The following is a 56,500-nucleotide window of genomic DNA, read 5'->3' on the forward strand; positions in this document are numbered from 1 at the left end:
CGTGACCCCTACTGGGTGTCGGAAAAACCCGGCATGCGCCGCGCGACGCGACCGGATGACGGGAGACCGACTGCCGGCCCAACCGCCGCCGCGCGGGCGACGGGTGGTCAGGCATGGTCGCGGCCGTAGCGGGAATCGGAGAGCCGCCAGCAGGAGCGACGGAGGAGACGCGCCATGACGGACCGATCGCCCACCGGGTCGAATGGTGCCCGATCGCCAGATTCGCCGCTGCAGGCGCGGGACGCCGCGCCGGCGGGCGGCGGCTTCGCCGTCGTGGAGATGTTCACCTCCCAGGGCTGCTCGAGCTGTCCTCCCGCGGAGGAAGTGCTGAGCGAGATCGAGCGCGACGCCCGGAAGCGGGGACAGCCCGTCTTCGGCCTCGGATTTCACGTCGACTACTGGGACTACCTGGGCTGGCCCGACCGGTTCGCCGACGCGGCGTACACCGCGCGGCAGCAGGCGTACGCGCGCGCCTTCGGCTCCGGGCAGTTGTACACCCCGCAGATGGTCGTCAACGGCACCGTCGAGTTCGTCGGTTCCGACCGTCGACGGGCGGCGACCGCGATCGCGTCCGCCCTGACGGCGGTAGCCACCACGCCGCTGGCACTGTCGGTCGAGGACGCCGCCGGGGGCACGGGCGGCGGGCACCGGGTGGTGGTGGACTACCAGACCGAGCGGCCGCCGGAGCGGGCGGTGTTGAACGTAGCGATCGTGGAACGTGGCCTGGTAAGCGAGGTCGCCCGGGGTGAGAACGCCGGGCGGACGCTGTGGCAGGACAACGTGGTGCGCGCCTTCACGTCGGTGGGTCTGGACGCCGACCGTGGGCGGGTGGAACTGGAGGTGCCGCCAGATCTTGATCCTCGACAAGCCTCGGTGGTCGGCTACGTGCAGGACGACGGTGCCAAGGCCATCGTCGGCGCCGCGGCCATCGACGTGTCCGCCCAGCCTGGATGAGAGCTGCTGTTTTCCTGCGTCGAGCCAGGGATGGGCAGCGTGAAGGTGCTCGGGCCGGCATCGATCCTGTGCCGACTCCCCGAGGTGTGGTGAAAGGAGCCATCGGCTCCAAGATCCGCGATCCCGATTACCCGATCAAGGCCGCGTGACGAGGCACTAGTCGGCGACGTGGATGACGATCTTACCGCGGCGTTTGCCCGTCTCGAGCGCCTCGTAACCTGAGCGCGTCTCAGTGAGGGGCAGCACGCGGTCCAGCACCGGCCTCAACCGGCCGTCATCGACGAGCTCGGCGATGGAACGCAACGCGTTCTGGTCGGGCTCGACGATGAAGTACACCCCGCGGACGCCGTGCCGGGCTGCTTCCTGTTGGTCGGGAGGCGCGGAGAGGGTGACCAGAATGCCGCCCGGCTTCAGAACCGACCAGGACCGCGACTGCGTGGCTCCTCCAACAAGATCAACGACCACATCCACGTCGCGGACGTGATCCTCGAAGCGGTCGTGCGCATAGTCAATGGCCTGCTCGGCACCCAGACCCTTGACGAATTCCAGGTCGGCCGCCGCCGCCGTGGCGCTCACGCTGGCACCGAGACCGGCCGCGAGCTGCACCACGTAGCTCCCCACGCCGCCGGCGCCGCCCTGCACCAGCACGTGCTGGCCGGCCTGCAGGTCGGCGTGGTCCACCAGTGCCTGCCAGGCGCTCAGCGCAGCCAGTGGGAGCGCTGCGGCGTGGTCATGGTCAACGGTGGCGGGTTTGCCCGCCACGACGGCCGCGGGCAGGGCGACGTACTCGGCGGCCGCGCCATCGCGGGTGAAAGGAATCAACCCGTAGACGGCCTCCCCCTCGGCGGGGCTCTCCACCCCCGCCCCGGACGCCGCGACGACTCCGGAGAACTCGTGCGACGGGATGATCGGCGTGCGCTCGGGTCCTGTCCCGTCCGAGCTGTGCGTCCAGGTTTCCGGCCAGGTGAGCTCGCGGGGCGTCATGGAAGCAGCCTTCACGGCCACCAACACCTCACCGGGCCCCGGCTCGGGCCGCGGCACCTCCTCGTACACGAATTGCTCCGGGCCGCCCCTGGTGTGAGCTCTCACGGCGTGCATCGTGCTCATCCGACGACTGCTCCTTCCCGAACGCATGTCGATCAGCCCGCCGGCCGCTCCTGGGGATAAGCCGCAGGCTGACACCCGCATTATCTGGCGGTTCGGCAGCCGCCCGCCGGACTTCCGCAATCCCTTGCCCCTCGGGCGCAGAAAACGGCTTGAACAGGCGCTCCCGGGCAGTGGCATGCGGCGGTCGTCGGGCGGCGGCGGCGGCGGCCAAATGAATGCGGATTACACGATCAACGTTCAAAGACGAGGCACTAGTGTTTTGCGCCAGAAATTCGCCTACAAAATCGTGCGAGTGACTCGAGGATCTCTTCGGCGGTCTTGGTCCAGGTGAACGGTCGTGGATTGCTGTTCCAGTCCACGACCCAGGACCGGATGTCGGCTTCGAGGGCTTGGACGCTCTTGTGCGCGCCGCGGTGGATCTTCTGCTCGGTGAGGAACCCGAAACCAGCGTTCGACCTGGTTGATCCAGGACGAGCCGGTCGGGGTGAAGGACCGGCTGGGATCTGTCGAGGGCCTGGATCTGGGACTTCTCGTCCACGCACAGGACCACCGCGCGTTCGGGTGGGTTGTGGTAGAGCCCGACCACGTCGACGACCTTTTCGATGAACTGGCCGGTCGGTGGACAGCTTGAAGGTGTCCGCCCGGTGGGGTCTGAGGCCGAAGTCCCGCCAGATCCGCCCGATCATGTGCGCCTGCTGCCCATGAGCGACCGGGACAAGGACATCGAAATCCTGGCGTTGCGCCATCAGATCACCCTGCTGGAGCGGGCACCGCCCGCACCAGGGAATCGCGAACGCACGTCCGTTGTACCCGTTGCCCGCGCAGGTCGCCGACCCGGACAAGCTGGCCCGCCTCGACATACGAAGACGCGATCGCCTCGGCGGAATTCTCCACGAGTACGAGCATGCTGCGTGACCTGCGCGGACGAGGTTTTCGGCAAGTGCGGCGCCTTCGCCGGGCACGCCCGGCTGCCGTACCCGCTCTTGTCCGACCAGGACGGCCGGCTCGCCGCCGGGGTGCTCCTGCCCACCTTTCCGGGCCGGCGTGGACCGCTTCAAGCGGCTCACCCTGCTGGTCGGGCCGGACGCGGTGGTGCGCGCGGCGCAGTTCCCGGTCACCGACCCGGCCGGCGCGATGGACGAGACGCTCGACATCGTGCGGCGCCGCTCAGACGTCAGCAGTTCCGACCTGTCTTCGTCCTGACCGGCCGCCCGGCGTGCCAATGCCCTACGCCGAACTCGCTCGTTCGGGCGGATGGGCAACGGCGGCCTGGTCGACGTCGACGTGGCACCGTCGAATCGGCGAGTCTACGAGAACATCCCTGCCAGGGAATCGTTGCGCGGCCTGCGAACCACACTCCGCCGCCGGGTGACCGCCAGGGAGCTGACTAGAGCTCGACACCACACGATCCGTCGCAGTACGGGGCGAGCCCGGTGGCGCCGCAGGCGCAGGCCGCCATCCGGGTCTCGCGGCGCATCCCGACACCGACGCCGGGCTGATCCGTCCACACCCGCAAGTCGCCCCGCAAGAGGAGGGGACCACCGGGCACCGCTCGTACGGTCGTCACCGGATCAGGTTGCTCGGTGTCGGCACCGGTTGTCGGGCGATACTGCAAGGCCCCGGTCGGGCACCGCCTGATGATGGTCGCGACCTCGTCTCCCAGTGCGGCCCCGGGCAGGATCCATGGGCGTCGTCCGACGTCGAACACCTTCGGTAGACCCCGGACACACTCGCCGGCGTGCCGGCACCGGCGAGCGTCGTAGCTGACCAGGATCTCCGGGCCGGAATACCGCTTCCCGCCATCGAAGGGGTCGTGCGTGGCCGGCTCGGTCACGGGTGCCGGACCAGGTCGGCATACTCGGCATGGCGGCGGATGTAGGAGGCGATGAACGGGCAGAGCGGGGTGACGAATCGGCCCTGCCGTCGCACATCGTCCAGCGACTCCCCGACCAGCCTCGAGCCCAGTCCGCGCCCCTCGTAGGCGACGTCCACCTCGGTGTGAGTGAACACCACACGGTCGCCGACGAGGCGGTAGTCGGCGAAGCCGGCGAGAGTGCCGTCGACCAGAACCTCGTACCTCTTCATTTCCGGATTGTTCCGGATGACGATCATGTCTACGTCACTCATTGTCCGCCTCCCTGGTTGATCGGCCCCGCCACGTGCACCCGGAGCGTGCGTACATGTTCCTCCACGCCGTTCGTCTTCAGTCCCGGCGCCTTGGCACGCGCGCGGACGACGATCCGCCCACGCTCCGATTCCGGGAAGCCGTCGAGTCTGGCTCGGACCTCGTCAGCGTCTACGTCGACGCCGAAGAGCTCGGTGCCTGGTTCGAAGCGTATGCCTTCGGCGAGGGGGCCGGCGATGACCGGGTCGAAGCCGAGTGCGTCCACGAGGGAGGCGACGGCGGCGAGATCGGCGGGGTCGTCGCCGGCGATCGCGACAGCCGTGCGTGCGGCAACGCCTGCGGGGCGGGCCTTGTCCTCGATGTCGTGGTAGCCCACGTGGTTGAACGCCTTGACGACACGGGCGTCGGGAAGGAACGCCTGGACGATCTCGCTCGAGGACGTGCGCGGGTCGGTGAGGTCTTCTCGGATGCCGTCGACCTCCCACCAGTAGTTCATGGCGTCGACGACGAGCTTGCCGCGCAGCGCGTCTGCGGGGATGCTGCGGTACTTGCCGAGTGGCAGGGCGAGAATGACGATGTCGGCGCGGGCCGCAGCGTCGACGGCGGTGGTGGCGACCGCGCCGGGAGTGAGCACCTCGACGGTGAGCGCAATTCTGGCGGGGTCGCCGGAGCCGGCGATGAGCACACGGTAACCGGCGGCCAGGGCGAGCCTGGCGAGAACGGTTCCCAGCTTGCCGGCACCGAGGATGCCGATGGTTCGGCGGCCGTTCTGGGCGGTGTCGTTCATGTCTGTTCCGATCGTGTGATGCCGCCTACCTGGGATCAGTTGGCGAGGATGTCGCGGACCATGGGGATCACCTTCGTGCCGTAGAGCTCGACGGCCCGCAGCCGGGCGGATACCGGCTGTGCGCCCGCGGTGTAGATGAGGTCGAACCGGCCGACGCCGAGGTCGTTGATGGTGCGGGCGATCTTGCGGGCGACGGTCTCCGGCGAGCCGATGTAGAGGGATCCGTGCTCGATCTCGGCGTCGAACTCGGCGCGGCGGATCGGCGGCCAGCCGCGCAGGGCGCCGATCCGGTCCCGGATGACCCGGTAGTGCGGCCAGAACACCTCCTTGGCTTCCTCGTCGGTGTCGGCGATGAAGCCCGGCGAGTGCATTCCGACCGGATGCGCGGTCGTGCCGAGCTGGTCGGCGGCTCGCCGGTACAGGTCGAGGTAGGGCGCGAAGCGTTTGGGCTTGCCGCCGATGATGGCGAGCATGAGCGGCAGGCCGTGGCGTGCGGTGCGCACGACCGACTGTGGCGAGCCGCCGACGCCCACCCAGGTGGCGAGTCGGCCCGACTCGGTCTTCGGGAAGACGTCGGCGTCATGCAGCGGGGTGCGCAGGGTGCCGCTCCAGGTGACCGGCTGCTCGTCGAGCAGCTTCACGAAGAGGTCGAGCTTCTCCTCGAACAGCGCGTCGTAGTCGCTCAGGTCGTAGCCGAACAGCGGGAAGGACTCGGTGAACGAGCCACGTCCGAGGATGACCTCGGCGCGGCCGTGCGACAGCGCGTCGACCGTGGCGAAGCGTTGGAACACCCGGACCGGGTCGTCCGAGCTCAGCACGGTCACACCGGAGCCGAGGCGGATGCGCGAGGTACGCGTGGCGATGCCGGCAAGCACGGTCTCCGGGGTCGACACCGCATACTCCGGTCGATGGTGCTCGCCAACGGCGATGGCGTCGACGCCGAGCTCGTCCGCCAGCACCGCCTCATCGACGACCTGCCGGATCGCGGCGGCATAGGAGACCGGTGTACCGGAGTCGTCCTCCGGCACGTCACCGAAGGTGTCGAGGCCGAACACGAGGTCAGACATGGGTGGGCTCCTTGGTGAGTAGTTCCCGCACCCGCGGGGCGACCTCACGGCCGAGCAGCTCGATGCTGCGGGCGCGAGCCCGTCGGGGTAGGTGCATGACGTCGTACTTGAGGTCGAAGCGGCTGAGTCGCAGGTCGCGGGCCATCGTGGCGATCTTCTGCGCGACCGTCTCGGGAGACCCTACGAACAGTGCCCCGGAGTCGATCTCGGCCTCGTAGCGTTCACGGGTCGGCTTGTAGAAGCCGCGTTCACGGGCGAGTTGCGTCACGACCGGCTGCCAGTAGCGCCACCAGGTCTCCGCGGCCTCCTCGTCCGTGTCGGCGACCAGCCCGAGCGAGTGCTGCCCGATCGGCTGCGCGGAGTGCCCGAACTGTTCGAGCGCGCGGTGGTAGAGGTCGACGTGGCCCGCGAAGCGTTGCGGGCGCCCGCCGATGATCGCGAGCATGAGAGGAAGTCCGTAGCGGGCGGCGCGGACCACCGAGTTCGGGCTGCCGCCCACGCCGATCCACGTCGGGATGCCACCCGGCCGCATCCGGGGGTGCAGGCGCTGCTCGATAAGCGGGCTGCGGACGGTGCCCGACCAGGTCACCGAGTCCTCCCGCTGGAGCCGCATGAACAGTTCGAGCTTGTCCTCGAACAACTGCTCGTAGTCGGTCAGGTCGTAGCCGAACAGCGGGAACGACTCCGTCGCCGAGGCGCGCCCGAGGATGAGCTGTGCGCGGCCGTTCGATACCGCGTCGAGTGTCGAGAATTCGTGGTAGAGCCGGACGGGGTCGTTCGTGCTGAGCACCGTGACCGAGGTGCCGAGCCGGATCCGCTCTGTCGCCGTCGCGATCGCCGCGAGCAGCACGGGCGTCGCCGAGTCAGTGAAGCCCTCGCGGTAGTGCTCGCCCACGCTGAACACGTCGAGCCCGACCGATTCGGCCAGCTGCGCCTCCTCGACGATCAGCCGGACGGTCTCAGCGTCGCTCAGGACACGGTCGCCGTCGGTGGCTACTTCGCCGAACGTGTTGAGTCCCAGTTCGAAGCCTTCGGCGCTCATGGTCTCCTCCTGCTCCAGTCCCGGGCAGTGCGGCGTGCCGCCCCGAGATCGCCAGACTGATTGACGTGTCAATTATGCCCACGGTATGATTGACACGTCAATTGGAGGACGGATGACGGAGAACACACCGCAGCGGCGGAGAGGTCGCCAGTTGCCGACCGCCGAGCAGCTGCGGATCTGGCGCGACTTCATCGAGACGGCGGAGGCACTCAGGTCCGAGCTGTCGTCTCGGCTGCAGAGCGAGTCCTCGCTATCGCCCGGCGACTACGCGGTGCTGCTCGCCCTCAGCGAGGCCGAGGGGTGGCGGATGCGCTCCTCCGAGCTCGCGACGGGCATCGGCTGGGAGCGCAGCCGTCTCTCCCATCACCTCGGCCGCATGGAGCGGCGCGCGCTCATCCGCCGCGAGGAGTGCGCCGCCGACAACCGGGGAGCCGAGGTCGTGCTCACCACCACCGGCGCTGAGGCATTCCGGGGTGCCACGGTCCCGCATCTGCGCGCCGTCCGCGAACTCTTCGTCGATGCGCTCACGCCGGATCAACTCGCCGCGGCCGGCGAGGTCGCCGCAACGCTCCGCGCGCACCTTGGCTCGTCCCGCAAACTGTGACGATCCGAGGCTCTGCGCCGGGAGGGCGCAGAGTCCCGGAACAGCCAAGACGCAGAGCCGCAGGTCGGGCCAAACGCCGTGGGAGTACTAAGGCCTGGAGTCGCCCGCCGCCTCCCCGTCGCGGTACGGGGCCAGGAGCAGGGGAATCTCAACCGCTGTCGGGGTCGCGCAGCCGGTCTGCCAGCTCGCGGACTGCCGTGGCGTAGCGATCGTCCGATTCATATGGCATGTGCCCCCTTATCGGCGGCGGGGCGCTGTCCCCAGGCCGGGCCAGCACGCCTTCGGGGTCGCGTAGGCGGCGGTCCACCAACGCGGCGGGCGGGGGGCGCGAGGGCGGGTCGCCGGGCCGCTGTCTGGAGAAGATCCAGCCGCCGATGGGGTCGGTGTCGCTCCACAGGTTCAGCCAGCGCCACCCGATCCGGTCGCCGATTTCGTGCAGCACGGGCTCGCCGAGGTACGCCGGGTAGAGCTGGGCGTAAAGTCGCTTGAGGGGGGAGGCATAGGTGAGCAGCGCGACTCGTCGCCGCACCTCTGGGCGAAGTCGCAGCACGGTTGCGGCCAGAATGACCGACCCGTGGCTGTGTCCGCTGAGCACCACCCCGTCGTAGCGTCGCGCCAGCTGGCAGATCCGATCCGTCAGCTCAGGCACCGCCCGCTCGATATAGCAGGGCGGCGCGAACGGGTGGGCCGCGCGGGGCCAGAAGGTGCCGAGGTCCCATAGCACTCCGACGTAGCGGCGAAACCCTGCCATCCGAGAGGTGAACAGCCCGCCCACCAGGAGCCCGACGACGACTGCGAGGATCAGATAGCTGCCGATGGCCATCACTACGCTCTGCACATCGCTCGGCATGCCGAGGAGGTCCTGCGTCAGCGGGGCGGGCTCCAAGCCCACAAGAGCTAGCACGCTGGCCGCGAGCCCGATGACGGTCAGGCACGCGTAGGCGATGGCCAGTGAGCCCAGCTGCTCGGTAAAAGATGCCTGGATGACCGCTTTCTCCACTCGCTGGACCTGGGGGGTCGCCTCCGGCGGGGGAACCGGGTAGTCCTGGGCCACGATGGCCGCTGCGGTTCGCCGACGGTCCGCGCGGGCCGACAGGATGATGACGGCGCACGCCGCCACGGCGGCGATTGTGGTCAGGAAGAAGGCCAGGATCGCCCACCGGTAGGCCGACGCTGGCACCGCCGGGTCCCCGGACCGCAGCATGAACGTCTGCCTGCTGAGCAGAGACGCGGCACGGTAGACCAGCTCGCCCGAAAGGGCCCCCGCCAGGCCCGCCGCGACTGCGGCGACGACGACGGCGCCCAACCCACGCGGAAGCGCCTGCCGGTGATCCCGGCCGCCAGGACGCCACAGCACCAGTACGGCGAGCGCGACGAGCAGGGCCGTCTGGGTGACGAACACGATGGCGACGATGTCGTCGTACCTGGGCAGTCCGTTCGATCGCGGCCAGCGGGCCGGTTCCACGGCGACGTACCCGAGCGTCGCGACCGTCAGGCCGCCGGCCACGGCGCGCAGCACCAGAGGCATGCGATCCGTGGTGCTGGCGGTCGGAGCCGGCTCCAGTAGGCCGGGGACGCAGAGCAGCACCACACACGTGGCCAGCAACGCTCCGGTGAGCGCGGACAGCACGGCCACCGTCACGGAAGTCCCCGCGGCGGCGCGTGCGGCGAGCAGGACGACGTCCAGCGTGACGAAAGCAGCGGCGACGTGGATCGCGCGAAGACGTTTCGCCCTCGGCGAGACATCCCACCGGTCCAACGCCGCGAGGTGGTCACCCTGCGGATTTGCGGTCGGCAATCGGAAGGCTCCGTACGAGCGAGCCTGTCGTGCGCTGAGAAACCACACCAGTGCCACCGCGGCGAACGGCACCAGGGCCAGCAGCGCCAGGCGCAGACCGACCGGTCGGCCGGCCAGCCAGGACAGCCAGCCATGGCCGGCCAGACAGCCGGACGAGTCCATGCACTTCCATGCCAGGAGGTCGAGGGCGACCCCAGCCGCCGTCAGCGCGTACACCAGCGTCAGGGTGAGCGCGAGGAGCCGGCACAGCACCGTGACGCCGGACTGCAAGCCCCGTCCCGCCGGGCGCATCCAGAACGTCACATTGCCCAGCATGAACGGCAGCAGAAACATCAGGGACAGCGTCCGCGCCGCGGTGCCCGAGGGCAGGCCGCTCCACTGGTACGCCTCCAGCACGATCCCGCCCGGACCGGTCGTGTGCCGGGATTGCGCTCGGGGGCGGTAGAAGCCGGCCCGGCGGTCGCCGGCCACCTGACGGACGTCCCGGCAGCCGAGCACCTGACCGGCCCCGGTGCCCGCCACCCCGTGGACCCTCAGCTCCACGATTTCCCCTGACAACCGCCCTTGCCCGGATGGCAGTGACACGTCGCACATCAGCCAGCGACCCCCCAAGCGCGGCGGCCAGCAGACCGTGGTGAGCCGCGACATGATGGCAGTGGTCGCTACCCGGCTGGCGCCGATGTCTACCCGCGCCGACGCCCAACAAACACCCGGGCCTGAGTGAACTGGGCACGCGGGTGTCCGTCGCGGTGGTATGAAGTCCAGGGCGAAAGGCGCGGAGAGCGTGATGCAATCCGCCCGCGTGCAGGTCGAACAGCTCGCGAGCAGCCTGACCTGATCAACGAAACCCCAGGTCGCGGCCGTGCACGACTCAGAGCAGCGGTTGCAGGAGCCGGTGTGGGCGCTTGCGCAGCGCGACGCCGACCGGGTCCTGGCGTGGCTGGGCGGGGATGCCCGGGCCGGGGTGGGCCTCGATGTCGCCGGGTGCCACGTCGGTGAGGTCGCAGGCCGGGCAGCGGCTGGCCGGGTCGAGTTCGGTGCCGCACGCGGCGTGCCGGAAGATCCGCAGCGGCTCGCCGGTGGAGAAGTGCCGCCCGCCCCAGCGCATCAGCGGGTAGATCACGGACCAGAGCTCGATGCCCCGCTCGGTCAGCAGGTATTCGTCCCGGGGCGGGGAGTCCTGATAGCGGTGGCGCTGGAGGATGCCCGCCTCGACGAGGGTGGCGAGCCGGTCGGCGAGCACGGCCCGGGGGATGTCCAGGTGGCCGAGGAAGTCGCCGTAGCGGCGTACGCCGTAGAAGGCGTCGCGGACGACGAGCAGCGTCCACCGCTCGCCGACCAGTTCGAGCGCCCTGGCCAGGGGGCACTGCTGGCCCTCGTAGTTCTTCCCCAGTGCCACGCTGTGATCCTACCCCCGGTCAGTTCATTCAACGAACCATCCCTGCTAGCCTCGGTTCGTTCACCGAACCGAGAGGGCTTCCCGCATGTCGACACCCGCCGGCATCACCGCACCGCCCGCAGCCGCCCCAGTCCCGGACGCGACCCGCGCCGGCTCCCGGGCCCTGTTCGCGGTCTGCGCCGCGACCCTGCTCGTCCTCATGAACTACACCGCACCGGTGGCCGTACTGCCGCAGACCGCGCGGAGCCTCGGGGCCGGCCTCACCACCCAGACCTGGCTGATCAACGCGATCACCCTCGGGCTCGCGGCCACCCTGCTGGTGGCCGGCAGCCTCGGCGACGACTTCGGACGGCGCCGGATATTCCGGGCCGGCCTCGCGCTGCTGGCCGCCAGTACGGTCGGCGCCGCCGTCGCCCCCGACGCCGGCACCTTCGTCGCCGCCCGAGTGCTGCAGGGCGTGGCCAGCGCCGGGATCCTCGCCGCCGGGCTGGGCCTGCTGGGGCACGTCTTCCACACCAACCATGGACGGTCCCACGCCACGGCCCGCTGGGCGTCGATGCTCGGCGCCGGCGTCGCTCTCGGACCGCTGGCCTCGGCCGCGCTGACCGCGCTCGGCAGTTGGCGCTGGTTCTACCTGGTTCTCGCGGCGCTGGCCGCGGTGCTGGCGGCGCTCGGCGGCAGGCTGCTCGCCGAGTCCCGCGCCGAGCGGACGGCCCGCATCGACGTACCCGGGGTGCTGACCCTCGGCGCTGGCCTGGCGCTGCTGCTCGTCGCCGTCACCGCCGGACGCACCGGCTGGCTGCGGCCCGCGGTGCTGATCCCTCTGGTGCTCGGGGCGCTGCTGCTCGCCGCCTTCGTGGCGATCGAGGCCCGCGGCCGGGCGCCGATGCTCGATCTCGCCCTGTTCCGCCGGCCGGACTTCCGGATCGCCACCCTCGGCGCGTTCTTCACCGGGCTCGCCGCGCTCGGCCCGAGCACCGTCCTGCCCACCCTGGTGCAGCAGTTGATCGGCGTCAGCGCGCTGGGCGCCGCCGGCCTGGCCTTCCTCTGGGCGGGGGCCTCGTTCGTGGTCAGCAACCAGATGCGCCATCTCGGCACACGCTTCGCGCCCACCCGGCAACTCGCCCTCGGTTTCGCCCTGACCGCCGCCGGCTACCTGGCCATGCTCGGCTACGCCGATGCGCACTCCTGGGTCCGCACCATCCCCGGGCTGCTCATCTCCGGGGCGGGCAGCGGCCTGCTCAACGCGGCACTCGCCCGGCTCGCCGTCGCCAGCGTCCCCCCGCACCGGGTCGCGATGGGCTCCGGCGCCAACAACACCGCCCGTTACGTCGGCTCCGCCCTCGGCGTCGCCGCCAGCATCACCGTGGCCTCCAGCCTGCTGCCGGCCGGCCAGACCGGCGGCTTCACGGCCCGCGGTGCCGACGCCGTCCTGCTGCTCGGCACCGGCGCGGCCGTGCTCGGCGCCGCGGCGGCCCTGATCCGCCGGCGGGTCACCGCACCGGCCCCGGCCGCGGACGGTCACGGTCATCGTGCGGACGGCGCGTCTGCGGTCTGACGGCGCCGGCGAGGTGGTCGACACCAGGGTGCCGCCCGGCCGGATCCGCACATCGCGGCGGTGGGGCACCACGGCGACCGCAGCGTCGGCGGGTCTTCGGGTACGCGTGATCGACGTGCCCACCGGGGAGGGTGACGTGCCGAGTAACAGCGAGGGTCTGGCGCTGCGCGGCCGGCGGCGCGAGCGGGACACGCTCGACCGCTTGCTGCGTGACGTCCGCGCCGGGCACAGCCGTGTGCTCGTGCTGCGCGGCGAGCCGGGCGTCGGCAAGACCGCGCTGCTGGGTTATCTGATCGAGCACGCCTCGGCTGGCCGGGTGACCCGGGCGGCCGGGGTGGAGCCGGAGTCCGAGATCGCCTACTCCACGCTGCAGCAACTCTGCGCGCCGCTGCTGGGCCGCCTCGACCGGCTGCCCGAGCCGCAGCGTGTCGCGCTCGCCACCGCCTTCGGGCTGAGCCCTGGCGACCCGCCGGAGGCGCTGCTCATCGGGCTGGCCGTGCTCGGGCTGTTCGCCGAGGCCGCGTCGGAACAGCCGCTGGTCTGCGTCGTGGACGACGTGCAATGGCTGGACCGGATGTCCACCAACAGGAGCCGCTGGCCAGGGCGAGCCGGGGAGACCATGCCCCGGCGATGAGCGCGTCAGTAACGGCTCCACAGGACGTCGCGTCAGCGCAGCCGCCGGGCGGTGAACCTCCCTGGGGGCTCGGCGATCGCGTCCTGGGCCGCGATCAGCTGGATCTCCCGGGTGCCCGCCGCGAGGGTCGCCTCGAGTACGGCAAAGACGGAGGCGACGGTGCGTTCCAGTGCCGTCGCGGGCGAGCCCGTCGTCCACAGATGCGCGAGGTACAGCGCCGCGGTGACGTCGCCTCCGCCGTTCGGGTTGATCGGCAGCAGCGGCGTGGTCACCGCCCAGGCACCCTCATCCGAGACGGCCACCACCTCCAGCGACCCCACCGGCACGTCGCCATGGAGCACGCTGGTGACCAGGACGTGCCGCGGTCCCGTCTCGCGCACCACGTCGACCGCCTCCAGCAACTCCGTGAGCGAGTTCGTCGTACGGCCGGCGAGGAAGTCCAGCTCGAATTGGTTCGGGGTGATGATGTCCGCGCGCGGGACCACGATGTCCCGCATGTACTCCGGGATGCCTGGCCGGACGAACAACCCGCGGTCGGCGTCGCCCATCACCGGGTCGCAGCAGTACACCGCGTCCGAGTTGGCCGTTTTGACCTTGTCCACCGCGTCGAGGATCACCGCGCCCATCGCCGGGTCACCCTGGTAGCCCGACAGCACCGCGTCGGCGCTGCCGAGGACCCCGCGGTCCGCGATGCCCGCGATCACCTCGGCCACGTCGGCCGGCGCCAGCAGCGGCCCGCGCCACGCGCCGTACCCGGTGTGGTTGGAGAAGTGGACCGTCACTACCGGCCAGACCTCGTGCCCGAGCCGCTGAAGGGGGAAGGCAGCGGCCGAGTTGCCGACGTAGCCGTAGGCGACCGAAGACTGGATGGACAGGATCTTCACCGGCTCATCATGGCGGTTCCCCGCCGGTGCGAGGGGCGGGCGGTCGCCGACCTTTGACCCCGACACCTACCGCCAGCGTCACGCCGTGGAGTGCGGCATCAACCGCCTCAAACGCCACCGCGCCGTAGCCACCCGATCCGACAAACTCGCCGTCCGCTACCAAGCCAAGCTGCACATCGTCGCGATCACCGATTGGCTCCGACCAGGCTTATGAAACACGGCCTACCTAGAAGGGCCTACGCTGTGATGCGCGGCCACTGCCAGAGCTGAATTCTCTGTCCGCAGCGTACGGACGATCATGAGGAACTGCGGCCCGTCAGGCAAGGGGCCGACCAGTGATCGCGCTGATCATCTCTGCGGTCCGGGCGGTCGCTGCATGCGGCTCCATCCGCCCAGTGAGGACGGCCTCAAGCATCGACTGCAACTGAACAGAGACCCGGGGGTACTGGGCGGTCACCGGTCGCACCACGGCCTGCTCGAGCAGAGGTCCGGTTGCCCGCAGGAGCGGCGCAGTGGCCGCGGCGCGGTCGACGGCGGACCGTCGAGACGCGATCTGCCAGGTAGCGCGTGACATCCGCGCGAGCGCGTCGCTCGACGTGATTTCCCGGAGCACGCGCATCGCCAGTTGCGGGGCTGACGCCTGCCGGAAGATTCCGTACACCATCCCACCGGCGAGCGTGGCGGCACCCCCGTTCGGCCCGGTGGGCATGCCGATGAACCCAAACACGTCAAGGACGTCGTCCGTCGTCACCCCGGCCACCGCGGCCAGCGCGGGCGCGTCGTAGCTGCCGCCGAAGGCCATGCTGGCCTGGCCCTGTGCGAGTTGTCGGATCGGACGGTGACGGTCGTAGGCGACCGCGTCGGCGGGGATGACGCCGCTGTCCAGGAGTTGGCGCAGGAACGCCAGGCAGTCCGCCGCCGCGGGGGAATCGAGTGTGACCGCCTCGCGGTCGAGAACCGTGGCACCGTTCGATGCGAGCAGCGACAGCAGGCAGTACGTCGCGGTCTCACCGGCGCGCGAGCCAGCGGGTAGGGTCAGCGGGATGGGGCGGCCTGGACCGGCCAGGACCTGACCCAGCGCGGCGAGTTCTGCCCAGGTTCGGGGTGGCTCCTGCCCGGCGGCGGCCACGTGAGCGCGGCGGTACCAGATGCCGGCCACGTCGGCCTCGGCCTGTACGGCCACGGGCCGCCCGTCAAGAGTATTCGCTGACCGGAACGGCTCAAGGAAGTCCTGCTCGTACTCGTCGCGGACCCAGTCGGCGTCGAGTTCATCAAGGGGCATGAGAAAGCCGGACGCGGCGAACTCGTGCACCCACACCGAGTCCAGAACGGCGATGTCGGGAGCCCGGCCCTCGGCTACCGCACGGACCAGCACCTGGTGCAGGTCGGATAGATCTACCGAAACGATGTTCAGGGTGAGGTCGTCCGGGACGGCCTCGCGCACGAGCGCTTCCCAACATCCGTCCGGGACGATGATCCGCACCTCGCGCGGGGAGGGGTGGTGCTGCACCCAGTGCGGGTTCACGAACGAGCCACGTCGTCGATGACGCAGTACGACGCCTTCGTCGGCGAGTTCCGACAGGGCCCGGTTGACTGGCGTGCGGCTGATGCCGTAGCGGGCGCACATCTCGTGTTCGGTCGGCAGCCGCTCGCCGGGGCCGTACTGGCCGCTGAGGATCTCCTCCAGCAGCAGTGTCTTGAGCTGGACATAAACCGGCAACGGCTGCTTGGGGTCAATTGCCGGACGCACCAAGGGTTTCCTCCTCGAGTGAGGGTTGCGTGTTCATTGTGCATCCCGGTCAGGTGGCGGGTCCGTGGATCACCGGTCGGGCCGGTCGAGGTGCAGCACACCGAGAACCGCCGCGGGCCACGCGAACCAGTGCCGGGCGATCCAGTGCCCGGTGTCCGGATCATAGGTCTCCGGCAGGAGGCCGTCGACGTTGTGGACCCGGGACAACCGGTCCAGGACGGCGGCCGCCCTGCCCTCGTCGCCATTCGTCCATGCCACGGCGAGTTCCTGCGCGTCGCCGAGCGTCCACGTCCCCGGTGTGTGCGCGGATCCGAGTCCTCCGTAACGCCCGCTGACGAATCCTGGGTTCTGTGCGGAGAACGCGAACCGCATGGTGGCCATCCAGCTCTGGTCATTCCGGGAGCAGAACTGCCACATCGGCGCGAACGCGGTCGGCAGGTCGTTCGCGTCGTGGTAGAGCCGGTACCGGCCGGCGCCGTCGCTCTCGTACGCCCACTGCGTGCCGTACGGACCAGGGCAGGTGAAGCATCGGTGGACCGCGGCGCGCAGGTCGCTCGCTGTCTTCGCGAGCTGGTGCCCGTCGAGCCCCAGTTCACCGGACCAGCTCGCCAGTTGGTTTGCGGTGTGCCAGTACAGGATCTGGGCGGACAGGGAGAACGGCAGCTCGGACGGGTCGTCGGCGGGGTTCTCGGCACTCGCCAGGAGGCCGTCGGGGCCTTGTCGGGGCAGGCCCTCCCACACCGAGGCCACCAGCCTCCCCCACTCCCGCGCCGCGTCGGCGTGGCCACCGTCGCCGGGTGGTGACGGCCAGCCGCCGGTGATCCGCCGGAAGTCGGTCAGCTCCAGCACCGGATACAGCTGCTGATCGGCCTGCACGGCGAGGTCCTTGGGGCGCCCGTCCGGCAGGTGGCTGCGCATCCACGGCACGCCGGCGGCCCGCCCGCGCCCCCATAGCCAGCGCAGATGCCCGCCCACCACGTCGGTCACCGCGTGGTCGTCTCCGGCAGCGGTGAGCAGCAGCAGAGCCTGGTAGTAGGCGTCCCGGGTCCAGCTCAGCGGTAGCAGCCGGTGATCGGTCAGGATCGCGCGTTCGCCACGGCCGACGTCCATCGCAGTGCAGTCAAGGATATACCGCAGCGCACCGGACCCGATCCGTGTGAGGACGGTGTCCGGATCAGCGTGCGGAAACCGCCCGACCGGGACCGGACGCGGCTGGGAGGCCAGCTGCGAGGTGGCTTCCAGCGATACGCTGACGACGATCTCGGCCACCTCACCCGCGCGGGCAGTCACGGCCAGGGTGGCACCCCCGTCCGAGTCCGGTATCCAGGCATCGGACAGCGCGTTGTGGACCCGGACCGAGACCTGGGCGCGACAGGGCAGTTCCGGCGCGTCGAGCGCCAGCATGGTGCGCTGTTTTCGTACCTCGGTGTGGACCTGTAGTGGCGCGGGCGGGTTCACCTCGGTGATCTCCGCCAGCGCGCACCGGTCGAGTCGGCCGCGAAACCACAGCGTGGCGACGGTGGGGCTGCCTCCCGGGGCGGGTTGCAGCACGTACCGCTGGACTACCACAGGTTGGTCCGGGAGCGCCGACGCGGCCGCCGTGCAGACCCAACCTCGGCCGGTGCGGTGTGCAATGGGTCGCCCGGCATCGTCCACGCCGACGCGCCGCGCTGCGACGGCCTCGTCCGGTAGGTCGAGGCGGAGGAATGCGTACCGGTCCTCGGTCAGCCAGGACCGGTAGCTCCGGACCGCGGCCGCGTCCCCGCGCCAGCGTTCCTCGAACGGTGGCGTGCCGGACAGTTCAACGAATCCGTGCACCGGATGCGGCATACCGACTGACAGCCAGCATCCATCGCTGCCGAGCGACGCGGCCAGCAGCCCGTTTCCGACATCGAGGGGCTTGCGCAGTTCACCGGCGGCGACGGTGCGCGGCGGGGCGGGGGCGGACACGGTCACCGCTGGCCCCCCGGCACGGAATTGGCGGTGTTGACGGCGTCGGCTCGGTACAGTTCGTCCCGGCGCAGGCCCAGCGCCGGCTCCCGATCGCGTTCCCGAGCGATTGCGGCCAGGTCGACGCGCGCCCGTAGCACGGTTTCCTGCGTGTCCGCCTCGGCCAACACCTCGCCTCGCGGATCGACGATCAGTGAGCGTCCACAGTAGTCGTCCCCGGTGAGGTTGCAGGCCACCGCGAAAACCTGGTTGTCCTGGGCGCGTGCCCTGGTCCGCAGGGTCAGCAGGTACTCGTAGCCGAACGGTACCGCGGACGGGATGACCAGGATCTGCGCGCCGGCCAGGGCCAGCGTGGACGCCAACTCCGGGAACGCGTGCTCGAAGCAGATCAGCGGCCCGAGTCGCCCGGCGGGCGTATCGACGGTGAGCAGAGTCTCGCCGGCCGCGAACCGGAGCCGCTCCGGCGGGTAGAGGTGGGTCTTGCGGAACGGGTGGACGGTTCCGTCCGGGACCACGACGACAGCGGTGTCGTACAGCGCGTCGCCGTCGCGTTCCAGCAGTCCGAGTACGACTGTCGTGCCGAGCCGCGTGGCCTCCTCCGCGACTGCGGTCACCGTCGGGCCGTCCAGTGGCTCGGCGAGTTCCGCGCCGCGCTGGTCGATCATCGCCAGGTCGTATCCGGTGGTGACCAGCTCGGGTGTGACCACCAGGTCCGCGCCGGCGCACTGGGTACGCAGAGCCGCAAGCAGGCGCTCCACGTTGCCGGTGACGTCGCCCGGTTTCGCCGCCAACTGCAGGGCGACCACGTCCAGCACACTCATCCTTTGACTCCTCCCGCGAACAATCCGCGTACGTAGTACCGGTTCAACACCGCGAAAAGCACCAGCGGCGGCAATACCGCCATGATCGAACCCGCGGCCACCAGGTCCTCCTGCGCCAGATGCGGGGCCTGCAGGTTCGCCAGGCCGACGGTGATCGGCTGATGGTTTCGATCGAGCAGGCTCAGCCCGAGCAGGAGGTCGTTCCACACGAAGACGAAATCGATGATCGCGAACGACACGAGACCGGGCAGTGTGAGCGGCAGCACCACATGCCGGAGCAGGTCGAGGTGCCGAGCGCCGTCCAGCCGGGCGGCCTCCAGCAGTTCCTCCGGCACCTCGGCGAAGAAGCTGTACATCATGAAGATCGCCCAGCCCGCGCCGAACGCGGTGTGGACCAGCACGATCCCCAGAAACTGCTGGTGGCCGCCGGACAGCCCGAGGGTACGCAGCCACGGCAACAGCGGGATCAGGATCATCTGGACCGGCACGATCATCGTGGTGATCAACAGGAAGAACGTGGTCCGTTTGAACCGGAAGTCCATCCGCGCGAACGCGTACGACGCCAGCGCCCCGACCACCAGGGTCATCGCCACCGACCCGACGCTGATGACGAAGCTGTTCAGCGCGTACTGGGACAGGCCCTGTTCCCAGGCGCGCCGGTAGTTGTCAATGGTCAGGTCGGCGAATCCGCTCTTCCACCAGCCGAGTCGGGTCTGCTCGATCGGAATCACCGAGATCACGAACGCCGCCGCGACCGGAACCAGCCACAGCACGCTGAGTACGGTCAGTGAGCCGTACAGGGCCACGGCCGTCATTCGTCTGCCGATCATCGGGCCTCCCGCCGGAGCATGCTCTTCAAGTACGGATAGGCAAAGACGATCAGCGCGGCGGACATCAGTACGGCGACGGAGACCGCCAGGCCGGCCCGTGGTCTGGTGAGGAACGCGAATGCCTGTTGCCACGACAGCAGCGCGAGAACCATGGTGTCCTCGCCGGGACCGCCCTGGGTCATTACGTAGACGATGTCGAACGTGCGAAGTGCGAAGATCACGCTCATCACGAACGTGACCATCATGGGCCGGCGCAGGTGCGGCAGGATGATGTGGCGCACGAGGTGCCAGGCCCGACAGCCGTCGACCCGGGCGCTGTCGATCAGATCGCCGGGTAGCGACGACAGGCCGGCGGTGAACGTCACTACCCCGAAGCCGGTGAACGCCCAGAACGCCGGGATGATGATGGCGATGTTCACCAGTCGGATCTGGGTGAAACCCAGGTCCAGGTGGCCGGCGTCGGCGAGCCACTGACCGGTACGCAGGTGTAGCGGCCCGAGGTCCAGCTGGCCGTCGAGATGCACGGCCTGCAGGACGGCGTTAAGCACCCCGATGTCGGGATCCGGGTTGTAGATAAAGGACCAGATCACCCCCGCCGCAGCGAGCGAGATCGTCATGGGTAGCACGAACACCGTCCGGAACACCGCGCCCCATCGCCGGGTGTGCCAGATGAGGATGGCGACCAGCACCGAAACCCCGGTGACCAGCAGCGGGAAGACCACCAGCCAGATGAGCGAGTTGATCGCGGCATTCCAGAAGCTGGCATCGTTCAGCGTCTGCCGGTAGTTCTCCAGCCCCGCATAGTCCCAGGTCGTGCGGTCCTGCGGCTGCCATGGCCGTAGCAGGCTCCAGCGGAAGAAGCTGCTCAGCACGGTCTGCACGGCGGGCCATAGATAGAACGCGGTGAAGATGACCACTAACGGGGCCACGAACGCGGCGGCGGCCCGCCCGGTCCGGCGGTGACCGCCCCGCCCGGCGGCGCCGTCACCGCGCACGGCGCGGCGGGGGCCGTCCCGCCGGGAAGACCCGGCGGGACGGTCACCGCTGAGGTGAGCTGGTGACGGGCTGGAAGCGGCCATCGGCGGCTAGTTCCGGGATCCGTCGTCGACTCGCTTCATCGTGCTGATGAAGCCGTCGACGTCCTGGTCACGCACGAACTCCGAGAGCGCCTGCCGGTACTTCACCTGGATCTCGCCGCCGATCCAGTCGTCGAGGTCGTAGCCGGCCTTGACCGAGGAGTCCTTGGGCCACAGCGTGGCGGCCTGCTGGTCGTTGACGTCGGGGTAGACGCTGGTCGGTACCTTCGTGTTCGGTGCGACGTACCCGCCCCGCTTGGCCCAGATCGTCTGCGCGTCGACCGACCCCAGGTACTCCAGCAATGCCCGGGTGGCGGGAAGGTTCTTGGTGTCCTTGGCACCGACGAACAGGTCACCGCTGACGAACTGTGCCGGTGGCACCGTGTTGTCGTACGGCGGCATCAGGAAGAACGCGAGATCCTTGCCGGGCTCGAGGCTCTTGTCGCACTCGGCCGGGTCGACGAGGTTGATGAACGCGCCCTGGTTCTCGAACAGGAACTTGCCCTGCACCCGCCCGCAGGTGGAGTCGATGAATCCGGCCGACAGCGCGTTGTCCGGGAAGTACTTGCCGATCATGTCGGCCAGGACTTCGAACGACTTTACGATCCGTGGGTCGTCCCAGCCGATCTTGCCGCGGGCGAGGTCGTTGAATGCGTCCGGTCCGGCGACACGCAGGATAACCGGGTCCGTCCACTGGGTGAGTGGCCAGGTGTCCTTGCCACCCACCGCGAACGGCGCCAGACCAGCCGCCTTCGCCTTGTCCAGCACGGCGGTGAACTCCGCCCACGTCTTCGGCACCGACACGCCGAGCTTCGCCAGCTGGGCGGGGTTGTACCAGATGAGTGCGTTGATATTGCCCTTGAAGTAGACCGCTTCGGTGCGGCCCTCCGCGCCGGCGGCCACCTCCCGCAGAGTCGGGGTGTACTGCCCGTCGGCGATCCAGCGGTCCCACATCTGATCGAGGTTGAGTAGCAGGCCTTGCTGGGAGAAGGCCCGGATCATCCCGGGCAGTGCCACCGCGACGTCTGGCGGTGAACCTTGGGCGAACTGCTGTGTGAGCAGTGCCTCACCCTGCGCGAACGGAACCTGTTCGATCTGCACCTCGACGGTGGGGTGCTTCGCCTTGAAACCGTCGATGACGGCGGCGAACGCCTCGCCCTCGCCTCCAGTCCAGTTGGTGACTACCCGCAGCTTGCCTTCGACTTTCCCGGTCTCACGCTCGCCTGAGCTGTCGGAGCCGCCGGAACCGGCGCATCCACTCAGGCCGAGGAGCAGCGCGGTCGCGCCGGCCACCACGACACGTACCCGTCTGTGTAGCGCAACGCCCATCGGGTTTCCTCCTGGTTCTCCAGGCCGGCAGGCGCTACCTGCCGGACACATTTGTCATTGCGCGATGACAAATCATCGAAGCCGCGCTCCTAGCTGTCAAGAGCTGCAGCCGACTGGGCTGGCTGCGGGCGAACATCATGCCGATGAAGACCCCCACGACGGGCAGCTACGGACTCAAGCACGTGGCGGAGGACCTGCTCGGCCGCCACGTCAGCAACGTCGAGCTCATCGCGGCGGCGCTGATGGCCGGGTACCCGTGGTGGGGCCCGTCCGGGCCTAACGCGTGGTTCGGGATGTGGCTGTCTACGCCGGGTTGGCCCTGCGTGGCCCGCGGATGGCCGTCGCCGTGCCGGTCCTTGCCAGCTCTCCGCCGTCGGATTGCTCGGAATCGGGATGTGGAAAAAATCGCCGAGTTCCAGTCGACGGGGGCGGAGATGCGGCGCGTACGTTCGATGAGGACGATCCTCTCGCCATCGGCAAGGCGATGAGCGCCACCACTCAGATGAGCGTTGGCTCTTGGCTCTGGTTGCTCACGTTCGCGGCACCGCTGGCACCGAGTCATTGCAGTCGCCGTGCCTAGTACTCCAACGTCACTTGATCTTGACGCGGCAGTCTCAAAAATTATCCGGCGGCGGTCCGACGAGGGGTTCGCCAATGTCCGGCAGTCTACGGCTGCGTGGACGAAGGTCACTTCCCCAGCGTGCGCACCGCAGTCGAAGACACCGCGGCCAGTTCGGGCTGCGCAGGCAGAAATACCGTGGGGACACCCAGCGACTGGTTCATCGCGGCGAGCTGGTACTCGGTCCGAAGGTCGGTGGTGTTACGCACGCCGCGGACGATCACTCCTACTTCATGGCGACGGCAGTAGGTGGAGGTCAACCCGCTCCAGGCCGCAACGGTGACGGAGGTCCACTCGACCGGCAGGATGGCCCGAACAGCGGCCGCTCGCTCCTCTTCGTCGGTGCCCGGATGCTTGATGCTGTTGACCGCGACGAGCACGACCACTTCGTCGAAGAGGTCGCGTGCCCGGTTCACCACATTCAAATGCCCGGGAGTGAAGGGATCAAAGCTGCCGGGGTAGACGGCTCGCACGCGTACGCGACCGGGGGTGCGTGCTATCGAACGTGGCCCTGCCGATGGTTCGGGTGTCACGGCCGCAAGACCCGCTGCGCATCGCGGATGACCTGCTCAGAGGCCAGTGGGGCCCAAGAGGCGAACAGTTCCCGGAAGTAGGTACCGTGCCGGTCCGCCACCGCAGGATCGTGCTCGATGACGTCCAGTTCGTTGACGATGCTCAGGTCCATGAGCGACCGAAGTTGAGCCGCATTCGGCGTTCTCACCTGACGTACGAAGCGGTCGAACACCTGGCCGGTCTTTGCCAGCTCCCGCCAGCTGCGTCTACGGTCGCAGGCGCCATACAGATAGACAAGCTCCTCGGCGTCGGCACCAACGAGATCCCGTAGCACAGCACGATCGGCCCGATCAAGCAGGGCGAGGTCGAACCCGTCGGTGCCGTAGACGGCGTGGGTAAGGCCCGCGGCTTGCACTTCACTGCTACAGCCAAGCACGGCGAGTCGTTCGCTGACTCGACATAGGTGGGCGTACAGGTTGCCCCCGGGATGCGCGATCTGCTCAGCTCCATGCCGGCGGAGCCAGACCCGCACGCCTTTGTCGGTGCTCATGGCCCGACTGTAGGTATCGGCTGTCGGATTCGCTGGCCCCTGGGTGTGGGCAATATGTCACAGCGCCGTGGGTACGTCTGGCACTCGCACGGCCGGCCGGCTCCAGCTCGGCCCGGTCAGCGGACATGTGCTCTTGCGTACCGGCCGCCAGGGCGTCGGGTCGAAGGTGGGTCACGACCTGACGATCGAAGTGACCGACTGGTCGGCGCAGGTGGACCTGCCCGCGGAGTCGGCGGCCGCTGCGACGGTCACCGCCCGGTTCGACCTGGGGTCGCTGGCCGTACGGGAGGGCGCGGGCGGTGTTCGGCCGCTGACAGAGCAGGACCGGCGGGAGATCGAGGAGAATGCACGGCGGAGTCTGGGCGTGGACCATCACCCGATTGCCACCTTCCAATCCGGAGAGATGGCGCCCGCTGCCGGCGGCGGCACGATTACCGGCGCCCTGACCGTGCACGGCACCGCCGCGCCCATCGAATTGCGGGTGCGTGAGCTGGCACCAGACCGATACCGCGGCACCGCAGTGGTGAGGCAGTCGGCGCATGGGATCAAGCCCTACTCTGCGTTCCTCGGGGCACTGAAGCTGCGCGACGAGGTGGAGGTGCAGATCGAAGTCGATCTAGCGGCGGCTGAGCGGGTGGACCTGCCATGAGTCGCGCACATGCCGACCATTGGTCACAGCTCCTTACGCTGGCTGTTGGGTCGCGCGCCGCGCAGACTCGTTGCCGACCGCCCACGTGCAGGTCACGGGGCCGGGTCACCCGCCGGCCCTTCGACCGCCGCGTGCCACAGTCAGGGACACCGCCGGAGCAGCCCCGTCGTATCGTCAACCTCGGTCTTTCAAGATCGATTGATTGACCTGCTGGGGTAGGGCCGCGAGTCGGGTGAAGGCGTCGACGAGCTGCCGTGTCCAGGGCCAAGGTTCGGCGATGCGTAGGTAGGTCCGTCTCGCGGTGCGGGTGATTCGGGCGGCGATGTGTAGCAGGCGGTAGCGCAGTTTCTTTGGCTCGACGCGTGCGAGATCGTCGTCCACGAGCAGGATCTGGCCTCCACGCTATCGGGGGAACCCCATCGGCCACTTCGGGCGAGTTCTGGTCGGCCGATGGAAGGGCCGGCGTCGTCATCACAGCAGTCTGCCGCTCCATGGCAGGGCCACCGCCGGCGCTGTTGCTTTGTGGGATCGGCAGACGTGTCGCCCCGTACTGGGTCCGGGGTCAGGTCGCCTGGGCGAGGTCGGTGAACGCCGCTGCTACCCGCAGAGCCGGTGGGGCGTCGAGTTCGAGTTCGTAGTGGCCGCGTCGTAGGTTCTGCATGAAGGCGTGTCCGGCAAGGTGGTGCCATGCCGAGGGATGACCTCGTCCAGCACCCTGGGGTAGACCGCGGCGGCGTCGGTGACCACCTCGCGGGGTGTCACCTTCAAAGTCGACAGCGCCCGTCGGAAGAACCGCCGGGCCGCGTCGGCGTCCCGGCGGGCCGACACGAGCACGTCGATGACCTGCCCGTACTGGTCAACTGCCCGGTACACGTACCGCCAGACCCCGTTGACTCTGACGTACGTTCGTCAACGAACCAGCCAGAAGTGTTATCAATCTCGCCACGCCGTCTGGGCCGCTGTGAAGGCCTCATGGCGCTGGCGTGCTGGCCTCTGTCAGGCGCAAGGCGGCGGAGAGCAGGCCGATGTGTGAGAACGCCTGCGGGAAGTTCCCCAACTGTTCACCCGTACGCAGGTCGATCTGCTCGGCGAAGAGGCCGAGGTCGTTGGCCCGCCCGGCGAGGCGCTCGAACAGCGCGGCGGCCCGATCCCGCTCGCCGGCCAGCGCAAGGCACTCGACCAGCCAGAAAGAGCAGATGACGAAGCCCGCCGACTCGTCGGGCCAGCGGCGGACCAGCCCATCGGTGGTCAGCTCCTGTTCAATCCGTTCGATAGTCGCGCGCATCCGCGGGTCGGCTGCGGGAATGAACCCGATGATGGGCAGGACGAGTACCGATGCGTCGAGCACGTCGGATCCAAAGGCTCTGGTAAAGGCGCCAACGCTGGGATTCCAGCCCTGTTGCAGGATCGCGGCACGGATCTCGTCGCGGGCCGCCGCCCAACGCTCCAGGTCCGCCGCACTGCCGAGGACGGTGCCGAACCGTACGGCTCGGTCCAACGCCATCCAACATCCCACCTTGGACGTGACATAATGCCGCTCCTCGCCCCGTGCCTCCCACATTCCCGAATCTGGCAGCCGCCAGGTTTCGGCCGCCTGCTCGGCCAGGGAACGCAGCAATCGCCGTACGTCGTCGGGCATGGGTTCGAGGCTGTCACGCAGCACCCACGCGGCGTCGATCACCTGGCCGAGTGCGTCCTGTTGCCGCTGGCGCCAGGCGTCATTGCCGATCAGCGCCGGACCCCTGACAAGGTGCCCGGTTAGCACGTCGAGCTCACGTTCGGTCAGGTCGTGCTCGCCCTCGACGCCGAGCATGATCGGTACGGGTTGCCGGCCCACATCGCCGATCGCCTCGGCCAACCAGCGGAAGAGCCGTTCCGCCTCTAACGAGCAGGCCGCCTGGTACAGGGCCCGCATGGCGAGGCTGAAGTCGCGCAACCACACGTAGCGGTAGTCGTAGTTGTCGTGGCCCTCCGGCCGCACCGGCAGCGAGGTGGTCGCCGCGGCGACGTACGCACCACTTGACTGATAGGTCAACCCCCCCAGGATCATCACATTCTGGCGCACCAACTCCGGATATTGCCCTGGGTAGTTGTGCTCCGATATCCAGGAGCGCCACCCCTCGGCTGTCTCGGCGAGGGTCCCTGGTACGTCGACCGGCATTGGCTCGCGTTCGTGATAGGTCGACGAGTAGGACAGGGAGAAGGATTCCCGCTGTCCCGGGTCGACCGTGAACGACGCTGACGCTTCGGTCCGCTGGCGGTGCACCGGCACCGTCGCGGTCATCCCGAGCGTGGTGCCCGTGGCTCTCGCGACGAGAGTCTCGCCGCGCAGATCGAGATGGGCCCGCACGCGGCCGTACTCGAAGCGGGGCGCGTAGGACATCACCATTGGAACGTGTCCGGAGAGCCCTTCCACCAGCCGCAGGAGGAGGCCGGGCGGATTCCGGCCGATCTCGTGTCCGCGGACATTCGAGTCCATGGCCAGGGCGTCGGTGACCGCCACGGATCCGTCCCGGGTGGTGAATACCGTCCGCAGCACCAGCGTGTTTCTCAGGTAGCTCCGCTCGACCTGGAAGTCGCCGGCGGGCCGGATCCACCAATGTCCGCCGTCGTCGTCGAGCAGGCGGGCGAATATCGACGGCGCGTCGAACCGAGACGGGCACCACCAGTCCACGGAACCGTCGCGGCCGACCAGGGCTCCGGATCGGCCGTCGGCGAGGTAGCCGTAGTCTTCAATCCGACCGGCGCACACGGCGTGCAACCCCGGACTGGTCGGTTTCCAGTAGCTGAGCCACCTAGCGATCATCCTTGCCATGTTGGGTGATAGCCGTGTTAGCTGACGGGGCGGATCCTGAGTAGTTCGACCCGAGACGCCCTGAATTGCGCTTGCGCCTACTTACCCCTGTCCGGTTGATTTAACCGGGCGGAAACCGATGCGCGGGCTACGGACCGACCGAACAGCGCAGGTGATCATCGCCGGACACGCCTTCATGCAGAACCTACGACGCGGCCACTACGAACTCAGACTCGACGCCCCACCGGCTCTGCGGGTAGCAGCGGCGTTCACCGACCTCGCCCAGGCGATCTGACCCCGGACCCAGTACGGGGCGACACGTCTGCCGATCCCACAAAGCAACAGCGCCCACGCTCGTTTCTTACCTCGTCGGCGTGTCAGGCGGCGGTAGCGTTCGCCGAGGAAGGTGTTGGTGCGGGCGATTGCGGCGACGACTTCGCCGAGGGTGCCGGCTAGCCAGGGGTTGCCCTTGCCGGTGGAGTTGCCTTTCTTCTTGCCGGGCTGACCGGGCGTCGATGGGTGCGAACTTCGCCCAGGATGCCAGGTGCGCGGCGGTGGGGAAGACGGTCATGTCCCCGCCGATCTCGGCGATGATCTCCTGGGCGGCACGTATGCCGATACCGGTGATCTCGTCCAACTTGGCCACCGCCGCCGCGAAAGGGACGATCATCTCCTCGATCCGGTTGTCTCAACTGCGCGATGTCCGCGGCGAGGGCGTCGATACGGCGCAGCATGGTGGCGCAGATGAACGCGTGATGGTCGTCGAAGTGGCCGGCCAACGCCTGACGCAACTGGGGGATCTTGCGGCGCATCGTGGTGTGCGCCAGCTCGGCGAGTACCTTCGGGTCCCGCTGGCCGGCGATCATCGCCTGCAGCATTTTGGCCGGCACGCCGGTAGCAGCCACCGTTTAACACCAGTCACCTAGGGAACGGCAGCTTGAGCTACTCGGGTGCCGACCCCGACGGTGTGGCGAGTTCCAGCCGGGGCCTGTCCTGCATGTCGCGGACAAACAGCGACTCTGCCCGCGCCCCGTACCGGTGTCGCGCCTGTGGACCGGTCCGGTCCGGTCCGCTCCGCGATGCGGCGTCGCGGAGCAGACCGGACGGTCGGAACTCAGACGGCGGTGCGTCCCCCGTCGACCGGCAGGACCGCGCCGTGGATGAAGCTCGCCCGGTCGCTGGCCAGGAAGGTGATTGCGGCGGCGATTTCCTCAGCAGAGCCGGGCCGTCCGGCTGGTCCGCCCTTGGCCAGTTGGTCGAGTGCGTCGCCCATGGACGCGGTGCCCTCGGTGCGGGTCGGTCCGGGGCCGACCGCGTTGACTCGTACGCCACTGGGCCCGTACTCGGCAGCCCAGGACTTCGTCAGCAACACCATCGCGGCCTTGCTCGACCCGTACAAAGCCATCCCCGCAGCGCCGAACTCGGCGAGCATCGTGGTCACATTGACGATCGCGCCCCGGCCGCGCTTGGCCATGTCGGGTGCGAGCTCCGCGACCAGGAAGTATGGCGCCTTGACATTGACGGCGTACACCGAGTCGAACGTCTCCTCGCTGGTCTGCTCGGTAGGACCGAACGGGAAGATGCCAGCGCTGTTGATCAGCACATCCACCTGCCCGAGCTGCTCCTTGCCCCGAACGGCCAGCGAGCGCGCGGCGGCCTCGTCGTGAAGATCGGTAGCCACGAACCAGGCCTGACCCCCCGCCGAACGAATTTCCTGCACCACGTCGTTGCCCCGGTTCTCGTCCCGACCGGACAAGACCACGTGCGCACCGAGCCGGGCCAACTCGGTAGCCACGGCCTTCCCGATGCCACTGGTTCCACCGGTCACCAAAGCCTTGGTACCCGAGAGTCCTGACGTCATTGATCTGCTCACCGTCCTGTTACGCGAACATCGACTTCGGTCGAGAAGGTCCGTGCGGCACGCCCTGACTGGTTGGTGCAAGGGGCGGAAGAGCCGGCGGACCGGTTTGGGCGATTAGGCCGGCTTATACGGCCATAAGGAAGACTTTGCCGTATCAGCTACCAGCAGGGCCGCGAACTGTCACACAACACCGCCTCACCCTCGCGGAGACGCTGCACCAGATCGCGGCATGACCCGGTGTCCACATCCCGCGGGGAACCTCACTGGGCGGGTTCAACTGGTCAACGCAACGGTCTTGATGGGTCAGCGAGAATCTCGTTGATCTATGAGGGAGACGTTGATGACCGCCCATCTGACGATGGAGCAACGGCAGCTGGTCCGACGGCTACACGCGAGGGCCTGTCGCTACGGGAGATCGGCCGGCAGGTCGGCTGCTCCCATGAGATCGTCCGAACCGTCGAATCGAAGCGGCCCGTGCGATCGGACTCGTGGCAGCCCGGGCCCGGACGGCTGACCTTGGCTGACCGGGAGGAGATCAGTCTCGGCTTGCGTGATGGCGACACCTTCACCGCCATCGCGATCAGGCTGGGCAAGGCCGTCTCGACTGTCTCGCGGGAGGTGGCCGGCAATCGCGGCCGAAACGAATACCGCGCATGGCGTGCGCACCAACAGGCTCGAGACCGCGCTCGTCGTCCTAAAACGCCGAAGCTGAGCTGTGCGCGACTCGCGGCCCAGGTAACGCAGTGGCTGCAAGAGTGCTGGTCGCCCCAGGAGATCACCGGCCGGTTGCGGATGGAGTTCGCCGACGATCCGATGATGCACGTGAGCCACGAGCAGTTCGTCACCCATATACGACGAGAGGGCATATCTATCGATGAGATATGCCCTCTGAACAGTGTCGGGACGGCCGGATTCGAACCGACGACCCCTTGATGCGATGAAGAGGCGGGGCCTCGCCTCCCCGTGACAGTCACCCAGTTTGCGATGTTCGCTTGGGCTGTCTACGTCCACCACGACGATGGAGGCCCCTGTGGATGAGTATGACGGCAAGCAGATCGTCGGTATCGATCTGCATCGGCGGCGCACGGTGATCGTGCGGATGACGCAGGCCGGGAGCACCTCGAGACGGTGCGGATTGACAACGATCCGCTGACGTTGGGGTTGGAGATCGCGAAGGCCGGTGAAGCACCCGAGGTGGTGTTGGAGGCGACATACGGCTGGTACTGGGCCGTCGACGTGCTCCAGGACGCCGGCGCGGTGGTGCACCTGGCCCACCCGTTGGGTGTGAAAGGGTTCGCCTATCGGCGGGTCAAGAACGATGTGCGCGATGCGTCGGATCTGGCTGATCTGTTGCGTATGGGTCGGTTGCCGGAGGCGTGGATCGCGCCGCCAGCGGTGCGGGAGCTGCGGGAAGCGGTGCGTCATCGCAGCAAACTTGTCGCGTTGCGGTCCGGACTCAAAGCGCAGGTCCATGCGGTGCTCGGCAAGCAGGGCGTCATGGTGCCGATGTCGGATCTGTTCGGCACGGCGGGCGGGAAGCTCCTCGATGATCTGCGTCTGGACCCGGCCTACCACGCACGGATCGTGTCGCTGCGCAGGTTGATCGAGGCCCTTGACTTCGAGATCGACGTGATCGCTCGGCGCACCGCAGCGAAACTCGCCGCGCATCCGGGATACCGTGCCGTGCAGGCCATCGACGGTGTCGGCCCGGTGTTGGCGGCGATCTTCGTTGCCGAGATCGGTGACGTCAGCCGATTCCACCGCCCACAGCAGCTGTGCTCCTGGGCTGGGCTGACCCCACGCCACCGGGAATCCGACACCACCGTGCACCGAGGCCAGATCACCAAACAAGGCAGTCCCCTGCTGCGCTGGGCTGCGATCGAGGCGGTGCAGCGGCTCAGCCGCGGCCCGGTCGGCGCGACCCGGATCCGGGTCGGGGCCCGCCGGGGATCCAACATAGGCAAGGTCGCCGCCGGCCGAAAACTACTCACGCTGGTGTTCTACGGGCTGCGCGACGGGCATATCCGCGCCCTGAGCACCCGACCGGCGTGAGCCTGATCCGGACACAGCCAGGACCCGAGGTCGCTGGGGGTCTGACCCTCCCGAACACGGGACGCGGTCGAGCGTTACTTGATTGACCCGGCCCTGGCTGTGGCCGCACCACTCCATGCCGCACGAACAGCGGCGAAGCGATGACCGGCAACCGGATCACAACCGGCATGCCGCACGTCCATTCAGGACCCCGGAGAGGACGGCCCACACAACCTCATAGCCTGCTCCCGGCGCCGCCATCGTGCGATCGCCTCGGGATCGGCGTCAAGGCCACACCCGCTACGCGGGTCGACCTAAAGGTCGAGCCTGGACCCCGACCCCTCACCGACGCCTGCCCACACCAGACCGGGAATCCACCATAAACCGGTCACAACCGGTCCAGCGTCCGCGCTTGACACGGCCCCGCCTCTTCAGGGATGACCCCCAGAACGTGGGGTCAACCGTTACTGCACGTCGCGCGCCCTTTGGGTTGTCTCAGACCGTTCACGGGCTCGCTGCCAGTGCGCTCGCGCTAATGGCGTGTGGTCCCCGCGTGGTCCCCCGGTCAGAGGTAGCCGCTCTCCATCAGGCTGTCGAGCAACTCCGAGTCGTCAGCCGGCATCCGTCGCCCGTCACTCTCGTCCGGCGGATAGAAGTTGCTCAGGTACTGGTCGTACCACTGCGTCGGCAACATCTGGTTGATGGCGATACCGACAGCCGACAGGCGGTGGTCCTCGGACATTCGTCGGGCCACATCGGCAGCGGCGAGCAGGCCCCGGGTGCGCATGGTCGCGGCAATGGCAGCGCCTGGCGGGTCGAGTTTCCGAACTAGCACGTCACTGCTGCACCCTCCAGGCCTGCTGTCGAGAGTGCACACGGCGACTCCAACGACGTGAGCGGTGAGCGGCGCCTGGGCGGCAATCATCGCGATGTGATGCTGACGACAGCGGTCGCAACCGGCGTAGCCGGCGGCAATCGCGTCAAGCATCGGGGTTAGGTCCATCGCATCGAGCCCGCTATCGCTCGCCGGCACGCCGTAGTCTGCGGCGTAGAGCGGGTTGACCTGCAGGTCGACGCGAGCCGGCCGCGGATGCAATGGTTCGTGTGCGGTGTGAGGGTTTCCGCTACAGGGACGAGGCAGGACATGAGGGTTACCGTAAGGAACGTCCGCATCCATGGTGATCATCGTATCCGGTATGGGGCTCATGGATGAGCCCTAGCCGCCACATGGTGATCGGCCTGGCCGCACTCACCCAGCGAGCGTGACATGTCCGCTCGCGCACCAGCTACTGATTTCGACTCTGTTTGCTACATCGCCGTCCCGGTCTGAGTCCTCGTCGGTGCCAGGGACTGACCGCTTCGGTGTGAACTGTAGGCAATGCGGTTAGATCAGGTTCGGTACGAAGTCACACGACCTCCTCCGGTCCTTTGTCGGCCGGCTCGGTAGCTGGCGTTGCTGTACTTGGTTGCTGTACCCGGGGGCGCACGACGGCCGCGGGGACAACAAAGGAGCGAATATCGTCTCCGTCCTTGATGGGCACGCCACCCGATGCCAGCTGATCACGATCGTCCTGGTCCGCATCTGTTGACTGTCCCGCGGTAGTCCCCCACGTCTCACCAGTCGGAAGCGCCCACATCAACAGTCCGAGCGCGACCACAGCTCCCCCGAGTGGCACGAACACGGAGACCGCAACGACCCACGCAGCTGGTCGCGCCCACAGATCGGCTGGACGATCACCAACTGGTCCGATTACTGCCAGGTTCAACAACGCAAAGACGACCACGCTCGCGGCCGCAACCCCAGCGCGTCGCTGCTGCCTGCTTGCAACCTGGGAGGCATCGGTGCCGCCACGGATGTGCCTGGCGGCGAACGCGCCAACCAGCACGACGACAACGACTGGAAAGTACCAAGCGACCCACACTCTCGACCGCTGCCAGCCCGGTACGTCCAGGAGATAACCGCGAGCCGAGGTCGTGAGCAACTCGACCACAACTATCGCCAACAGCAGCACACAAGCGAACGTAAAACGTCTAACGACCTTCTTCTCCCCATATTGCTCAGGGAGGAGCCACGCTAGAGCCGAGAGCATGGCCACAACGCCGACAGCGACCATCCCCGAGGAAATCGAACTCTCCGACCAAGCTCTACGGCACGTGACCTCACCCGACACGATAGTGGCGATGTAGCTGCCCGCAGCAAGGCAGACGAACGATGCCAGAAACAGCATGAACGTCTCGCCGGCGTGGCGGCGGCGCCCTTCCGTAAGGAGGTACACGAGACCGACGAAAACGAACCCGGCCAAGACCGCCATGAAGGCCGACTGAGCCTCGGCGGCTGCGACAGGGTTCCAGTCCACCGGGACAGGCAATCTATCGCAATCTCCCATTTCTTGCCGCCTCATCTAGTGTTGGCCTCAGACAGTGGGTTTCATGTGCGACGACCGAGAGCACCGTCCAGTATGGTCGTTCCCTTGCAAGATCGCCGGCCACGGTTCATTGAGCACCATCCAGCGGTACCGGCACCCGGGTCGCGGTCGCCGAGGCACCCGAGCCGGCCGGAGCTGGAGCCACGACCCGTTGACCCCCAGACCTCGGCAAGGTGGTCGGATAGGGCCGGCACGGCTGCTCAACGGCCTGATCGGGTTCGTAGCGATCCCGCAGGGTTCCGTCGGTTGCTGTACTTCGGTGCTGTACCGCCGCATCCGCACGAGCTACCAACCACCCGGTCGCAACCCCCTCCCCCGCCGCCCTTGCCCGACTCCTCCGCCGGAGCTGAGTGCCTAGCATCGCGTAGATAGGGTGGACAGCCGTGACCGAACCGACTGGCGAGTCAGGCCCTCACGACGAAGACAAAGAGTTCCCTGACGTCCTCTCCACACGCACTCGCATAGCAGCCATCATCTTCGGGCTCGCTGGCACTGGCACCGGCGGTTGGGCAGTCTTCTCTTCCGACAACCAAGCAGGGACAGCAATCCTGCTTCTCATCGGTGCAGTTCTCCTGCTGGTTGGAGTGCAGGGGACACCGCTTCGCCGCTTTGGGCACGGTGACAGCAGCATCGAGCTTGCCGCTGTCCAACGGCGAGCTGCACGCGCAGTGGAAAGGGCAGCGCAGGAGCAGCCTCCGGAGGTCGCCGCGGCAGTTGCCGAGGCCGTAGAGACAATCACTCCGCAGGTGAGCCTGCCTCCAGAGATGGTCTACGAGGCCGCAGTCATCGACGCAATACGGCGAACCGGAGCCTCGATCGACCCTACCCACAGACCGGGCACTGGGGACAAAGGCGTCGACGCCCGCGTCCAGGTGGGCACCGGGAAGGTTAACGTCCAGGTCAAGCTACGCCGCCGGGGATCACTGGGAGCAAGAGACATCGAGCATGCTGCCGCCACGGCTCGATGGTCCGGCTTCGATGGCGGCTTCCTGCTGGTCACGAATGCTCCTCTATCTGAGGACGCTCGGGCCTTCAACGCAGCTTTATCGCCCACCGGAGACGGCGTCGAGGCCATTACCTGGAATGACTCTCGGGACGACGACCTCTTGGCGCGTGCCCTCGCCCGCAACGCCCGCTAGCCATCCCGTCGGCCTTCGTCCGCACTCTGTGGAGTGGGTGGGGCCTGTCCGGTCAAGGTGGAGCACCCTACGTCTGAACGACCTTGACCGGACAGGCCCTGCCCGCTCGGCTCAGCCCGGACGAAGGTCGTCGGGATGGCGCCAACCATCCCGGAGTGCCCGAGCGCCCCGCCGGAGGCACGCCGCTTTGGGCCGGACACCACTTTCAGCGGTTTTGATCTAGCTACTTGCGGAATCGGGCAAGACGCCCTGCGACCTTGGCGCGGAGCGGTCACCTATGGTCACTGCTGGCCATCGCTGGTTCACCCCAGACCGCCTGGAGATGGGCTGATCTTGGTGATTTGCCACTGATGGGCTACGCCGCCCTACGAGTCCAGCAATACGGCTGTCACGACGCTGGCAACCACACCAGCGGCGAAGAAGAAGAAGTTAACTGCGAACCCTTGCCAAAAGGTGCGCTTTGAGCTTTTTGACACCTCGCCTGCAAGTTCCGCTCGTACAAGCCGCGCCACGGCCAACCGCTGCGCTTCGTTGAGCTGGGCAACCTGCTGCGCCTCATCCGCGTCCTTCTTTGCCTTCTCCGCAAGGGCAAGTCTTGCTTGGATCTCCGCTTGAACCTCCTCCAGAACTCGCGATGACGACCTCATGAGATCCCCAAGGTCGGTCAATCGGTCTTCGAGTGTCTGTTCGGCAGCCCTCGGTTGTCGGCGTTCCCCCCGTGACGCAAGAGCGGCCTGCAGGGCCGCCACGATGATGCCTACGACGCCAGCAGTTACGGGACCGACCACCTCGAAGAAGCCCACGGCCAGAGAACCTACAGGGAGCTGGCTTTACCGCATAGATTGGCGGAGTCTGGATGGCGACAAAACACCGCCCGGACCGCGCCGCTCGGCTCCGCTACTGGCTTCAAGACCTGACAAGCCCCGAGCATGCTGTCATCAGCGGCTCGGGGCTTCGCCATGTCCCGCGCCGTCGGCGGGCTGCAACCGCCGCGCTGGCGGCCGAAGGCCAGAGGCGCGGCGGCGGGCCGCAAGGCCCGGCCCAGGTTCGGCGGCGCGAGCGGCCTGCGAAGCGGGCCGCCTTGATGTCGTACAGAAAGTCCTCACAGCGTTGAGTCAGCCGATCGGTCAGCCCGTCGCATCGTCAATCAACGGTTTCTCTACTTTCATACCGTGGCGCACTCCGGCTACTCGGCCGCCATGAGTCCACTCTGATCGAGCGGCTGGACAGCCTCACCGGCGGTGTCATTCTCGGAGCCGGGCTCATCGCCGGCCTCACGGCCGCTGCAGGACACCCGGCACCAACAATCGCGCTTGCAATCTGGAGCTGGGTCGATCAAAAAAACGAGGCAAGCAACCTTCTACGAAAGCTCGTCGGCAATTTTCCAGGTAAGATTAACGCGGCACCGACGGATGTTCGACCAGAACTTGTGCTTGCGGCCCACACCGTCCTGGTAGCAGACGCGTACCTTAGTGCGCTGCACACCGTAATCGGACCCTCAGATTTCGCGAAGCTCGAGATCACCGAAAAAGATAAAGAATACCTGGTTAGCAGAGGGCACGCGCGGGCCACCGAGCTAATCACCTTTTTATATTCGGCAGATATACCGGCACCATCAGCCACAATAGGCTTCGAGGAGAACGTTCGCAATGTGACGGCTTGGGTCGCTCAGGCGGCAAGGGAAAGTCTGACGTTCTTCGCAGGGCTCTCGGCTTGGCGGGAAAGAGATGCACCTTCCTTCATCAACCGCGTCGCACGAGTAGCGCTGGGCAAGTACCGAGCGAACTTTCTTGCACTGGCCCGCGACGTTCCTGAGTTCTTTGTCTGGAGTCTGCTGAATGAGCATGCCGCAACGAGGATGCTCATTCAGGGGGTCCGTACGGAACTGCTTGCCGCCATAGATGATGCGGGAACTGAGGCGCTCATAAAGATCGAACGCCTCCTAAGCGTAGCTCGTCCGCCTGCAACAACCAACAGCCTGGCTCGCAGAAGCGTTGTGTATCGCGCAAATCGAGGCGCCTTAAGTGAACCCATAGTGTCCCATGGAGCGATTCACGGTGCTTCCGAGATAAACTTCCCGTCTGTCGAGCAGATTTACGTCGAGCCACGCTACAGACACTGCGTTTCCGGCAACGACGCCTACATTGCTAGTGAGGACTGGTGGGAGACCCAGAAAGTCCAGGCCAACATCGCAGTCTACTTGACGGCTCACATTACGTCTCATCAGGCCACCACCGCGCCGCTACTCATCCTCGGACATCCGGGAGCGGGCAAATCCCTGCTTACTAAAGTATTGTCGGCGCGTCTTCCTGAGTCCGGTTACACCGCTATCAGAGTGCCGCTGCGGCGCGTCCGGTCGGACAGGCTGGTTTACGAGCAGATTCAAGAGGCGTTGGACGAGGTAACGAACGGACGGGTCCGATGGGCCGATCTCGCCGAGGAAAGCCGCGGCAGCGTGAGAGTGGTCTTCCTTGATGGCCTGGACGAGCTGCTCCAGGCATCTCCCGGCTCACATCGCACGTTCTTCCGCGAGATCGCCGAGTTTCAGCGGAACGAGGCGAATCAGGGCCTGCCGGTCGTCGTTATTGTCACCTCTCGCACAATAGTTGCCGACCAGGTTGAGCTTCCGGCAGGAACTCCGGTCTTGAAGCTCGAAGATTTCAGCGGGGCCCAAATCCGCACGTGGTTGAACGTGTGGAAGACCTGCAACTCTCAGAGTATTTCTCTGGGTCAGATGCGGCATTTGGAGCCGCAAACGGCCATCAGGCAGCTTGAACTTGCCCGGCAACCACTAATACTACTAATGCTAGCTGTCTACGCCGCCGATCCCACGTCCGAGCCCCTTACAGATAAGCTCTCAACCGCTTCTCTATACCGGCAGCTACTGCGAAACTTCGCCACTCGAGAGGTGCTGAAGACCGACCCGAGGCTGAGCGGATCAGGGTTGGCCGAGAAGGTAGAGGATCACCTCTGGACCTTAACCATCGCAGCTTTTGGGATGTTTAATCGGGGCCGGCAGTACGTGTCTGACTACCAGCTCGGCGCCGATCTCGGAGCCTTCGACGACAGCTATTTCGCGCAAGACAGTCGGGAAGAGGAACTAGGCCGCCACGTGGCAGCACAGTTCTTTTTCATACATGCTGCGGAGGCAAGAGTCGCCGGCGGCGTCCAGCCTGCTCGCTCTTATGAGTTCCTTCATGCCACTTTCGGGGAGTATTTAGTGGCGCAGCAGACGATGACCATGCTGGTGGATTTGGAGCGTAGCGACAGGACCAGAGGGGCACGCGATAGGGACGGCCTCCTGTTCGCGCTGCTGTCTTGTCAAGTGCTGGTCGGCCGAATGTCAATTCTAGAGCTGATAAGTCAGCTGGCGACTGAACTCGGTGAAGCCGAAGTGGAGAACATCGCTTCACGCATAGACGACATCCTCCGGAATTATGCTCTCCGACCGACCTTTGATGGGTACTCGGGATACAAAGCAATGCCACCGAATCGCGTTGTTGCACTTGCAGTCTATTCACTAAATATGATCGCGATACGCATCGCTATAAGCAGGGCGAGAAACCTCGACATCAGCGACATCTGGGGCGAAAGACCCGAGGCTTCGCTTCGGCATTGGCAGGAAATGGTCAAGCACTGGGCAGCGGCGCTAGACGCGGGCTCATGGGCGGCCGCAACGAGCAGCCTTGAACTGTTCAAGAATAACGTGCGTTTTATGCCACGAATGAGGCTCCTAAGCGGGACCAACTTCCGCGATATTCTTTACGCGAGGCTCCTTGGTGATAAAGAGCTAGAGGCCAATCTTCGGATTGGCGTAGCAATACGAAGGAAGTCGTACTACTACATGTCCGACGATGATTGGGAGGCGGCGGCGCTGGCGTCCCTGTATAGCGTCCTGCACTCGCGCGGGAGACTCGCGGAGCCCATCATGCCGCTTCCACCACCATCTGTCGGCCGAGACGCGGTTCGGCGAGTCGGTATTGCAATTGCGAGAGTCTTGAAGTATTGCGATACGGCTGAGCTCCCTATGGTGGCAAAGCCACTTGTGAAGTTGCTCTTTGCGCTGCCCGGCGTCACTCCAGATCCGTATGCGCTTGCCCTGAGCCTCCTCGCCGATCCGACTCTCGCCAAGGAGATTCCGGAACTCCTGAATCCAGACCATTATGCGAGCGGAGGCTGGGGGCTCTGGTTCTTGTTTGCGAACGACGAAGGGATGGACGAAGAGATCCGAGCGCTGCGGGCGTCGCTACGTGAACGGATCCCAAGCGCACCCGACGGGAATTTTGTTGGCCTCAAGGAAGCAGTTGTGATGCTGCGCCAGCTCCTCCGGTCCTTCCGTCCGAGATTTATAGGGGACGCCAAGGGTGTGCAGTGGAGTCGACAGAAGTTGTCAGGCGGTTCCTACCTACACTTCAATCGAGCCGGCGCTGCCGCCTGGGACAAAGAGTCCAGAGAAGTTGATCTCTTTTCGGAAAGTTTCGATCTCGCGAGCGACCCCCCATCTAGCACGATGCCAAGACCTCGTCGTAGGATTCGGTCGTGAGCTACCTGGCCCAGCAAGCCGAAGTAGTGGCAAGGAACTATTTGGCCTCCAGCCTGCCGCGCCGGTGGCAGCATGTGCGCGCTGTGGCTACAAAGGCGGCAGTTGTGGGACCTCGCCTCACAGACGATATCGAAGTCTTGGTGGCTGCGGCTTGGGTTCACGACATCGGGTACGCGCCCGAGATCGTGTCGACTGGGTTCCATTCGTTAGACGGCGCGCGCTGGCTGCTTGCTCAAGGCTTCAGCTTGCGACTGGCCTCACTGGTTGCCAACCATTCCTGCGCCTTGTACGAAGCGGAGGAGCGAGGAATGAGCGAGGCACTCCGGTCCGAGTTTCCACTAGAAGAATCGCCAACAGCTGATGCCCTGTGGTATGCGGATATGACTACGGGTCCGGACGGACAGGATATGGCACCACACGAACGCCTTGCCGAAATTCGGCAGCGGTATGGGCCGAATCACCTAGTGACCCGCTTCTGGCAGAAGGCTGAGCCTGCGCTGATGCTTGCAGTGCAAAGGACTCAAGCGCGCTTCGCCGATCATCCGATGTAGATCTCGCCCGTACGCTCAAAGCCATGGCTGATACGCAGCCTCATCGACGGATGGATCGCCAAACTTTCAAGTTCGTCAACTGGTACCCACCGGACGGCAGAGGACTCGTCGCTAGTCGTAGGGTCACCGTCCACGTATCGCGCACGGAAGCAGATCGAGAACCGCTGCCTTACCTCGCCGTCGCTGTACTCCACGACGTGATTGGGGTTGGTGTAGATCCCGACCACGCCGGTTACCTCGACCTCGATGCCGGCCTCCTCGCGCGTCTCCCGTACTGCCGTCTCGGCGATGTACTCGCCGAAGTCCTGGGCGCCGCCGGGTAGCGCCCAGAGGCCGTTGTCGGTGCGCTGGATGAGCAGCACGCGCCCCTGCTCGTCCTGAACGAAGACGGTCACTGCGACGACGATGCTGTTCGGCTTCGGGGCGCTCGGGTTGTTGAAGTGCTCGGTCCGGGCCATGCCTTCAGCCTCTCACCGCCGGCGGCTCAGTGCTCGGGCCAGACGGCGCGCTTCTTCCCGAGGACCCGGTTGAAGCTGGCGACGTAGCTGTCGAACAGGTCCCCGCCGCCGAGGCGGTGCAGGTGCAGCACTGGCGCGTACGCGGCTGGAGTGCCGTAGAGGTGGGTGTTGACGAGCATCTCGTCGTCGAAGCGGTAGATGGAGTTGTAGAGGATGGTGTCGTGGTAGTAGATCCCGACGTTGTCCAGGTCCCGTAGGTCTTTGTAGAAGGCCAACGCGTTCAGGATCTTGTTGGACATGGCTGGGCCGATGCCCTCGTCGTCCCCGCGCTCGGCGATGTGCTCGCCCTCCGGGTCGCCGAAGAGCAACTCCACCTGGGCTCCTGCCAGCGCCTTCTCGCGGAGCGTCGGGACCCAGCGGTGGTTGAACTCGGGCAGGAACAATCCCCCGTAGACGAGGACGCCGACCTGTCGGGTGGCCTGCTCCAGGAGCCACTGCCAGAGGTCAGTCGGGACGGCTCCGCGGCGCGGGTAGATGTGGACGACCTCAGACTGGCTGACCTGCACGGCTCGCTGCGTCGGCAGGGCGTCCGGCCAAAGGTACGACTCGCTCTCGTCCAGCAGCTCGGCAATCGAGTGGCGGTAACGCGGGTACGGGTTGCGGGTCTGGGTGACCCACCGCTCGACGGTCTTCGGATCGACGCCGAGCTTGTCGGCGAGGGTCGCTGGCGTCAGGCCCTTCTTGAGCATCCCGTTGCGTAGGCGGTCGTTCGGCATCGCGTCTCCTGCTCATTGGCTTTCGGGGACGAGGTTGGGGACGACTTAGCCGAGCAAAGACGTCCCTACTCGTCCATGGCTGGTGGTGAAGTCGTCACTACCGATCGACGGAACCTGATTCCACAAGAGCTGCCGTCCAGAAAGGACGCAATCGGCCCGCCAAAGGGGCTCAGCTCACGAGATGAAGGAGTCAGTCATGGGACGTCTGCTGCTGGACACCTCGCGGGTGTCGTACGAGGTCGCGGTGAACCCGGTTCCGAAGCTGGACCAGACGGGTCAGCAGAAGTTCGATCGGGAGACGAAGCAGCCGATGTGGGCGGTGCAGCTCTACGCCCTGTCCGAGGGTAGCGCCGAGGTCATCAACGTGACGGTGGTCAGCCCGGTGATGCCGGCGGTGGCCGTTCGTCAGCCGGTCGTGCCGATGGACCTGGAGGCGCTGCCCTGGGTCAACGACCGTGACGGCAAGGTCCGCTCCGGTGTCGCGTTCCGGGCTTCGGCTCTGACCGCGATGGACACCGCCGCCGCCTAGCGGCGGGTGTTCTCGATCGGCTCCACAGAAGCGAGATGTGGACACGGGGTCGCCAACCACCGCCCACGAAAGGACGTGGCCGCCATGAACCCTACCCAAAAACCGATCCACACCCCCGGCGCGCTGGCCGACCTGACCCCGGCCGACACCCTGCGCAGCCGCATCGCCAACGCGGGCGTCCCTAAGATCACCGTCCACGACGCCCGACGCACCTGCGGATCATTGCTGGTCGACTTGGACGTGCATCCGCGGATCGCGATGGCGATCCTGAGACACGCGGACTTCTCGATCACGATGGAGATCTACAGCCAGGTCTCGTCCAAGGCCACCCGTGAAGCCCTGCGGAGGCTCGGTGAAAGCCTCGATCAATGAGCCGTTGCTGTACTTCGCTGCTGTACAAGATCAGAAATGGCCATCCGGAAGATTCCGAATGGCCTCTGACCTGCGTCGGGACGGCCGGATTCGAACCGACGACCCCTTGACCCCCAGTCAAGTGCGCTACCAAGCTGCGCCACGTCCCGATGCTCTCCGCGCGGTCTCCCCCGCGGCAGCCGGTACAGCTTAGCGCAGGATCTTCGCACCACGCGCACAGGCCCCTGCCGCGTCGCGCGTGCCCCACGCCACTCCCCCTAGAGCGTCCTAGGAAAGAGGATGCCGGGTGGAGCGCGGAGGCTCCACCCGGCAACTCAGGAAACCGTCAGCCGTGCGCCTTGCCGCGGCCGCCGGGGCCGAGCTTCTTGCGCGGGCGTACGGAGATCTCCACCGGGCTGCCCTCGAAGCCGAACTCCTCGCGGAGCTTGCGCTCGACGAAGCGCTGGTAGCCGGCGTCCAGCGGCGCGGTGGTGAAGAGCACGAACCGGGGCGGGGCGACGCCCGCCTGGGTGGCGAAGAGAATCTTCGGCGCCCGGCCGCCGCGCACCGGGTGCGGGGTGGCCTGCACCAGCGCGGTGAGCCACTGGTTGAGCTGCGCGGTCGGCACCCGGGTCTCCCAGCTCGCGAGGGCCTTGCGCAGTGCCGGGGCGAGCTTGTCCACCGCCCGGCCGGACATCGCCGACAGGTTGAGTCGGATCGCCCAGGGGATGCGGCGCAGCTCCCGCTCGATCTCCTTGTCCAGGTAGTACCGGCGGTCGGCGTCGACCAGGTCCCACTTGTTGAAGGCGATGACCAGGGCCCGGCCGGCCTCGGTGACCATGGAGAGGATGCGCTGGTCCTGCTCGCTGATCGGCTCGCTGGCGTCGAGCAGCACCACCGCCACCTCGGCGGCCTCGATGGCCCCGGCGGTGCGCAGGCTGGCGTAGTACTCGGTCCCGCTGGCCTTGCCGACCCGCTTGCGCAGCCCGGCGGTGTCCACCAGCTGCCAGGTCTCCCCGCCGATCTCCACCAGGCTGTCCACCGGGTCGACGGTGGTGCCGGCGACCGCGTCGACCACCGCCCGTTCCTCGCCGGAGAAGCGGTTGAGCAGGCTGGACTTGCCGACATTGGGGCGGCCGACCAGCGCCACCCGGCGCGGGCCGCGGGGCCGGTTCTCGACGATCTTCGGCGCCTCGGGCAGGGCGCCCATGATGGCGTCGAGCAGCTCGCCGGAGCCGCGCCCGTGCAGCGCGGAGACCGCGTACGGCTCACCGAGGCCGAGCGACCAGAGCGAGGTCGCCTCTATCTCGATGTTCGCGTTGTCGGCCTTGTTCGCCACCAGGATGACCGGCTTGGCGCTGCGGCGCAGCATCTTCACCGCGGCCTCGTCCACGTCGGTCGAGCCGACCATCGCGTCGACCACGAAGACCACCACGTCGGCGGTGGCGACGGCGATCTCGGCCTGGGCGGCGATCGCCGCGGCGCGGTCCTTCGCGTCCGGCTCCCAGCCGCCGGTGTCCACCACGGTGAACGACCGACCGATCCACTGCGCGTCGTACGGCACCCGGTCCCGGGTCACCCCGGGAATGTCCTCGACGACCGCCTGGCGGCGGCCGATGATCCGGTTGACCAGGGTCGACTTGCCCACGTTGGGGCGGCCGACCACGGCCACCACGGGCTGCGGGCCGGTCGGCTCCTCGACGTCGAGGTCCGGCTCGCGCAGCTCCACCCAACCGGCGGTGTCCTCGCTCACGCCACGCCCCGCTCGGTGAGCAGGTCGCGCAGCCGGGCGACGACCTCGTCGATGCCCAGCTCGGTGGTGTCCAGCTCGATCGCGTCGACGGCCTGCTGCAACGGGTTCACCTTGCGGGTCGAGTCGAGCTTGTCCCGGCGGGCCAGGTCGGCCGCGGTCGCCGCGACGTCGGCGGCGTCCTCGGCGCTGCGCCGCTGGGCGCGCGCCGACTCGGAGGCGGTCAGGTAGACCTTCAGGTCGGCGTCGGGGGCCACCACGGAACCGATGTCACGTCCCTCGACCACGATCCGGCCGGCGTTGGTGATCATCTCCCGCTGCCGGGCCACCAGCAGCGCCCGCACGGCGGGCACGGCGGCCACGGCGGAGACCGCCGCGGTCACCTCCGGGCCGCGGATCTCCCGGTCGATGTTCACGCCGTCGGCGGTCACGCCGTACCCCTGGGGGTCGGTGCCGATGCGCAGGTCGACCTCGCCGGCGACCTTGGCCACCGACTCGGTGTCGGTCAGGTCGACGCCGGAGCGCAGCGCGGCCCAGGTGATCGCCCGGTACATGGCGCCGGTGTCGAGATAGCGGGCACCGAGGCCGACGGCGAGCCGCCGCGAGACGGTGGACTTACCCGAACCGGACGGCCCGTCCACAGCGACCACGCAGCGCCCGGCCGGTACGTTTTCCTCCACCGTTGTCCTCCTCAGCCCGTACCTCGCGGGCGCCGGTGTCTCCGGCGCCGTTGAGCGGTTGTCCATCGTTGTCAATCATGCCCGGCGCTGACCTGCGGGCCGCGCGCGACGCCGCCGGGCGCGACCCGCGCCACCCGCGGGCCTCACGGCCGCGACGAAGCCTACCCGCAGCGGTACCCCGATCGAGGGGTCAGTCACCCACGGCCTTGAACAGTGCGGCGACCTCGGCGTTGGTCAGCCGGCGGGTCCGCCCGGCGCGCAGGTCGCCCAGCCGGATCGGCCCGATCGAGGTACGCACCAGCCGGGACACCGGGTGCCCGGCCTCGGCGAGCAGGCGCCGGACGATGTGCTTGCGCCCCTCGTGCAGGCTCAGCTCCACCTGGGCGGTCTTGCCCAGGGTGTCCACCACCTTGAACGAGTCGACCGTCACCGGCCCGTCCTCCAGCTCGACGCCGGCCATCAGCCGCTTGCCCAGGTTGCGCGGGATCGGCCCGGCCACCTCGCAGAGGTACGTCTTGAGCACCTCGTACGACGGGTGCATCAGCCGGTGCGCGAGGGTGCCGTCGTTGGTGAGCAGCAGCAGGCCCTCGCTGTCCGCGTCAAGCCGCCCGACGTGGTAGACCCGCTGCTCCACACGGTTGCCGATGAAGTCGGCGAGCGCGGTGCGCCCCTTCTCATCCGCCATGGTGGAAACCACCCCGCGCGGCTTGTTCAGGGCCAGGTACACCAGGCGGTTGTCGGCCTGGAGGCGCTCGCCGTCGACGTGGATCACGGCGGTGGCCGGGTCGACCTTGTCGCCGAGCTGGGCGACCCGGCCGTCGACGGTGACCCGGCGCCGGAAGATCAGGTCCTCGCAGGCGCGTCGGGAGCCGACGCCGGCGGCGGCGAGCACCTTCTGCAGGCGCTCGGCGCCCTCGTAGACGGGGGCGTCGGGCTTCGGGGCACGGTCATCGCGTCGCATCGGCAAACTCTTCTACGTCGTCGGGGAGGAACGGGGCCAGGGGCGGCAGGTCGGCCACCGAGTTCAGCCCCAGCTTCTCCAGGAACATCGTGGTGGTCCGATAGAGGAACGCCCCGCTGTCCGGTTCGGCGCCGCACTCCTCGACCAGCCCGCGGGAGACCAGGGTACGGATGACCCCGTCGCAGTTCACACCCCGGATGGCCGAGATCCGCGAACGGGTCACCGGCTGCCGGTAGGCGATCACCGCGAGGGTCTCCAGCGCGGCCTGGGTCAGTCGTACCGACTGCCCGTCCAATACGAACCGCTCGACGTAGGTGGCGTATTCCGGGCGGGTGTAGAGACGCCAGCCACCCGCGGCCCGGCGCAGCTCGAAACCGTGCCCGGCGGCGGTGTAGCCGGCGGCGATCTCGTCGAGCAGCGGGCCGATCCGCTCGGGTCGCTGCTCCAGCACCTGGGCCAGGGTCAGCTCGCTGACCGGCTCGTCCACGACCAGCAGGATCGCCTCCAGCGCGCCGCGCAGCTCCGCGTCGTCCAGCTCCGGGGCCGGCTCCGGCGCGGGCGTCGCCCGCCGCCGGGGTGCCGGCTGCTTCCGGGGTACGCCCGCAGCCCCGCCCTCCCCCGTCGCGGCGGCGCGGTCGGCCGGTTCCTCGGGGATCGTGGCCGCCGAGGGCTGGTCGACGGCCTGGTCGGCGACCGGCAGCGCGGTGTCCGAGGTCTCGACGTCTCCTGGGCGGGTCCCGGCGCCGGCATCCGCCTCGCCGTCGCCGACGGGCCCGTCGGCGGCCGGAGCGGCGGGGGTGGGGCGTTCCCACGGGGGGACCCAGGCGGCGGCCTGGTCGGCCAGGGAGTCCCGGCGTTCGTCGTTGCTCATCGGGTCACTCCTCCGTCGTTCCCGTGTCGTCCCCGTCGCCCGCCCCGGGCGCCTCCGCCTCGCCGGCACCGTCAGCGGCCGCCGGCGGGGCGGCCGCATCCGCCGGGGCCGCCGGCTCGGGCGCGCTGGCGTACTCGTCGATGTGCAGTTCGGGGCCGCCCTCGGCGGGCCCGGTCCAGCGGACGGTCAGCTCCTCCAGGGCCTGCTCCTGGACGAACGCGACCAGCCCCTCCCGGTACAGCTCCAGCAGCGCCAAAAAACGGGCCACCACCTCCAGCGTGATCTCGCAGTCCGCGCAGAGCAACGAGAACGTGGCGGTGCCGGCGCGGCGCAGCCGGTCGGTGAGGATCGCGGCGTGCTCGCGGACGCTGACCCGGACCATGTGCACGTGCGCGATGGAGACCTCGGGCACCAGCTTCGGGGTCATCGCCCTGATCGCGAGCCTGAGCAGCCGCTCCGGGCCGATGCCGAGCACCAGGTCGGGCAGCGCCTCGGCGTACCGGGGTTCCAGGGTGACCGCCCGCGGATAGCGCCGGCCACCGACCGCCTCCAGCTCGGCGATGTGCACCGCCGCCTCCTTGTACGCCTTGTACTGCAGCAGCCGGGCGAAGAGCAGGTCCCGCGCCTCCAGCAGGGCGAGGTCCTCCTCGTCCTCCACCTCGGCGGCGGGCAGCAGGCGGGCCGCCTTCAGATCCAGCAGGGTGGCGGCGATGAGCAGGAACTCGCTGGTCTCGTCGAGGTCCCACTGGTCGCCCATGGCCCGGATGTAGGCGATGAACTCGTCGGTGACCCGGTGCAGCGCCACCTCGGTGACGTCGAGCTTGTGCTTGCTGATGAGCTGGAGCAGCAGGTCGAAGGGGCCGGTGAAGTTGGCCAGCCGGACGGTGAAGCCGGCGCTCTCCGCCGCCTGCGGCACGCCGGCCGGGTCCGACGCCACGGTGGCGGCGGCCTCCGCCGCCGCCACCGGCGGCTGCTCCGGTGTCGTGGGCGGATCGAGGGGCGGCGCGGTCACCGGAAGACCGTAGTCCACGCTCCGAGTTCCCCGACGGGAAGGTGCACCCCCGGCCTACCGGTCGGTTTGGGCGGCGATCACCTCACGGGCCAGCTGCCGGTAGTTGCGGGCCCCCGACGAGGCCGGGTCGAGGGTGGTGATCGGCGCACCGGCCACCGTGGACTCCGGGAACTTCACCGTCTTGGTGATCACCGTCTGGTAGACCTTGTCGCCGAACGCCTCGACCACCCGCTGGAGCACCTGCCGGCAGTGCGTGGTGCGGCTGTCGTACATGGTGGCGAGGATGCCCTCGAGCTCCAGATCGAAGTTGAGCCGCTCGCGCACCTTGTCGATGGTGTCCAGCAGCAGCGCCACCCCGCGGAGGCTGAAGAACTCGCACTCGAGTGGGATGAGCACGCCGTGCGCGACGGTCAGCGCGTTGATCGCCAGCAGGCCCAGCGAGGGCTGGCAGTCGATCAGGATGTAGTCGTACTCCTTGCGGACGGTCCGCAGCACCCGGGACAGGGCCATCTCCCGGGCGACCTCGTTGACCAGCTGGATCTCCGCGGCGGAGAGGTCGATGTTGGCCGGCAGCAGGTGCAGCCCGGCCACGTCGGTCTTGATCAGGACGTCCTCGGCGATGACGTCGTCCTGCATGAGCAGGTTGTAGACCGACAGGTCGAGGTTGTGCGGGTTGACCCCCAGCCCGACCGAGAGCGCGCCCTGCGGGTCGAAGTCGACCAGCAGCACCTTGCGGCCGTACTCCGCGAGCGCGGCGCCCAGGTTGATGGTGGTGGTGGTCTTGCCCACGCCACCCTTCTGGTTGGCCATCGCGATGATCCGCGCCGGGCCGTGCCGGTCGGTGGGCATCGGCTCCGGGATCGGCTTGCGCATCGTGTAGGCGGCCGGGTCCGCCGGACCCAGGTCCGCGCCGAGCGACGCCTGCTGCTCGCGGAGCTCCGACGTCCAGGCGTCGGCACGGTCACCGTTGCCAGCCATGTCCTCGTTGCCCCCTCCCGACGACCACCCGGCATCGGAGCCTTCCGACGTCCTTCGCGGCGCCGCTGCGCACCCCGGATGTCGCCCCAGGAGGTCCGCGCCGAAGCCGACTCTACGCCACCGACCAGCAGCGCGTTCGCTACCGGTCCGGCGTGTCGGCCGTCCCGGCCGGTCCGACCGTCGCCGACGGGTCACCCGCGGGCGCGGGGATGGGCGGTGGCGTACACCTCGCGCAGCCGCTCCACGGTGACCAGTGTGTACACCTGGGTGGTGGTCACCGAGGCATGGCCGAGCAGCTCCTGCACCACCCGCACGTCGGCGCCGCCGTCGAGCAGGTGGGTGGCGTACGAGTGGCGCAGGGTGTGCGGGGAGACCGCCGACGGCCCGTCCACCGGCAGCCCGGCCCGCTCGGCGGCCCGGCGCAGGATGATCCAGGCGCCCTGCCGGGTCAGCGCGCCGCCCCGGGCGTTGACGAAGACCGCCGGGGTGCCCCGCCCGGCGGCGACCAGCCCGGGGCGGGCGCGCACCAGCCAGGCGCGCAGCGCCTCGACGGCGTACCCGCCGATCGGGACCACGCGGGTGCGGCCGCCCTTGCCGTGCAGCAGCGCGGTGCCCTCGTCGACGTCCAGGTCGTCCACGGCGGCGCCGACCGCCTCGGAGATCCGCGCGCCGGTGCCGTACAGGAACTCCAGCAGCGCCCGGTCGCGCAGCGCGAGCGCGGCGCCGTCGCCGGTGGCGGTCACCGGGCCGGCGGTATCCAGCAACCGGATCACCTCGTCGACCGGCAACGCGCGGGGCAGCCGGCGCGGCGGGGTGGGCGGGTGGACGTCGCGGCTGGGGTCGGCGCCGGCCAGCCCCTCGCGCAGCGCGAAGCGGTGCAGTCCGCGCACCGCGGAGGCGGCCCGGGCGGCGGAGGAGACGGCCAGCGGCGGATGGTCGTCGTCGCCGGCGCGCAGCCGGGCCAGGTGCGCCTCGACGGTGCCGGCGCCGACCGACGCCAGGTCGGCGATGCCGGCCGATGCCAGGGTGGCGAGGTACCGCTCCAGGTCCCGGCGGTACGACGACAGGGTGTTCGCCGACAGTCCCCGCTCGACGGTGAGGTGGTCGAGGTAGCCGCGGACGGCACGACGCAGGGCCGGCGCGGGCTGCGTGCCCGCGCCGGCCCCGTCCGTCGTTGCGGTCAACCCGTCGCCGGTCAGGCCAGCACGTCGGCCAGCGGCAGGGTCTGCATGCCGTGCGCCTCGGCGACCGGGCCGTAGGTGACCTGGCCGTCGTGGGTGTTCAGGCCCAGCGCCAGGGCCGGGTCGCGGCGCAGCGCCTCCCGCCAGCCGTGGTTGGCCAGCTCCAGGGCGTACGGCAGGGTGACGTTGGTCAGCGCGTAGGTGCTGGTGTTCGGCACCGCGCCGGGCATGTTCGCCACGCAGTAGAAGATCGACTCGTGCACCTTGTAGACCGGGTCGGCGTGCGTGGTCGGGCGCGAGTCCTCGAAGCAGCCGCCCTGGTCGATGGCGATGTCGACGAGCACGCTGCCCGGCTTCATCCGGGAGACCAGCTCGTTGGAGACCAGGGTCGGCGCCTTGGCGCCCGGGACGAGGACCGCGCCGATGACCAGGTCGGCGTCGAGCACGGCCCGCTCGATCTCGTACGCGTTCGAGGCGACCGTCTGCAGGTGGCCCCGGTAGATGGCGTCGGCCTGGCGCAGCCGGGCGACGTTCTTGTCCAGCAGCAGCACCTCGGACTGCATGCCCAGCGCGATGGCCGCGGCGTTCATGCCGGAGACGCCGGCGCCGATGACCACGGTCTTCGCCGCGTACACGCCGGAGACGCCGCCGGGCAGCACGCCCCGGCCACCACCGGTGCGCATCATGTAGAAGGCGCCCACCTGCGGGGCGAGCCGGCCGGCCACCTCGGACATCGGGGCGAGCAGCGGCAGCGACCGATCGGGCAGCTCGACGGTCTCGTACGCGATGCCGGTGACCTTCCGGTCGATCAGCGCGTCGGTGCACTCCTTCGAGGCGGCCAGGTGCAGGTAGGTGAAGAGCACCTGCCCCTCGCGCATCCGGTGGTGCTCCTCGGCGATCGGCTCCTTGACCTTGAGCACCAGCTCCGCGGTGTCCCACACCTCATCGGCGGTGGCCAGGATCTTGGCGCCGGCGGCGGCGAACTCGTCGTCGGTGATGCTCGACCCGACGCCGGCACCCGACTCGACGAAGACCTGGTGGCCGCTGCGGGTGAACTCGTTGACGCCCGCCGGCGTGATCGCCACGCGGTACTCGTGGTTCTTGACCTCGCGTGGGATTCCGACCTTCACGATGCAGACACCTCTCTTCGGGGCAGCTCACCCCCGACTGCTCGGTGCCGCGTCGGCCCCATTGCCGGCGCGGTCCACCGGTCCCGTCGGCGGCAGTCTAGGCGCGTGTCCACCCTCCGGGAGCCAGCACAGTGACATCCGGTGCCCGATCCGCCTGACGATGTGTCAGGCGCGGCTCAGCCCTCCGCTCGACGTTCGCCCTCATCGTCGCACCGCATCGGGGCTCCCGCTGGCCGGAAGCGGCAGGCGACACACCGGGTGTCGACGCCGCCCCGCCCGGTGCCGACCGGTCGGGTGTTCACGCCGCGCCGCCCGCGCCGCCCGCTCCCTGCCGGATGCGGGAGGGGCCGCACGGCGAACCGCGCGGCCCCTCCCGTCGTACCCGGTCTAACAGGGCAGCGGGGCGTCGGCCCGGCGCAGCACCGACCAGCCGGCGTCGCGGGCCCGGGCGGCGGCCAGCAGGCCGGCCACGCACGGACCGTTGGTGATCTCCCCGGCGAGCACCATGCCGACCGCCTCGTCCAGGTCGAGCCGGACGATCTGGAGGTCGGCCTCCTCCTCGCGGCGCTCGTGCCGCTGGTCGGCGGGCACGTCACCCAGGTCGCGGGCGAGGAAGACCCGCACCACCTCGTCGGAGAAGCCTGGTGAGGTGTGCACGTCGACCAGTAGGTCGAGGGTGCCGGCGGTCAGGTCGGCCTCCTCGGCCAGCTCCCGCGCGGCAGCCGCGGGCAGCTCCTCGCCGTTGACGTCCATCAGCCCGGCGGGCAGCTCCCAGAGGTGCCGGCCGACCGGCTGCCGGTACTGCCGGACCAGCACCACCTGGCCGGCGTCGTCGAGCGCCACCACGGCGACCGCGCCGACGTGCCGGACGTAGTCCCGCTGCGCGGTCCCGCCGCCCGGCATGGTCACCTCGTCGGTGACCACGTCGAAGATCCGGCCACGGTAGCGCTCGGTGCGCGAGCGCAGCTCGTAGCGGTGCTCGACGGCGCTCACGAGACGGACGTGGCCTTCACCGCGGCGCCGCCGTTGCGGGCGGCCTTCTTCGCCGCCGGGGCGTCGGCCACCGCGTCCAGGTCCACCGGCAGCTGGTCGGCCTCCGAGTACGCCACGGTCGCCGTGACGAACGCCGCGAAGAGCGGGTGCGGCCGGGTCGGGCGGCTCTTCAGCTCCGGGTGCGCCTGGGTGGCCACGAAGAACGGGTGCAGGCCCCGGTCCAGCTCGATGAACTCGACCAGCCGGCCGTCCGGCGAGGTGCCGGAGAAGTGCAGGCCCGCCTTGGTGAGCTGGTCCCGGTAGGCGTTGTTCACCTCGTACCGGTGCCGGTGCCGCTCGCTGATCTCGGTGCTGCCGTACGCCTCGGACACGATCGACCCCTCGGCCAGCTTCGCCGGGTACGCCCCGAGCCGCATGGTGCCGCCCAGGTCGCCCTTGCCGGCGACGATGTCCTCCTGGTCGGCCATGGTGGCGATGACCGGGTGCGTGGCCTCCTCGTCGAACTCCAGCGAGTTCGCCCCGTCCAGGCCGGCGAGGTGGCGGGCCACCTCGATGGTCATGCACTGCAGCCCGAGGCAGAGGCCGAGTAGCGGGATGCCGTTCTCCCGGGCGTACCGGGCGGTGCCGATCTTGCCCTCGATGCCGCGTACGCCGAAGCCGCCGGGGATGACGATGCCGTCCACGCCGGCCAGGGCGGCCGCCGCGCCGGCCGGGGTGACGCAGTCGTCGCTGGGCACCCAGCGCAGCTGCACCCGGGCCCGGTGGCCGAACCCGGCCGCCCGGATCGCCTCGCTGACCGACAGATACGCGTCGGGCAGGTCGACGTACTTGCCGACCAGGGCGACGGTGACGGTGTGGTGCGGCTGGTGCACCCGGTCCAGCAGGTCGTCCCAGCTGGTCCAGTCCACGTCCCGGAAGGAGAGGCCGAGCCGGCGCACCACGTACGCGTCGAGGCCCTCGCGGTGCAGCACCTTGGGGATGTCGTAGATGCTCGGCGCGTCCGGGGCGGCGACGACCGCCTCCCGGTCCACGTCGCAGTAGAGCGAGAGCTTCTCCTTGAGCTTCTCCGGGATCTCCCGGTCGCAGCGCAGCACGATGGCGTCGGGCTGGATGCCGATGCTGCGCAGCTGCGCCACCGAGTGCTGGGTCGGCTTGGTCTTCAGCTCGCCTGACGGCGCCAGGTACGGCACCAGCGAGACGTGCAGGTAGAAGCAGTTGTCCCGGCCCAGGTCGTGGCGGACCTGGCGGATCGCCTCGAGGAACGGCAGCGACTCGATGTCGCCGACCGTGCCGCCGACCTCGGTGATCACCACGTCCGGGATCTGGCCCTCGGCGTCCGGCTCCGCCATGCCGAGGATCCGGGACTTGATCTCGTTGGTGATGTGCGGGATGACCTGGACGGTGTCGCCCAGGTACTCGCCGCGCCGCTCCTTGGCGATCACGTCCGAGTAGATCTGCCCGGTGGTGACGTTCGCCTTGCCGGAGAGCGCCCGGTCGAGGAACCGCTCGTAGTGCCCGACGTCGAGGTCGGTCTCGGCGCCGTCCTCGGTGACGAAGACCTCACCGTGCTGGAACGGGTTCATCGTCCCCGGGTCGACGTTGAGGTACGGGTCGAGCTTCTGCATCACCACCCGCAGCCCGCGCGCGGTCAGCAGGTTGCCGAGGCTGGAGGCGGTGAGGCCCTTACCCAGCGAGGAGGCGACGCCCCCGGTGACGAAAATGTGCCTGGTCGTCCGTGCTGAAGGGGCCAAGGCCTGCTCCCGTGTCGTCCGTAGCGGTCGTGCGAACCGCCGTGCCGATCAACCAAGTGATCACGCGATCCACGGGATTCCACGGTAACACCTTCCCGACCGTGGTCCGGCGCCGCACCCGAGGTCGAGCCGCCGAAGGCCGGCGACCGGTCACGGCGTCGTGGCCTCGGTCGATGCGCCGACGGCGTCGCCGGAGGCGCGGGCGGCGGGCACCGCCGCGTCCCGGGCGGCGGGTCCGCGCTCCCCGGGCCGCTGTCGCGCACCGTCACGGTCGGCACGGTCCGCCTCGGCCGCGTCGTCGGTGCCGGCCGCTGTCCGGGTACGCCCGGAGCCGGCCGTCCCGCCGCCCTCCGCGCCCTCGTCGGCCTCGCCGCCGGCGGAGTCACCGTCCGGCGCGTCACCGGCCGGCGGGCCACCCGGCCCGTCGCCGCGCTGCCGGCCGGCGCCCGGCTGGGTCCGGTCGGTGGAGTGGTCGAGCACCCGCAGCGAGGCCAGCGCCGCCATCGGCACCACCAGTGCGCCCGCCGCCCCCGCCACGTCCAGCGCGGAGCCGCCCAGCAGCCCGCCGATCACCGCCGCCACGGCGGTACCGGCCATCGCCGCCCGGACCGCCGGATAGATGCCGAACAGCCGCATCAGCCCACCCCAGGGCTGAAGCAGGGCGAACCAGACCAGCAGCGCGCCCACCAGGGCCAGCACGGTCAGCGGGCTGTTCACCAGCGTCTCGAAGTTCGTCGTGCTGGCCCGGTGCACGGTCAGCCCGCCGGTGCCGTCGCCGAGAGCGGCGAGGAACCGGCCCAGCGCGGCGCGCTCCTCCGCCGGCCGGCGCAGGTCCACCACGGCGACGCCGAGGGTCAGCGCCAGCCCGGCCATGGTCGCCCAGACCAGACGGCTGACGGTGAGCCAGCCGCCGGTGCTGATCGCCGCGGTGACCGCCACCCCGGCGGTCAGCGCGATCGCGCCGACCGGGTCCGACCCCAGGTACGGGCTGCCGACGACCACCACGGCCAGCCCGCCGACGGCGACCACCACCATCGGCCGCCAGCCCCGGCGCACCCGCTGGGCCAGCCAGCCGGCGCTGAGCAGCGATCCGGCCAGGAACACCCCGAGGCCCACTGTGCCCAGGCCGGAGAAGCGTCCACCCTCCAGCGCCGAGTAGCCGACCACGCCGTTGAGCTGCAACCGCGCCCCGCTGAGCACGTCCGCGCCGACCACCAGGGTGGCCAGCCCGGCCACCGCGCCGAGCGGGCCGAGGGTCCGCTCGTGCCCGGGGGCGAACCGGACCAGGGCGGTGGCGGCCCCGATCAGGGCCACCGTCACCAGCGCGAACCACAGGCCGGCATGCTCGCCCCGCCACCAGGGCACCGCGTCGGCGAGCAGGGCGGCGGGGACCGCCAGCGCGGCGGCCACCAGCAGCAGTTCCACCGTCGCCACGATCCGCCGGGAGACCGGCGGCGGGCTGTGCGGGCCGGCGAGCCGACGGGCCCGGCGCAGCAGTGGCAGCACGGCCACGGCGAGCGCCACCTGCGCCAGGGCGAGCAGCGCGAAGAACCAGCCCGCCACGGTGCGCTGGGCGCCCGCCTCCCGGTCGGCGTCCGCCGGCGCGGCGATCGCGGTGGCCAGGTCGTCCGGGCGGTCCTCGACCCGGACCGCCGGGCGGCCGAGGAAGAGCCGCTCCGGCAGCGGCCGGCCGAGCGCGGTGAGCGCGGTCGGGGCGAGGTCGACCAGTTGCAGGTAGCCCTCGCGGCCGGTGCTGGCCGAGGTGAGCCAGCCGTGCTCCCAGCCCGGCCCGTCGGCGACGGCCACGTGCAGTCGGGCCGGCGACTCGGTGTCGGAGATTCCGGCGACCATGACCATCGAGCGGGGAGGCCGGGCGGCGAGCACCCGCGCCAGCGCCGCATCGGCCCGACGGGCGTCGGCCTTGCGGGTCGCCGGGTCCGCACCGGTGACCGTGCCGAGGTCGACGACGCTCAGCACGCAGGAGCCGAGCAGCGCGGCGGGGTCCTCGGGCAGCGCCGGGGCGTACCGGTCGACCCGGCCGAACGGGCGGGCGGCGGCGACGGCCGCCCCCGGTCCGACCGCCACCGAGCAGCGCACCGACTCCGACAGCGACCCCGGCACCGCGCCCCAGGGCAGCCGGTCCTGGTTGTGGCGGACCACGCCCTCCTGGTCCGGCAGGTTGGCGCCGATCCCGTCCGGCTGCTCCACGCTCACCCCGACCGGCGGGCAGCCATCCTGCTGGCGGCTGCCGTTCCAGGCCGCGTAGCTGCCGGCGCCGAGGGTGAGCCAGCCGTCGACCGGGCAGGTCGGGCGGTGCGCGGAGCGGGTGGAAAGCGACCCGATCGAGCCCTGCTCGGCCATCCGCCACAGGGTCGGGGTGGTCTGCGGGTCCACGTCGTCCCAGCGCAGCCCGGCCACGCCGGCGAGCACCACGTAGTCGGCGGTGCGCCGGGGCGTGCCGGTGTCCGGCCGGGCCGCCAGCGCGGTCACGCCGAGCACCACCACGAGCAGGGTGAGCAGTACCGGGGTGAGTCTGCGCAGCATCACCGGCGTCCCGTCGACGAGGTGTCCGCGCCGGGCGTCGCCGGGCCGGCGGCGTCCGGGCTGAGCTCGGCGTAGACGGCGAGCAGGGCGGCGACGGTGTCCTCCTCGGTGGGCCAGGTGGCGGCGCGGGCGGCGCCGCGGCGGGCCAGGTCGGCGCGGAGGCTCTCGTCGTCGAGCAGGGACCGCACCGCCGCGTCGACCGCGTCGACGTCGCCGGCCGGCACCAGCACCGCCGCGTCGCCGACCAGCTCGGGCAGCCCGCCCACCCCGGTCGCCACCAGCGGTACGCCCGCGCGCAGCGCCTCCTGGGCGAAGAGCTGCCGGGCCTCCCAGTCGCTGGTCACCAGCGCCAGGTCGGCGCCGGCGAGCAGGTCCGCCACGTCGGTGCGGTGCCCGAGCAGGGTCACCGGCGCCCGGGCGGTGGAGATCCGGGCGGCCAGCGGCAGGTACGCGGGGCCGCTGCCGGCGATGACGACGGCCGGCGGCGGGACCCGGGTACGCCAGCGGGCGGCGGCGTCGACCAGCACGTCGTACCGCTTCTGCGGGTGCAGCCGGCCGACCGAGAGGATCAGCGGCTGGTGCGGTGCGACGCCGAACTCGGCGCGAACGGCGGCCCGGCGGCGGCGCGGCGCGGGCAGGGTCGGCGCGGCGACCGGGGCGAGCCGGGCGTCGGCGGCGCCGAGCGCGGCGGCGCGGTCCACCAGGTCCGCGGACGCGCCCAGCGCGACCCGGGCGGAGCGGGCGACCGTCCGCTCGGCCAGCCGGGAGAGCTGCCCGCGCAGGCCGCCGGCGAGCACGGCGTTGTGCCAGGTCACCACCACCGGGGCGGCCGGCCGGGCGAGGACGGCGACCAGCCCGGCGCGCAGCCCGTGGGCGTGCACCACCTGGGCCGGCTCGGCGGCCAGCGCCCGGCGCAGCGCGGCCACCGCGCGGGCGTCGGCCGGGGTGGGGCTGGCCGGGATCTCCACCGGGGTGAAGCGGGCACCGACGCCGGTGAAGTCGAACTGGTCCTCGGTGGCGGCCGGCCCGCAGACCAGCACCGAGGCGCCGGCCGCGGTCAGCCCTCGGGCCACCGACCGGACGTGCTGCCCCACCCCGCCGGTGCTGGAGGCGAGCAGCAGGACCACCGTGCCGTGCCAACGGG

The 56,500-nt window shown here is 69.0% G+C and carries 53 protein-coding genes, 1 tRNA gene and 6 pseudogenes (2 of these 60 running past the window's edge); 19 read left to right on the forward strand and 41 right to left on the reverse strand.

Annotation, left to right across the window (positions count from 1 at the left end; translation table 11 throughout):
- Both ACLQ2U_RS12560 and ACLQ2U_RS12565 read left to right on the forward strand, forming a co-directional pair.
- Positions 1–5: the end of a hypothetical protein gene (locus ACLQ2U_RS12560; RefSeq protein WP_425750772.1), read on the forward strand. It extends 751 nt beyond the left edge of the window; only the last 5 of its 756 coding nucleotides appear in the window; its start codon lies beyond the left edge, outside the window; it ends in the stop codon at positions 3–5.
- A gap of 169 nt (positions 6–174) precedes the next feature.
- Positions 175–954, forward strand: a complete 780-nt coding sequence (locus tag ACLQ2U_RS12565) for a DUF1223 domain-containing protein (protein ID WP_425750773.1) — start codon at positions 175–177, stop codon at positions 952–954.
- 156 nt (positions 955–1,110) lie between these two features.
- Here ACLQ2U_RS12565 and ACLQ2U_RS12570 read toward each other — a convergent pair whose 3' ends face one another.
- Positions 1,111–2,007, reverse strand: a complete 897-nt coding sequence (locus tag ACLQ2U_RS12570) for an NADP-dependent oxidoreductase (protein WP_425750774.1) — start codon at positions 2,005–2,007, stop codon at positions 1,111–1,113.
- Positions 2,008–2,312: 305 nt separating this feature from the next.
- Positions 2,313–2,744 (reverse strand): annotated as a pseudogene (locus tag ACLQ2U_RS12575) (IS630 family transposase); the annotation flags it as partial.
- Positions 2,745–3,105: 361 nt separating this feature from the next.
- Here ACLQ2U_RS12575 and ACLQ2U_RS12580 point away from each other — a divergent pair.
- The gene (locus ACLQ2U_RS12580; RefSeq protein ID WP_425750775.1) at positions 3,106–3,264 is read left to right on the forward strand and encodes a hypothetical protein; all 159 of its coding nucleotides are present in this window, start codon (positions 3,106–3,108) and stop codon (positions 3,262–3,264) included.
- 184 nt (positions 3,265–3,448) lie between these two features.
- Here ACLQ2U_RS12580 and ACLQ2U_RS12585 read toward each other — a convergent pair whose 3' ends face one another.
- The 5 genes from ACLQ2U_RS12585 to ACLQ2U_RS12605 are packed head-to-tail and all read right to left on the reverse strand — an operon-like array spanning position 3,449 to position 7,082.
- The gene (locus tag ACLQ2U_RS12585) at positions 3,449–3,895 is read right to left on the reverse strand and encodes a (4Fe-4S)-binding protein (protein WP_425750776.1); all 447 of its coding nucleotides are present in this window, start codon (positions 3,893–3,895) and stop codon (positions 3,449–3,451) included.
- Positions 3,892–4,188, reverse strand: a complete 297-nt coding sequence (locus ACLQ2U_RS12590; protein ID WP_425750777.1) for a GNAT family N-acetyltransferase — start codon at positions 4,186–4,188, stop codon at positions 3,892–3,894. The genes ACLQ2U_RS12585 and ACLQ2U_RS12590 overlap by 4 nt, the downstream gene beginning before the upstream one ends.
- A complete protein-coding gene (locus tag ACLQ2U_RS12595) occupies positions 4,185–4,973 on the reverse strand; it encodes an NADPH-dependent F420 reductase (protein WP_425750778.1) in 789 nt (262 codons plus the stop codon). Before ACLQ2U_RS12595 ends, ACLQ2U_RS12590 begins: the two co-directional genes overlap by 4 nt.
- Before the next feature lie 35 nt (positions 4,974–5,008).
- Entirely contained in the window at positions 5,009–6,040 is a 1,032-nt protein-coding gene (locus tag ACLQ2U_RS12600) for an LLM class flavin-dependent oxidoreductase (RefSeq protein WP_425750779.1), read from the reverse strand.
- Positions 6,033–7,082 (reverse strand): LLM class flavin-dependent oxidoreductase, encoded by a 1,050-nt coding sequence (locus ACLQ2U_RS12605; protein WP_425750780.1) that lies wholly within the window; start codon positions 7,080–7,082, stop codon positions 6,033–6,035. The genes ACLQ2U_RS12600 and ACLQ2U_RS12605 overlap by 8 nt, the downstream gene beginning before the upstream one ends.
- Before the next feature lie 151 nt (positions 7,083–7,233).
- On the opposite strand from ACLQ2U_RS12605, the gene ACLQ2U_RS12610 reads away from it, so the two are divergent.
- Positions 7,234–7,686: a MarR family winged helix-turn-helix transcriptional regulator gene (locus tag ACLQ2U_RS12610; protein ID WP_425750781.1), complete on the forward strand. Its 453-nt coding sequence runs from the start codon at positions 7,234–7,236 to the stop codon at positions 7,684–7,686.
- A gap of 148 nt (positions 7,687–7,834) precedes the next feature.
- Here the strand turns inward: ACLQ2U_RS12610 and ACLQ2U_RS12615 are convergent, their stop codons facing one another.
- Complete coding sequence (locus tag ACLQ2U_RS12615; RefSeq protein ID WP_425750782.1) at positions 7,835–10,027, reverse strand: hypothetical protein; 2,193 nt, start codon at positions 10,025–10,027, stop codon at positions 7,835–7,837.
- A 328-nt stretch (positions 10,028–10,355) separates the two neighbouring features.
- A complete protein-coding gene (locus tag ACLQ2U_RS12620) occupies positions 10,356–10,883 on the reverse strand; it encodes a winged helix-turn-helix transcriptional regulator (protein ID WP_425750783.1) in 528 nt (175 codons plus the stop codon).
- Positions 10,884–10,968: 85 nt separating this feature from the next.
- On the opposite strand from ACLQ2U_RS12620, the gene ACLQ2U_RS12625 reads away from it, so the two are divergent.
- Together ACLQ2U_RS12625 and ACLQ2U_RS12630 are read left to right on the forward strand one after the other, a co-directional pair.
- A complete protein-coding gene (locus ACLQ2U_RS12625) occupies positions 10,969–12,441 on the forward strand; it encodes an MFS transporter (protein ID WP_425750784.1) in 1,473 nt (490 codons plus the stop codon).
- Between the two features lie 136 nt (positions 12,442–12,577).
- Positions 12,578–13,075, forward strand: coding sequence for an ATP-binding protein (locus ACLQ2U_RS12630; protein ID WP_425750785.1), 498 nt, complete (start codon positions 12,578–12,580; stop codon positions 13,073–13,075).
- A 32-nt stretch (positions 13,076–13,107) separates the two neighbouring features.
- On the opposite strand, the gene pdxY is transcribed toward ACLQ2U_RS12630, so the two are convergent.
- Positions 13,108–13,959, reverse strand: coding sequence for a pyridoxal kinase PdxY (gene pdxY, locus ACLQ2U_RS12635; RefSeq protein WP_425750786.1), 852 nt, complete (start codon positions 13,957–13,959; stop codon positions 13,108–13,110).
- Positions 13,960–13,984: 25 nt separating this feature from the next.
- Here pdxY and ACLQ2U_RS12640 point away from each other — a divergent pair.
- Positions 13,985–14,173: pseudogene (locus ACLQ2U_RS12640) on the forward strand (IS5 family transposase); the annotation flags it as partial.
- A 102-nt stretch (positions 14,174–14,275) separates the two neighbouring features.
- Here the strand turns inward: ACLQ2U_RS12640 and ACLQ2U_RS12645 are convergent.
- The 8 genes from ACLQ2U_RS12645 to ACLQ2U_RS12680 form a co-directional block, all read right to left on the reverse strand.
- Complete coding sequence (locus ACLQ2U_RS12645; RefSeq protein WP_425750849.1) at positions 14,276–15,709, reverse strand: extracellular solute-binding protein; 1,434 nt, start codon at positions 15,707–15,709, stop codon at positions 14,276–14,278.
- A gap of 69 nt (positions 15,710–15,778) precedes the next feature.
- Entirely contained in the window at positions 15,779–17,665 is a 1,887-nt protein-coding gene (locus tag ACLQ2U_RS12650) for a glycoside hydrolase family 125 protein (RefSeq protein WP_425750787.1), read from the reverse strand.
- Positions 17,662–18,480, reverse strand: a complete 819-nt coding sequence (locus ACLQ2U_RS12655; protein ID WP_425750788.1) for a carbon-nitrogen hydrolase family protein — start codon at positions 18,478–18,480, stop codon at positions 17,662–17,664. Before ACLQ2U_RS12655 ends, ACLQ2U_RS12650 begins: the two co-directional genes overlap by 4 nt.
- Positions 18,477–19,310, reverse strand: a complete 834-nt coding sequence (locus tag ACLQ2U_RS12660) for a carbohydrate ABC transporter permease (RefSeq protein WP_425750789.1) — start codon at positions 19,308–19,310, stop codon at positions 18,477–18,479. The genes ACLQ2U_RS12655 and ACLQ2U_RS12660 overlap by 4 nt, the downstream gene beginning before the upstream one ends.
- Complete coding sequence (locus ACLQ2U_RS12665; RefSeq protein ID WP_425750790.1) at positions 19,307–20,227, reverse strand: carbohydrate ABC transporter permease; 921 nt, start codon at positions 20,225–20,227, stop codon at positions 19,307–19,309. Before ACLQ2U_RS12665 ends, ACLQ2U_RS12660 begins: the two co-directional genes overlap by 4 nt.
- Positions 20,228–20,395: 168 nt before the next feature.
- The gene (locus tag ACLQ2U_RS12670; protein WP_425750791.1) at positions 20,396–21,679 is read right to left on the reverse strand and encodes an ABC transporter substrate-binding protein; all 1,284 of its coding nucleotides are present in this window, start codon (positions 21,677–21,679) and stop codon (positions 20,396–20,398) included.
- Between the two features lie 723 nt (positions 21,680–22,402).
- Positions 22,403–22,807, reverse strand: a complete 405-nt coding sequence (gene coaD / locus ACLQ2U_RS12675) for a pantetheine-phosphate adenylyltransferase (protein WP_357922834.1) — start codon at positions 22,805–22,807, stop codon at positions 22,403–22,405.
- Between the two features lie 56 nt (positions 22,808–22,863).
- Positions 22,864–23,397: a DUF6817 domain-containing protein gene (locus ACLQ2U_RS12680; protein ID WP_425750792.1), complete on the reverse strand. Its 534-nt coding sequence runs from the start codon at positions 23,395–23,397 to the stop codon at positions 22,864–22,866.
- A 166-nt stretch (positions 23,398–23,563) separates the two neighbouring features.
- Here ACLQ2U_RS12680 and ACLQ2U_RS12685 point away from each other — a divergent pair, with 166 nt between their 5' ends.
- Positions 23,564–24,046: a YceI family protein gene (locus ACLQ2U_RS12685; protein ID WP_425750793.1), complete on the forward strand. Its 483-nt coding sequence runs from the start codon at positions 23,564–23,566 to the stop codon at positions 24,044–24,046.
- A 174-nt stretch (positions 24,047–24,220) separates the two neighbouring features.
- Here ACLQ2U_RS12685 and ACLQ2U_RS12690 read toward each other — a convergent pair.
- From ACLQ2U_RS12690 to ACLQ2U_RS12700, 3 genes and pseudogenes are all read right to left on the reverse strand, one after another.
- A pseudogene (locus ACLQ2U_RS12690) lies at positions 24,221–24,439 on the reverse strand (transposase); the annotation flags it as partial.
- Between the two features lie 169 nt (positions 24,440–24,608).
- Positions 24,609–25,029 (reverse strand): annotated as a pseudogene (locus ACLQ2U_RS12695) (DDE-type integrase/transposase/recombinase); the annotation flags it as partial.
- Positions 25,017–26,852 (reverse strand): glycoside hydrolase family 15 protein, encoded by a 1,836-nt coding sequence (locus tag ACLQ2U_RS12700; protein ID WP_425750794.1) that lies wholly within the window; start codon positions 26,850–26,852, stop codon positions 25,017–25,019. The pseudogene ACLQ2U_RS12695 and the gene ACLQ2U_RS12700, both read right to left, overlap by 13 nt.
- 160 nt (positions 26,853–27,012) lie before the next feature.
- On the opposite strand from ACLQ2U_RS12700, the gene ACLQ2U_RS12705 reads away from it, so the two are divergent.
- A complete protein-coding gene (locus tag ACLQ2U_RS12705) occupies positions 27,013–27,135 on the forward strand; it encodes a hypothetical protein (RefSeq protein WP_425750795.1) in 123 nt (40 codons plus the stop codon).
- Between the two features lie 66 nt (positions 27,136–27,201).
- Here the strand turns inward: ACLQ2U_RS12705 and ACLQ2U_RS12710 are convergent, their stop codons facing one another.
- Positions 27,202–27,510, reverse strand: a complete 309-nt coding sequence (locus tag ACLQ2U_RS12710) for a transposase (RefSeq protein WP_425750796.1) — start codon at positions 27,508–27,510, stop codon at positions 27,202–27,204.
- On the opposite strand from ACLQ2U_RS12710, the gene ACLQ2U_RS12715 reads away from it, so the two are divergent.
- Entirely contained in the window at positions 27,410–27,766 is a 357-nt protein-coding gene (locus ACLQ2U_RS12715; protein ID WP_425750851.1) for a hypothetical protein, read from the forward strand. The genes ACLQ2U_RS12710 and ACLQ2U_RS12715 overlap by 101 nt on opposite strands.
- Before the next feature lie 188 nt (positions 27,767–27,954).
- On the opposite strand, the gene ACLQ2U_RS12720 is transcribed toward ACLQ2U_RS12715, so the two are convergent.
- Positions 27,955–28,701: an SDR family NAD(P)-dependent oxidoreductase gene (locus ACLQ2U_RS12720; protein WP_425750797.1), complete on the reverse strand. Its 747-nt coding sequence runs from the start codon at positions 28,699–28,701 to the stop codon at positions 27,955–27,957.
- A gap of 516 nt (positions 28,702–29,217) precedes the next feature.
- Here ACLQ2U_RS12720 and ACLQ2U_RS12725 point away from each other — a divergent pair.
- The 3 genes from ACLQ2U_RS12725 to ACLQ2U_RS12735 all read left to right on the forward strand — a co-directional run bounded on the left by ACLQ2U_RS12725 (position 29,218) and on the right by ACLQ2U_RS12735 (position 30,753).
- Positions 29,218–29,634, forward strand: a complete 417-nt coding sequence (locus ACLQ2U_RS12725; protein ID WP_425750798.1) for a transposase — start codon at positions 29,218–29,220, stop codon at positions 29,632–29,634.
- A 97-nt stretch (positions 29,635–29,731) separates the two neighbouring features.
- A complete protein-coding gene (locus tag ACLQ2U_RS12730; RefSeq protein ID WP_425750799.1) occupies positions 29,732–29,854 on the forward strand; it encodes a hypothetical protein in 123 nt (40 codons plus the stop codon).
- The gene (locus tag ACLQ2U_RS12735) at positions 29,830–30,753 is read left to right on the forward strand and encodes an IS110 family transposase (protein ID WP_425750800.1); all 924 of its coding nucleotides are present in this window, start codon (positions 29,830–29,832) and stop codon (positions 30,751–30,753) included. Before ACLQ2U_RS12730 ends, ACLQ2U_RS12735 begins: the two co-directional genes overlap by 25 nt.
- Positions 30,754–31,297: 544 nt before the next feature.
- On the opposite strand, the gene ACLQ2U_RS12740 is transcribed toward ACLQ2U_RS12735, so the two are convergent.
- A complete protein-coding gene (locus ACLQ2U_RS12740) occupies positions 31,298–31,939 on the reverse strand; it encodes a hypothetical protein (RefSeq protein ID WP_425750801.1) in 642 nt (213 codons plus the stop codon).
- Positions 31,940–32,138: 199 nt separating this feature from the next.
- Positions 32,139–33,089, reverse strand: a complete 951-nt coding sequence (locus ACLQ2U_RS12745; protein ID WP_425750802.1) for a hypothetical protein — start codon at positions 33,087–33,089, stop codon at positions 32,139–32,141.
- A gap of 452 nt (positions 33,090–33,541) precedes the next feature.
- Here ACLQ2U_RS12745 and ACLQ2U_RS12750 point away from each other — a divergent pair, with 452 nt between their 5' ends.
- Positions 33,542–34,297: a restriction endonuclease gene (locus tag ACLQ2U_RS12750; protein WP_425750803.1), complete on the forward strand. Its 756-nt coding sequence runs from the start codon at positions 33,542–33,544 to the stop codon at positions 34,295–34,297.
- Positions 34,298–34,662: 365 nt separating this feature from the next.
- Here the strand turns inward: ACLQ2U_RS12750 and ACLQ2U_RS12755 are convergent, their stop codons facing one another.
- Entirely contained in the window at positions 34,663–35,100 is a 438-nt protein-coding gene (locus ACLQ2U_RS12755) for a hypothetical protein (protein WP_425750804.1), read from the reverse strand.
- Between the two features lie 371 nt (positions 35,101–35,471).
- Here ACLQ2U_RS12755 and ACLQ2U_RS12760 point away from each other — a divergent pair.
- The 3 genes and pseudogenes from ACLQ2U_RS12760 to ACLQ2U_RS12770 form a co-directional block, all read left to right on the forward strand.
- A pseudogene (locus tag ACLQ2U_RS12760) lies at positions 35,472–36,128 on the forward strand (hypothetical protein); the annotation flags it as partial.
- 27 nt (positions 36,129–36,155) lie between these two features.
- Positions 36,156–38,840, forward strand: coding sequence for an NACHT domain-containing protein (locus ACLQ2U_RS12765; RefSeq protein WP_425750850.1), 2,685 nt, complete (start codon positions 36,156–36,158; stop codon positions 38,838–38,840).
- A complete protein-coding gene (locus ACLQ2U_RS12770) occupies positions 38,837–39,391 on the forward strand; it encodes an HD domain-containing protein (protein ID WP_425750805.1) in 555 nt (184 codons plus the stop codon). The genes ACLQ2U_RS12765 and ACLQ2U_RS12770 overlap by 4 nt, the downstream gene beginning before the upstream one ends.
- Here the strand turns inward: ACLQ2U_RS12770 and ACLQ2U_RS12775 are convergent.
- Both ACLQ2U_RS12775 and ACLQ2U_RS12780 read right to left on the reverse strand, forming a co-directional pair.
- Complete coding sequence (locus ACLQ2U_RS12775) at positions 39,379–39,849, reverse strand: NUDIX hydrolase (RefSeq protein WP_425750806.1); 471 nt, start codon at positions 39,847–39,849, stop codon at positions 39,379–39,381. The two genes, ACLQ2U_RS12770 and ACLQ2U_RS12775, sit on opposite strands and share 13 nt — an antisense overlap.
- A gap of 26 nt (positions 39,850–39,875) precedes the next feature.
- Complete coding sequence (locus ACLQ2U_RS12780) at positions 39,876–40,625, reverse strand: helix-turn-helix domain-containing protein (protein ID WP_425750807.1); 750 nt, start codon at positions 40,623–40,625, stop codon at positions 39,876–39,878.
- Positions 40,626–40,821: 196 nt separating this feature from the next.
- Between ACLQ2U_RS12780 and ACLQ2U_RS12785 the strand changes: the two genes are divergently transcribed.
- Both ACLQ2U_RS12785 and ACLQ2U_RS12790 read left to right on the forward strand, forming a co-directional pair.
- Positions 40,822–41,154, forward strand: a complete 333-nt coding sequence (locus tag ACLQ2U_RS12785; protein ID WP_425750808.1) for a hypothetical protein — start codon at positions 40,822–40,824, stop codon at positions 41,152–41,154.
- Between the two features lie 165 nt (positions 41,155–41,319).
- Positions 41,320–41,526, forward strand: a pseudogene (locus ACLQ2U_RS12790) (site-specific integrase); the annotation flags it as partial.
- Between the two features lie 75 nt (positions 41,527–41,601).
- On the opposite strand, the gene ACLQ2U_RS12795 reads toward ACLQ2U_RS12790, so the two are convergent.
- From ACLQ2U_RS12795 to ACLQ2U_RS12855, 13 genes are all read right to left on the reverse strand, one after another.
- Positions 41,602–41,675, reverse strand: a tRNA-Pro gene (locus ACLQ2U_RS12795).
- A gap of 176 nt (positions 41,676–41,851) precedes the next feature.
- Positions 41,852–43,258 (reverse strand): ribosome biogenesis GTPase Der, encoded by a 1,407-nt coding sequence (gene der, locus ACLQ2U_RS12800; RefSeq protein WP_425750809.1) that lies wholly within the window; start codon positions 43,256–43,258, stop codon positions 41,852–41,854.
- Entirely contained in the window at positions 43,255–43,935 is a 681-nt protein-coding gene (gene cmk / locus ACLQ2U_RS12805) for a (d)CMP kinase (RefSeq protein ID WP_425750810.1), read from the reverse strand. Before cmk ends, der begins: the two co-directional genes overlap by 4 nt.
- A 190-nt stretch (positions 43,936–44,125) precedes the next feature.
- Positions 44,126–44,896, reverse strand: a complete 771-nt coding sequence (locus ACLQ2U_RS12810; protein WP_425750811.1) for a pseudouridine synthase — start codon at positions 44,894–44,896, stop codon at positions 44,126–44,128.
- Positions 44,883–45,767: an SMC-Scp complex subunit ScpB gene (gene scpB, locus ACLQ2U_RS12815; protein WP_425750812.1), complete on the reverse strand. Its 885-nt coding sequence runs from the start codon at positions 45,765–45,767 to the stop codon at positions 44,883–44,885. The genes ACLQ2U_RS12810 and scpB overlap by 14 nt, the downstream gene beginning before the upstream one ends.
- A 4-nt stretch (positions 45,768–45,771) precedes the next feature.
- Complete coding sequence (locus tag ACLQ2U_RS12820) at positions 45,772–46,779, reverse strand: segregation and condensation protein A (RefSeq protein ID WP_425750813.1); 1,008 nt, start codon at positions 46,777–46,779, stop codon at positions 45,772–45,774.
- A gap of 54 nt (positions 46,780–46,833) precedes the next feature.
- Complete coding sequence (locus ACLQ2U_RS12825; protein WP_425750814.1) at positions 46,834–47,757, reverse strand: ParA family protein; 924 nt, start codon at positions 47,755–47,757, stop codon at positions 46,834–46,836.
- Positions 47,758–47,948: 191 nt separating this feature from the next.
- Positions 47,949–48,941 (reverse strand): site-specific tyrosine recombinase XerD, encoded by a 993-nt coding sequence (locus ACLQ2U_RS12830; protein WP_425750815.1) that lies wholly within the window; start codon positions 48,939–48,941, stop codon positions 47,949–47,951.
- Positions 48,942–48,952: 11 nt separating this feature from the next.
- The gene (gene ald / locus ACLQ2U_RS12835) at positions 48,953–50,068 is read right to left on the reverse strand and encodes an alanine dehydrogenase (RefSeq protein WP_425750816.1); all 1,116 of its coding nucleotides are present in this window, start codon (positions 50,066–50,068) and stop codon (positions 48,953–48,955) included.
- A 387-nt stretch (positions 50,069–50,455) separates the two neighbouring features.
- Positions 50,456–51,061, reverse strand: coding sequence for an NUDIX domain-containing protein (locus tag ACLQ2U_RS12840; protein WP_425750817.1), 606 nt, complete (start codon positions 51,059–51,061; stop codon positions 50,456–50,458).
- A complete protein-coding gene (locus tag ACLQ2U_RS12845) occupies positions 51,058–52,812 on the reverse strand; it encodes a CTP synthase (RefSeq protein WP_425750818.1) in 1,755 nt (584 codons plus the stop codon). Before ACLQ2U_RS12845 ends, ACLQ2U_RS12840 begins: the two co-directional genes overlap by 4 nt.
- A 150-nt stretch (positions 52,813–52,962) precedes the next feature.
- On the reverse strand, positions 52,963–55,356 hold the full coding sequence (locus ACLQ2U_RS12850; RefSeq protein WP_425750819.1) for a hypothetical protein: 2,394 nt from the start codon (positions 55,354–55,356) through the stop codon (positions 52,963–52,965).
- Positions 55,356–56,500, reverse strand: partial view of a glycosyltransferase family 4 protein gene (locus ACLQ2U_RS12855; RefSeq protein ID WP_425750820.1) — the 3' portion only. The gene runs 22 nt beyond the window's last position; the window shows 1,145 of its 1,167 coding nt (coding positions 23–1,167); its start codon lies beyond the right edge, outside the window — the gene reads right to left on this strand; its stop codon occupies positions 55,356–55,358. Before ACLQ2U_RS12855 ends, ACLQ2U_RS12850 begins: the two co-directional genes overlap by 1 nt.

The organism is Micromonospora sp. DT47 (assembly GCF_049844475.1).
In the GTDB taxonomy this organism is placed as follows: Bacteria; Actinomycetota; Actinomycetes; order Mycobacteriales; family Micromonosporaceae; genus Micromonospora.

Bases quoted from the DNA above. Each gene is read 5' to 3' on its own strand.
- ACLQ2U_RS12710 (WP_425750796.1), bottom strand. From the start codon at position 27,510: ATGATCGTCCCTTTCGCGGCGGCGGTGGCCAAGTTGGACGAGATCACC.
- ACLQ2U_RS12655 (WP_425750788.1), bottom strand. From the start codon at position 18,480: ATGAGTGTGCTGGACGTGGTCGCCCTGCAGTTGGCGGCGAAACCGGGC.
- ACLQ2U_RS12715 (WP_425750851.1), top strand. From the start codon at position 27,410: ATGTCCCCGCCGATCTCGGCGATGATCTCCTGGGCGGCACGTATGCCG.
- ACLQ2U_RS12810 (WP_425750811.1), bottom strand. From the start codon at position 44,896: ATGCGACGCGATGACCGTGCCCCGAAGCCCGACGCCCCCGTCTACGAG.
- ACLQ2U_RS12595 (WP_425750778.1), bottom strand. From the start codon at position 4,973: ATGAACGACACCGCCCAGAACGGCCGCCGAACCATCGGCATCCTCGGT.
- ACLQ2U_RS12625 (WP_425750784.1), top strand. From the start codon at position 10,969: ATGTCGACACCCGCCGGCATCACCGCACCGCCCGCAGCCGCCCCAGTC.
- ACLQ2U_RS12785 (WP_425750808.1), top strand. From the start codon at position 40,822: ATGGGACGTCTGCTGCTGGACACCTCGCGGGTGTCGTACGAGGTCGCG.
- ACLQ2U_RS12565 (WP_425750773.1), top strand. From the start codon at position 175: ATGACGGACCGATCGCCCACCGGGTCGAATGGTGCCCGATCGCCAGAT.
- ACLQ2U_RS12765 (WP_425750850.1), top strand. From the start codon at position 36,156: ATGCTCATTCAGGGGGTCCGTACGGAACTGCTTGCCGCCATAGATGAT.
- ACLQ2U_RS12720 (WP_425750797.1), bottom strand. From the start codon at position 28,701: ATGACGTCAGGACTCTCGGGTACCAAGGCTTTGGTGACCGGTGGAACC.
- ACLQ2U_RS12740 (WP_425750801.1), bottom strand. From the start codon at position 31,939: ATGAGCCCCATACCGGATACGATGATCACCATGGATGCGGACGTTCCT.
- ACLQ2U_RS12660 (WP_425750789.1), bottom strand. From the start codon at position 19,310: ATGATCGGCAGACGAATGACGGCCGTGGCCCTGTACGGCTCACTGACC.
- ACLQ2U_RS12605 (WP_425750780.1), bottom strand. From the start codon at position 7,082: ATGAGCGCCGAAGGCTTCGAACTGGGACTCAACACGTTCGGCGAAGTA.
- ACLQ2U_RS12600 (WP_425750779.1), bottom strand. From the start codon at position 6,040: ATGTCTGACCTCGTGTTCGGCCTCGACACCTTCGGTGACGTGCCGGAG.
- ACLQ2U_RS12590 (WP_425750777.1), bottom strand. From the start codon at position 4,188: ATGAGTGACGTAGACATGATCGTCATCCGGAACAATCCGGAAATGAAG.
- ACLQ2U_RS12850 (WP_425750819.1), bottom strand. From the start codon at position 55,356: ATGCTGCGCAGACTCACCCCGGTACTGCTCACCCTGCTCGTGGTGGTG.
- scpB (WP_425750812.1), bottom strand. From the start codon at position 45,767: ATGAGCAACGACGAACGCCGGGACTCCCTGGCCGACCAGGCCGCCGCC.
- ACLQ2U_RS12775 (WP_425750806.1), bottom strand. From the start codon at position 39,849: ATGGCCCGGACCGAGCACTTCAACAACCCGAGCGCCCCGAAGCCGAAC.
- ACLQ2U_RS12700 (WP_425750794.1), bottom strand. From the start codon at position 26,852: ATGATCGCTAGGTGGCTCAGCTACTGGAAACCGACCAGTCCGGGGTTG.
- ACLQ2U_RS12825 (WP_425750814.1), bottom strand. From the start codon at position 47,757: ATGGCTGGCAACGGTGACCGTGCCGACGCCTGGACGTCGGAGCTCCGC.
- ACLQ2U_RS12680 (WP_425750792.1), bottom strand. From the start codon at position 23,397: ATGAGCACCGACAAAGGCGTGCGGGTCTGGCTCCGCCGGCATGGAGCT.
- ACLQ2U_RS12780 (WP_425750807.1), bottom strand. From the start codon at position 40,625: ATGCCGAACGACCGCCTACGCAACGGGATGCTCAAGAAGGGCCTGACG.